This is a genomic window from Pseudomonas sp. SBB6 (genome assembly GCF_024213215.1).
GTDB lineage: Bacteria > Pseudomonadota > Gammaproteobacteria > Pseudomonadales > Pseudomonadaceae > Aquipseudomonas > Aquipseudomonas donghuensis.
Map to the genome: position 1 here is coordinate 1 of NZ_JANAVH010000016.1, position 57,347 is coordinate 57,347.

Annotated in this window: 52 protein-coding genes, 1 tRNA gene and 2 pseudogenes (1 of these 55 running past the window's edge); 42 read left to right on the plus strand and 13 right to left on the minus strand. The window is 62.3% G+C overall.

Features of this window, described 5'->3' with window-relative positions:
• Both NLX68_RS23740 and NLX68_RS23745 read left to right on the plus strand, forming a co-directional pair.
• Positions 1-246 (plus strand): hypothetical protein (locus tag NLX68_RS23740; RefSeq protein ID WP_254286156.1); only part of this gene is annotated, 246 nt, incomplete at its 5' end.
• A complete protein-coding gene (locus NLX68_RS23745; protein WP_254286076.1) occupies positions 243-1,283 on the plus strand; it encodes a fimbrial protein in 1,041 nt (346 codons plus the stop codon). The genes NLX68_RS23740 and NLX68_RS23745, both read left to right, overlap by 4 nt.
• Here NLX68_RS23745 and NLX68_RS23750 read toward each other — a convergent pair.
• Positions 1,267-1,449, minus strand: coding sequence for a hypothetical protein (locus tag NLX68_RS23750; protein WP_254286153.1), 183 nt, complete (start codon positions 1,447-1,449; stop codon positions 1,267-1,269). The two genes, NLX68_RS23745 and NLX68_RS23750, sit on opposite strands and share 17 nt — an antisense overlap.
• 90 nt (positions 1,450-1,539) lie before the next feature.
• Here NLX68_RS23750 and NLX68_RS23755 point away from each other — a divergent pair.
• The 4 genes and pseudogenes from NLX68_RS23755 to NLX68_RS23770 all read left to right on the plus strand — a co-directional run.
• Positions 1,540-1,794, plus strand: a pseudogene (locus NLX68_RS23755) (hypothetical protein); the annotation flags it as partial.
• 178 nt (positions 1,795-1,972) lie between these two features.
• Entirely contained in the window at positions 1,973-2,458 is a 486-nt protein-coding gene (locus tag NLX68_RS23760) for a cell division protein (RefSeq protein ID WP_254286078.1), read from the plus strand.
• Positions 2,451-3,893 carry a TIGR01777 family oxidoreductase gene (locus NLX68_RS23765; RefSeq protein WP_254286079.1) on the plus strand — a complete coding sequence of 481 codons (1,443 nt, stop codon included), beginning with the start codon at positions 2,451-2,453 and terminating at the stop codon, positions 3,891-3,893. The genes NLX68_RS23760 and NLX68_RS23765 overlap by 8 nt, the downstream gene beginning before the upstream one ends.
• A 9-nt stretch (positions 3,894-3,902) precedes the next feature.
• On the plus strand, positions 3,903-6,353 hold the full coding sequence (locus tag NLX68_RS23770; protein WP_254286080.1) for a PEP-utilizing enzyme: 2,451 nt from the start codon (positions 3,903-3,905) through the stop codon (positions 6,351-6,353).
• Between the two features lie 66 nt (positions 6,354-6,419).
• Here the strand turns inward: NLX68_RS23770 and NLX68_RS23775 are convergent.
• A pseudogene (locus NLX68_RS23775) lies at positions 6,420-6,665 on the minus strand (lysis protein); the annotation flags it as partial.
• A gap of 119 nt (positions 6,666-6,784) precedes the next feature.
• Positions 6,785-6,872: transfer RNA gene (locus tag NLX68_RS23780), tRNA-Ser, on the minus strand.
• 121 nt (positions 6,873-6,993) lie between these two features.
• Here NLX68_RS23780 and NLX68_RS23785 point away from each other — a divergent pair.
• The 8 genes from NLX68_RS23785 to NLX68_RS23820 all read left to right on the plus strand — a co-directional run bounded on the left by NLX68_RS23785 (position 6,994) and on the right by NLX68_RS23820 (position 12,809).
• Positions 6,994-7,665, plus strand: a complete 672-nt coding sequence (locus tag NLX68_RS23785; protein ID WP_036994557.1) for a Bax inhibitor-1/YccA family protein — start codon at positions 6,994-6,996, stop codon at positions 7,663-7,665.
• Positions 7,666-7,857: 192 nt separating this feature from the next.
• Positions 7,858-9,237, plus strand: a complete 1,380-nt coding sequence (locus tag NLX68_RS23790) for a nucleobase:cation symporter-2 family protein (RefSeq protein WP_254286081.1) — start codon at positions 7,858-7,860, stop codon at positions 9,235-9,237.
• A gap of 128 nt (positions 9,238-9,365) precedes the next feature.
• On the plus strand, positions 9,366-9,758 hold the full coding sequence (gene tusD / locus NLX68_RS23795; protein ID WP_254286082.1) for a sulfurtransferase complex subunit TusD: 393 nt from the start codon (positions 9,366-9,368) through the stop codon (positions 9,756-9,758).
• Position 9,759: 1 nt separating this feature from the next.
• The gene (tusC, locus tag NLX68_RS23800) at positions 9,760-10,119 is read left to right on the plus strand and encodes a sulfurtransferase complex subunit TusC (RefSeq protein ID WP_213601859.1); all 360 of its coding nucleotides are present in this window, start codon (positions 9,760-9,762) and stop codon (positions 10,117-10,119) included.
• Positions 10,119-10,418, plus strand: a complete 300-nt coding sequence (tusB, locus tag NLX68_RS23805) for a sulfurtransferase complex subunit TusB (protein ID WP_254286083.1) — start codon at positions 10,119-10,121, stop codon at positions 10,416-10,418. Before tusC ends, tusB begins: the two co-directional genes overlap by 1 nt.
• Positions 10,415-10,750 carry a TusE/DsrC/DsvC family sulfur relay protein gene (locus NLX68_RS23810; RefSeq protein ID WP_254286084.1) on the plus strand — a complete coding sequence of 112 codons (336 nt, stop codon included), beginning with the start codon at positions 10,415-10,417 and terminating at the stop codon, positions 10,748-10,750. The genes tusB and NLX68_RS23810 overlap by 4 nt, the downstream gene beginning before the upstream one ends.
• Positions 10,747-11,739: a glycosyl transferase family protein gene (locus NLX68_RS23815; protein WP_254286085.1), complete on the plus strand. Its 993-nt coding sequence runs from the start codon at positions 10,747-10,749 to the stop codon at positions 11,737-11,739. The genes NLX68_RS23810 and NLX68_RS23815 overlap by 4 nt, the downstream gene beginning before the upstream one ends.
• Before the next feature lie 101 nt (positions 11,740-11,840).
• Positions 11,841-12,809 (plus strand): glutathione S-transferase family protein, encoded by a 969-nt coding sequence (locus tag NLX68_RS23820; protein WP_254286086.1) that lies wholly within the window; start codon positions 11,841-11,843, stop codon positions 12,807-12,809.
• A gap of 60 nt (positions 12,810-12,869) precedes the next feature.
• Here NLX68_RS23820 and cysG read toward each other — a convergent pair whose 3' ends face one another.
• The 6 genes from cysG to ftsK all read right to left on the minus strand — a co-directional run bounded on the left by cysG (position 12,870) and on the right by ftsK (position 20,370).
• The gene (cysG, locus tag NLX68_RS23825) at positions 12,870-14,258 is read right to left on the minus strand and encodes a siroheme synthase CysG (protein ID WP_254286087.1); all 1,389 of its coding nucleotides are present in this window, start codon (positions 14,256-14,258) and stop codon (positions 12,870-12,872) included.
• Complete coding sequence (gene serS, locus NLX68_RS23830; RefSeq protein ID WP_254286088.1) at positions 14,259-15,539, minus strand: serine--tRNA ligase; 1,281 nt, start codon at positions 15,537-15,539, stop codon at positions 14,259-14,261.
• Between the two features lie 17 nt (positions 15,540-15,556).
• Complete coding sequence (gene crcB / locus NLX68_RS23835; RefSeq protein WP_254286089.1) at positions 15,557-15,931, minus strand: fluoride efflux transporter CrcB; 375 nt, start codon at positions 15,929-15,931, stop codon at positions 15,557-15,559.
• Positions 15,928-17,253: a replication-associated recombination protein A gene (locus NLX68_RS23840; RefSeq protein WP_254286090.1), complete on the minus strand. Its 1,326-nt coding sequence runs from the start codon at positions 17,251-17,253 to the stop codon at positions 15,928-15,930. Before NLX68_RS23840 ends, crcB begins: the two co-directional genes overlap by 4 nt.
• An 18-nt stretch (positions 17,254-17,271) precedes the next feature.
• Complete coding sequence (gene lolA / locus NLX68_RS23845; RefSeq protein ID WP_010226741.1) at positions 17,272-17,895, minus strand: outer membrane lipoprotein chaperone LolA; 624 nt, start codon at positions 17,893-17,895, stop codon at positions 17,272-17,274.
• A 63-nt stretch (positions 17,896-17,958) separates the two neighbouring features.
• Positions 17,959-20,370 carry a DNA translocase FtsK gene (ftsK, locus tag NLX68_RS23850; RefSeq protein ID WP_254286091.1) on the minus strand — a complete coding sequence of 804 codons (2,412 nt, stop codon included), beginning with the start codon at positions 20,368-20,370 and terminating at the stop codon, positions 17,959-17,961.
• A gap of 326 nt (positions 20,371-20,696) precedes the next feature.
• On the opposite strand from ftsK, the gene aat reads away from it, so the two are divergent.
• From aat to infA, 3 genes are all read left to right on the plus strand, one after another.
• Entirely contained in the window at positions 20,697-21,377 is a 681-nt protein-coding gene (aat, locus tag NLX68_RS23855) for a leucyl/phenylalanyl-tRNA--protein transferase (RefSeq protein ID WP_254286092.1), read from the plus strand.
• Positions 21,378-21,434: 57 nt separating this feature from the next.
• On the plus strand, positions 21,435-22,142 hold the full coding sequence (locus NLX68_RS23860) for an arginyltransferase (RefSeq protein ID WP_254286093.1): 708 nt from the start codon (positions 21,435-21,437) through the stop codon (positions 22,140-22,142).
• A 104-nt stretch (positions 22,143-22,246) separates the two neighbouring features.
• Complete coding sequence (infA, locus tag NLX68_RS23865; protein ID WP_002553999.1) at positions 22,247-22,465, plus strand: translation initiation factor IF-1; 219 nt, start codon at positions 22,247-22,249, stop codon at positions 22,463-22,465.
• A gap of 140 nt (positions 22,466-22,605) precedes the next feature.
• Here infA and clpA read toward each other — a convergent pair whose 3' ends face one another.
• Positions 22,606-24,876 carry an ATP-dependent Clp protease ATP-binding subunit ClpA gene (gene clpA / locus NLX68_RS23870; RefSeq protein ID WP_254286094.1) on the minus strand — a complete coding sequence of 757 codons (2,271 nt, stop codon included), beginning with the start codon at positions 24,874-24,876 and terminating at the stop codon, positions 22,606-22,608.
• Positions 24,877-24,906: 30 nt separating this feature from the next.
• Entirely contained in the window at positions 24,907-25,269 is a 363-nt protein-coding gene (gene clpS, locus NLX68_RS23875; protein ID WP_010226753.1) for an ATP-dependent Clp protease adapter ClpS, read from the minus strand.
• Positions 25,270-25,494: 225 nt separating this feature from the next.
• Between clpS and cspD the strand changes: the two genes are divergently transcribed.
• Positions 25,495-25,749: a cold shock domain-containing protein CspD gene (cspD, locus tag NLX68_RS23880; RefSeq protein WP_026001534.1), complete on the plus strand. Its 255-nt coding sequence runs from the start codon at positions 25,495-25,497 to the stop codon at positions 25,747-25,749.
• Between the two features lie 63 nt (positions 25,750-25,812).
• Here cspD and icd read toward each other — a convergent pair whose 3' ends face one another.
• A complete protein-coding gene (gene icd, locus NLX68_RS23885; RefSeq protein ID WP_254286095.1) occupies positions 25,813-27,069 on the minus strand; it encodes an NADP-dependent isocitrate dehydrogenase in 1,257 nt (418 codons plus the stop codon).
• Between the two features lie 414 nt (positions 27,070-27,483).
• Between icd and NLX68_RS23890 the strand changes: the two genes are divergently transcribed.
• The 24 genes from NLX68_RS23890 to NLX68_RS24005 all read left to right on the plus strand — a co-directional run bounded on the left by NLX68_RS23890 (position 27,484) and on the right by NLX68_RS24005 (position 56,488).
• On the plus strand, positions 27,484-29,709 hold the full coding sequence (locus NLX68_RS23890) for an NADP-dependent isocitrate dehydrogenase (protein WP_254286096.1): 2,226 nt from the start codon (positions 27,484-27,486) through the stop codon (positions 29,707-29,709).
• A gap of 148 nt (positions 29,710-29,857) precedes the next feature.
• Positions 29,858-30,298 (plus strand): NUDIX hydrolase, encoded by a 441-nt coding sequence (locus tag NLX68_RS23895; protein WP_254286097.1) that lies wholly within the window; start codon positions 29,858-29,860, stop codon positions 30,296-30,298.
• Positions 30,299-30,368: 70 nt separating this feature from the next.
• Positions 30,369-31,493 (plus strand): tRNA 2-thiouridine(34) synthase MnmA, encoded by a 1,125-nt coding sequence (gene mnmA / locus NLX68_RS23900; protein WP_010226758.1) that lies wholly within the window; start codon positions 30,369-30,371, stop codon positions 31,491-31,493.
• Entirely contained in the window at positions 31,490-32,110 is a 621-nt protein-coding gene (gene hflD / locus NLX68_RS23905; protein ID WP_130264077.1) for a high frequency lysogenization protein HflD, read from the plus strand. Before mnmA ends, hflD begins: the two co-directional genes overlap by 4 nt.
• Before the next feature lie 157 nt (positions 32,111-32,267).
• The gene (gene purB, locus NLX68_RS23910) at positions 32,268-33,638 is read left to right on the plus strand and encodes an adenylosuccinate lyase (protein WP_254286098.1); all 1,371 of its coding nucleotides are present in this window, start codon (positions 32,268-32,270) and stop codon (positions 33,636-33,638) included.
• An 82-nt stretch (positions 33,639-33,720) separates the two neighbouring features.
• Positions 33,721-34,887 carry a cupin domain-containing protein gene (locus tag NLX68_RS23915; RefSeq protein ID WP_254286099.1) on the plus strand — a complete coding sequence of 389 codons (1,167 nt, stop codon included), beginning with the start codon at positions 33,721-33,723 and terminating at the stop codon, positions 34,885-34,887.
• Positions 34,880-35,314, plus strand: a complete 435-nt coding sequence (locus tag NLX68_RS23920) for a GNAT family N-acetyltransferase (RefSeq protein WP_010226763.1) — start codon at positions 34,880-34,882, stop codon at positions 35,312-35,314. Before NLX68_RS23915 ends, NLX68_RS23920 begins: the two co-directional genes overlap by 8 nt.
• 190 nt (positions 35,315-35,504) lie before the next feature.
• A complete protein-coding gene (locus NLX68_RS23925; RefSeq protein ID WP_254286100.1) occupies positions 35,505-36,239 on the plus strand; it encodes a secretin N-terminal domain-containing protein in 735 nt (244 codons plus the stop codon).
• Positions 36,240-36,728: 489 nt separating this feature from the next.
• Positions 36,729-38,054, plus strand: coding sequence for an isocitrate lyase (gene aceA, locus NLX68_RS23930; RefSeq protein WP_038996041.1), 1,326 nt, complete (start codon positions 36,729-36,731; stop codon positions 38,052-38,054).
• Positions 38,055-38,239: 185 nt separating this feature from the next.
• The gene (locus tag NLX68_RS23935; RefSeq protein WP_254286101.1) at positions 38,240-38,902 is read left to right on the plus strand and encodes a lysoplasmalogenase; all 663 of its coding nucleotides are present in this window, start codon (positions 38,240-38,242) and stop codon (positions 38,900-38,902) included.
• A 358-nt stretch (positions 38,903-39,260) separates the two neighbouring features.
• Positions 39,261-39,674, plus strand: coding sequence for an NADH-quinone oxidoreductase subunit A (locus NLX68_RS23940; RefSeq protein WP_010220397.1), 414 nt, complete (start codon positions 39,261-39,263; stop codon positions 39,672-39,674).
• Between the two features lie 10 nt (positions 39,675-39,684).
• Positions 39,685-40,362, plus strand: coding sequence for an NADH-quinone oxidoreductase subunit B (locus NLX68_RS23945; protein ID WP_010220398.1), 678 nt, complete (start codon positions 39,685-39,687; stop codon positions 40,360-40,362).
• A 78-nt stretch (positions 40,363-40,440) separates the two neighbouring features.
• A complete protein-coding gene (gene nuoC, locus NLX68_RS23950; protein WP_010220400.1) occupies positions 40,441-42,222 on the plus strand; it encodes an NADH-quinone oxidoreductase subunit C/D in 1,782 nt (593 codons plus the stop codon).
• 2 nt (positions 42,223-42,224) lie between these two features.
• Positions 42,225-42,722 (plus strand): NADH-quinone oxidoreductase subunit NuoE, encoded by a 498-nt coding sequence (gene nuoE / locus NLX68_RS23955; protein WP_254286102.1) that lies wholly within the window; start codon positions 42,225-42,227, stop codon positions 42,720-42,722.
• Positions 42,719-44,092, plus strand: coding sequence for an NADH-quinone oxidoreductase subunit NuoF (gene nuoF / locus NLX68_RS23960; protein ID WP_254286103.1), 1,374 nt, complete (start codon positions 42,719-42,721; stop codon positions 44,090-44,092). Before nuoE ends, nuoF begins: the two co-directional genes overlap by 4 nt.
• Before the next feature lie 133 nt (positions 44,093-44,225).
• A complete protein-coding gene (nuoG, locus tag NLX68_RS23965; RefSeq protein ID WP_254286104.1) occupies positions 44,226-46,940 on the plus strand; it encodes an NADH-quinone oxidoreductase subunit NuoG in 2,715 nt (904 codons plus the stop codon).
• Positions 46,937-47,944, plus strand: coding sequence for an NADH-quinone oxidoreductase subunit NuoH (gene nuoH, locus NLX68_RS23970; RefSeq protein ID WP_036994526.1), 1,008 nt, complete (start codon positions 46,937-46,939; stop codon positions 47,942-47,944). Before nuoG ends, nuoH begins: the two co-directional genes overlap by 4 nt.
• An 11-nt stretch (positions 47,945-47,955) precedes the next feature.
• A complete protein-coding gene (gene nuoI / locus NLX68_RS23975; protein WP_009400993.1) occupies positions 47,956-48,504 on the plus strand; it encodes an NADH-quinone oxidoreductase subunit NuoI in 549 nt (182 codons plus the stop codon).
• Positions 48,505-48,513: 9 nt separating this feature from the next.
• Complete coding sequence (gene nuoJ / locus NLX68_RS23980; RefSeq protein WP_010220408.1) at positions 48,514-49,014, plus strand: NADH-quinone oxidoreductase subunit J; 501 nt, start codon at positions 48,514-48,516, stop codon at positions 49,012-49,014.
• 4 nt (positions 49,015-49,018) lie between these two features.
• On the plus strand, positions 49,019-49,327 hold the full coding sequence (gene nuoK / locus NLX68_RS23985) for an NADH-quinone oxidoreductase subunit NuoK (protein WP_010220409.1): 309 nt from the start codon (positions 49,019-49,021) through the stop codon (positions 49,325-49,327).
• Positions 49,324-51,177 carry an NADH-quinone oxidoreductase subunit L gene (nuoL, locus tag NLX68_RS23990; protein WP_254286105.1) on the plus strand — a complete coding sequence of 618 codons (1,854 nt, stop codon included), beginning with the start codon at positions 49,324-49,326 and terminating at the stop codon, positions 51,175-51,177. The genes nuoK and nuoL overlap by 4 nt, the downstream gene beginning before the upstream one ends.
• Positions 51,178-51,216: 39 nt before the next feature.
• Positions 51,217-52,749, plus strand: coding sequence for an NADH-quinone oxidoreductase subunit M (gene nuoM, locus NLX68_RS23995; protein ID WP_010220412.1), 1,533 nt, complete (start codon positions 51,217-51,219; stop codon positions 52,747-52,749).
• 7 nt (positions 52,750-52,756) lie between these two features.
• The gene (gene nuoN / locus NLX68_RS24000) at positions 52,757-54,226 is read left to right on the plus strand and encodes an NADH-quinone oxidoreductase subunit NuoN (RefSeq protein WP_254286106.1); all 1,470 of its coding nucleotides are present in this window, start codon (positions 52,757-52,759) and stop codon (positions 54,224-54,226) included.
• A 207-nt stretch (positions 54,227-54,433) separates the two neighbouring features.
• Entirely contained in the window at positions 54,434-56,488 is a 2,055-nt protein-coding gene (locus NLX68_RS24005) for a TonB-dependent receptor (protein ID WP_254286107.1), read from the plus strand.
• Here NLX68_RS24005 and NLX68_RS24010 read toward each other — a convergent pair.
• A protein-coding gene (locus NLX68_RS24010) for an AI-2E family transporter (RefSeq protein ID WP_254286108.1) crosses the window boundary here: on the minus strand, positions 56,485-57,347 show its 3' portion. Its footprint extends 202 nt past the window's final position; 863 of the gene's 1,065 nt are visible here — the last part of the coding sequence; its start codon lies off the right edge, out of view — the gene reads right to left on this strand; its stop codon occupies positions 56,485-56,487. The genes NLX68_RS24005 and NLX68_RS24010 overlap by 4 nt on opposite strands.

Below are 57,347 nucleotides of genomic sequence, written 5' to 3' on the forward strand. Positions count from 1 at the left end.
CAAGCAAGCAAGCAAGCAAGCAAGCAAGCAAGCAAGCAAGCAAGCAAGCAAGCAAGCAAGCAAGCAAGCAATTATAATCTAAAACCAAGTATTATCGCAAGTATTTTTACTGCACTTTCTGGATGCACTACAGCTACGCAGCATGATATAAAACAAACCCATTTTAACGAGCACTACCACAACAAATTAAAAGCCGAAAACCCTGATTATCACTGGGAATTTATTGAGAGGTCATACAACCAATGACGCTCAATAAGAATTTGAATTTACAAGAATCTCAAAACTCAAACCATGCCTTTAAAAGTGGGCATTTCGCCAGGCTACACCGCTTATTGCAAGCACTTATAATTCAAAGTGTTAGTTTTAATGCGATGGCGGCTTGCAGTTTTGTCACAGGGCACAGCGCAGCCACCCTAACGGTAAGCGTACCCTCAACGTTGCCTTTCCCGCGAGACACTCCAGACAACACTGTCCTTTATGAGTCAGCGCCTGTCACTGCTACAGGGCCGTCATTCACGTGCACTACGGACACAAAATGGGGTGTAAAAAACAAGCTAGGGACAGACGCCCCCACGAGCAAAACATTCCCTATCGGTGACACGGGTATCTCATGGCAATGGCTATATAATGACAATCCAGTAGCCGGCGATGGAGGAGCGTCAGTACTTAATGGCGGCCAAATTTATGGATTCGGCAATACGACACATGTGCTTCGCCTGCTGAAAACAGGAACAGTCAAAAGCAACACCAAGCTCCCTATTGGGGAGATCGGAAGTTTTAAAACAGGCACAATTTATCCAATCCACTTAAAGATTGACAAAGAACTGAAGTTCATAGCTCAATCCTGTGAAACTCCAGACGTTAAAGTCGAAATGGGGCAATACGATCTTGGCATTTTCTCCGAAATCGGTGATACCTCAAAAGCAACGTCCTTCAACATCCTGCTTAACAACTGTCCAAGCGGGATAAAAAAGGTCATGTACACTTTAGCTCCAAACCCAACCACTCCAGCCTGGAATGCTAGTCTAGGCATCATAGAACTCAATAAGAGCTCCACTGCAAAAGGTATTGCATTACAAATACTGGACAGCAATCAAACCCCTCTAGAACTTAACAAAGATCACGTATTCAGCGACTATACATCTACGGGGGGAAGTTTCCGGATACCACTGAGCGCACGATATTATCGAACACTTCCAGCGAGCACCGGAGGCAAGAATGATTTAGGGGTAAGCCCTGGAACGGCTAACAGCGAGGTGTCATTCGTTATGAGCTATCTATGATCCCTCGGTCACCAGACATGCAGGATGCTGCAGGACCTCCAAGCGATCGTAGCTGGTATTCGGTAACAGCCTGGTACAGCGACTCAGCCTCCAGCCCCAGGGGCTCGACTTCCTTTGCGGACTGACCGGCATCCTGAGCAGCGTGGAAACGTCGCTGCGCATCGATGGCCTATTGTATCAGCGGCTCGCCCGCCTCGATAACTCCCGCCAGGGTCTTCTTCACATTCTGCCGCTCCGGTCATTTGGTCAAAGCAGTATAGGCCAGCGGCGATTCGAGCTTCGCTACTCACCGCTCAGGGAGAGCGACAGGTCTGTAGAGATCCAGCGTTCGGAAAATGCAACTGAAGCAGACCGGTTAGGCATTTTGACTCCATTACTGGCCCATAATCTGGCCAACGGTGGGGACGACGCCCATGAAACATTTTCCCGGTTGCTACGAGACCCTGACAGTAACGAAGTTATAGCCGGCCTGTACGGCAAGGTCTCATATCAATGGCTGCTCATTGAGCTTGGCCCGATAGCGGCTTCATAGCAGACCACAATCGGCCAATTTCAGCCAAATGCTGACCGGCAGCTTTGGGTTGTGGATTCAACCGGTCGCTGCAGGATCAGCGATGGGCTGAACATCCTCGGTTGACCTGCAACCTCCGGTACACTGCTCACCGTCAAGGAAATCGACAGGACACGGAATGCCATCTTCACACTCTTCATCCCTAACCAGTCGGCGCCGCTTCTGGGTGCGCTGGCTCCAGGCTGCCGCCCTGGCGCATTTGCTGGTAGGCGTCGGGCTGACGTGGGCTGGCCACAGCCTGCTGCTGAACGACTATCAACTGAGTATCGAGCAGGCCTTCTGGGGCCAGGCTGCACCCGTACCCGCACGCAACCAACAGGTCTGGTGGCTGGCCCTGTTCGGCGCCACCCTGCAAAGCTACTCGCTGTACATGCTCGGCCTCATCCACCTGGGTGATCGCCTTCGCAGCCACCAGGCCTGGGCCTGGTTGATTGCCGGCATTGTGCTTTGGGCACCTCAGGATGCCCTAATTTCGCTGCAGGTGGGTATCTGGTCGCATCTGGTTGTCGACGGCGTGGCCCTCCTGATCCTGATTCCACCACTGCTCTGGCTGTATCGCCATGACCGCTCTGTTTCCACTGTAAAAGGACTTGAACGTGGCTGAACTGCCTACACTGCACTGGGCCATTATCTTGCTGCTGTTCCAAGGGGTTCTTGGGGCGCTCGACACTCTCTACCATCATGAACTGACCGTGGCCCTGCCCCAGCGCCATAGTGCACGTCTGGAGTTGGCGATCCACGCAGTACGCTCGTGCTTCTACGGGGTCCTGTTCCTGGGCATTGCGCACGTTGCCTTTCAGGGGGGATGGGCCATTGTCGTTGCGGTGCTGTTTACCCTGGAAATCGGCTTAACCTTATGGGATTTCGTGGTCGAGGACCGTAGCCGCAAGCTGCCGGCGATCGAGCGCATCATGCATACGGTACTGGCAATCAACGCCGGTGCCTTTTTCGCCCTGTATGGCATGCAGTTACTGGAGTGGTCGCACCTGCCCAGCGGCTTGGTGGCAATCGATCTCGGCTGGCAAGGCTGGGTACTGACGCTGTTTGCCGTTGGCGTCACGGCTTCGGGCATCCGCGATGGCCTGGCGGCGCTGCGCATGCAGCGCAAGGGTCTGCCGCCCAACCTCTTTGCAGGGGCAGCCTACAAGCAGGTGCTGGTCACCGGCGGCACCGGTTTCATTGGCGAAGCGCTGGTCAACCAACTGCTTGATGCCGGTCACACCGTCACCGTGCTGGCCCGAGATCCGCTGCGCGCAGCCTACCTGTTCGATGGCCGGGCCCGCTGCGTGCGCGAACTGGGCAAGCTCGGTCATGGCGAACGATTCGATGTAGTAATCAACCTGGCCGGCGCGCCGGTCGCCGGGCCGCGCTGGTCGCCGCGGCGCCAGGCCCAATTACTCGCCAGCCGGGTCGCCACCACCGAGGCGCTGCTGGGCTGGATGAGACATGCCACCCACAAACCGGCGCTATGGATCCAGGCCTCAGCCATCGGCTACTACGGCGTGCGCGATGGCAGCGAACAGCTGGACGAAAACGCCAGCAAGGGTGAAGGCTTCATGGCCAAGCTGTGCGCCCACTGGGAGGCCGCGGCCAGGCCCGCCACCGACCTGGGGGTACGCCAGGTTGTACTGCGCCTGGGTGTGGTGTTCGGCCCCGGTGGAGCACTACCTGCGCTGCTGATGCCGTTGCGCCTGGGCTTTGGCGGGCGCATGGGCGATGGTCGGCAGATCATGAGCTGGGTGCACCGCGACGATGTGCTGCAGGTGATGGCACGGGCCATGGACGACACCTCGATGAACGGTACATACAACCTGGTCGCCCCCGAGCCCGTCAGCCAAGCCGAGTTCGTCGCGGCCGCCGGTACGCTGCTCAAGCGTCCGGTATGGCTACATGTTCCGGCAGCGCCGGTACGCCTGATCGCCGGCGAGATGGCCGAGCTGTTCTTCGACGGCCAGCGCGTGCAGCCGACCCGGCTGCAACAAGCCGGCCACCGCTTCCAGTACCCAACCCTGGACAGCGCGCTGCGCGACCTGGCCTGAGGAGCATCAATGAACAAGCCCTTGATGTACCTGTTGGCTGGCAATGGCAGTGCCGCCGACTGGTGGGACGATGCGCTCGCGCATTTTCGCCATTACCGGGTACAGGCCCTGGAGCTGCCTGGTTTTGGTGATAACCCACAGCCGCCCTGCACTGACCTGTCAGGCTATGCTCAGGCACTGCTGGAGATGACCGAGCCTGGCCAGGAAATCATGGCCGTGGGGGTGAATGCGCTTATCGTGCTGCATGCTTTGCAGCGCCGCCCGGGACACTTTGCCCGCAGCGTGCTGCTGGCGCCGGTCGGGGCGTTTCTCTGGCAGCGTCGCCTGCCGGCACTCATGTCGCCCCTGCCGCTGCGCAAGACCATCCACTGGCTGCTCGGCCACAAGCCACAATGGTTCGCCCGCAAGTTTTCCCGACACCGCTGGAGCGCTGCGCAATACCGCCGTATGGGCGCCGGCTATGCCCGATGCAGGGCCTTCATGCCCTATTGGGACCAACTGCGCGCCGACACAGCCCTGACGCTGCTGGAGTGGATCACCGACCCCATCGAGCTGGTCTGGGGCGATCAGGACCAGATGCTCGGCATTGCCCAGGCAGCAGCCTGGTCGGCAATCCTGGCCCGCGCCGACCTGCGCATCAGCCTGCAAGCAGGCTGGGGGCACTATCCCTGGATCGACGCACCCAGCGCATTCGCGACCTGGCTGGAATCAGGGGCGCAAGGCTTCGTCGCCCACACCAAGGGCGGTCGCTTGCGCCTGGCCGAGCTTGCCGGGCAACCGGTACCCCAGGCGCTGACCATTGAGCATGAAAGCGACCCGCGCCTGGCGCAGTTGCTTGCCAGCACCCCGCACATGACTTGGGCCGTACGCTCCTCCAGCTATGGCGAAGACCAGGCCGATGCGGCCAATGCCGGCCTGAGCACCACGTACCTGCGGGTAACGGCTAGCGAGGTTGCGGCCCGGGTACAGCAGCTGCGCGCTGCGGGTGTCGAAGAGGTCGTGGTGCAGCGCTTCATTACTCCCAAGCTCTCGGGTATCGCTTTTGTTCGCCATCTTGCGGTGGAACTGGAGTGGGTCGAGGGGCATCTGGAATCGCTCGCCGATGGCCAGGCCACGCCAGAGCGGGCAACCCTTTCGCGCCTGGGTTCAGCGTGGGAAAGCGGGCAGTTTCGGAACCTGCACGGGCTCGACGCAACCGCGCTATGGGGTTTCCTGCAAGGGGTGCTCAAGGTGTTCCATTATGTGCCCGGCGATGTCGAATGGGCCTGGGACGGCCAACAGCTCTGGCTGCTGCAGTATCGACCGATCAGCGAGCATGGCTGGCGACGCCACCTGACCGCGGCGAACATTGCCGAGATCCTGCCGCCACAGCCCAGCTGCTTTGTCGAATATGCCCAGCGCCGCGCAGCCGCAAGTATCCCGGCGATCATGGCACGTTGGGACTGCCGCATTCTGGAAAACAACGAACCCTTTACCGCTGTATTCGCTGGCGCTTCCTACATCAACAACGACTTGTTCCTGGCCCGCCTTGCAGACTGGGGCGTATCGGCCGCAAGCTATGCAGGCGAAGTAGGCGGCGCCACCCCGGTTCTGCCTTGGCGACCGCTGCGGCTACTGCGCTCGCTGCCGCTGTTCTGGCGCATGCAGCGCATAGCCCGAGGGCACCTGCATACCCTGGAGTCGGGGCTGCGCCGCTTTGATGATGAACTGACGCAGCTCAAGGCCGACGGCGCCAATGGCCAGCAATTGGCAGATTGGTTCAGCCGCTTCTATCTCTTCGTCGTGCAGGGCAATCTGTGCATCGCCACCGCACTGGCCAGTAGTGGCGGCGCCCTGTTCGGGCGCCCGCCAACCGCCTATGACGACCTGGGTTTCAGCCCGCATCGCCTGCCTTGGGAAACCGACCCAGGCACCCCACGCCCCAGCCATGCCGAACTGCCCCTGCAACCGCTGCCGCTCTGGCCCAGGCCCATCGCGATGGCCCACCGCCTTGGCTTTCCGGGGCTACGGGGGTACTACCTGCAGGTGCGCGAATGGTACCGGGACAACCTGATGCGTATCTTCTTCCGGGTGCACCACGCGATGCCGAGAGCCGAGCGTGCACGCTGGTTCGCACCACACCCTGAAGTGCGCAACCGCGTGGGCAGCTTCTGGCAAGATGGCCGCGAAGGCCTTGAGCAGGCTGCCGGTTTCATGATCTATCCCGGCCACGTGCGGGGCATTCTCGGCCAGGATATCCTTTTTGAGGACAGCCTCGACCCGGGGCGGCATGCCCAATATCAGCAGGCTAGCGCGGTGATCGCACGAATGGGTGGGCGGTTGTCCCACGGCTCAACCCTGCTGCGCGAGTTGCGCAAACCATCGGCGGTGCTGCCGCGGGTAGATCATGGATGGCTGGGCCGCGAGGTGGTTTATCGCGACGGGGAGTTGCGATTGTCGCACCCTGATAGCCAGTCGTGATGCAGTTTAAGAATTGTGGACTCCCAGCCATTGAAAGCAGCCATCTGCGTTTGCTTGTTTTACAGCTCACTGCCCGATGTTTCGGGCGTGGGCCTGGCACGCCCGCAGGGCAATTAATCCTTGGTCACCGGCATCGGTGATGGCGACAATTCGTTGAGCATGCGCTGGGTCAAGTTCGCCTCGCGCGGCGCCATGAACCACGCCGCTGGCGCCGGTGGTGGCTGCCCCCCCACAGCCACTACCTTGGGCTGGGGCGGCGAGAAGGACTGACAGCCGGAGGTCAGAAGTAGCGAGGCGATCGCGCAGGAGCGCTGGCGATACCCACCAAGTAACCGAAGTATTGTCAGCGCTGACAAAATAAACCCTTCCCATGGGTGATTTTTCTATGCCTCAGAAACGCAAAAAGCCCTGACTAATCAGGGCTTTAAAAGTGGCGGAAGCGTAGAGATTCGAACTCTAGGATAGTTGCCCATCGACGGTTTTCAAGACCGTTGCCTTAAACCACTCGGCCACGCTTCCTTGTATTGCGGGCGCCATAATACCGAAATGAAACAAGCTGTCAAACTCTCTATGTGGCTGCTTTGCGCGGCTCTGTTATGATCTTTGCATCTGAACGTTTCAAACCCACAGGAGTGTCGCCATGCGCGAACAGGATTACGCCGTCAATCACGGCCAGCAGGTCGAGCAGCAGGAGGTCAGCCGCGTCCTGCGTAACACATACGGGTTGCTGGCTATCACCCTCGCCTTCAGTGGCATCATGGCCTACGTGGCCCAGCAGATGCGCGTTGGCTACCCGAACATTTTCGTGGTGCTGATCGGCTTCTATGGCCTGTTCTTCCTCACCAACAAGCTGCGTGATTCGGTCTGGGGCCTGGTCTCCACCTTCGCCCTCACCGGTTTCATGGGCTTTTTGCTCGGCCCTATCCTCAACCGTTACCTGGGCATGGCCGGTGGCGCCGAGGTGGTCAGCTCGGCGTTTGCCATGACGGCCCTGGTGTTCGGTGGCCTGTCGGCCTATGTGCTGATTACCCGCAAGGACATGAGCTTCCTCGGTGGTTTCATCACCGCCGGTTTCTTCGTGTTGATGGGTGCGGTGCTGGCCAGCCTGTTCTTCCAGATCAGCGGCCTGCAGTTGGCGATCAGCGCCGGCTTCGTGCTGTTCTCGTCGGTGTGCATCCTGTTCCAGACCAGCGCGATCATTCACGGTGGCGAACGTAACTACATCATGGCGACCATCAGCCTGTATGTGTCGATCTACAACCTGTTCGTCAGCCTGCTGCAGTTGTTCGGCCTGATGGGTCGGGATGACTGATTGATTGCTGGTGTGATGCGTTGAGAGAAAGCCCGCTTCGGCGGGCTTTTTTGTGGGCGGCAGTTGGCAAGGCGTTGCCTTGCATCGCTGGCAAGCCAGCTCCCACAGGACAGTGGCCACCCTGGTAGCACTACCGCAATCGGGTGCGGGCCCGTAGAATGCGCTCCTTTTTTCTTCCGGGGCAGCACTCCCATGAGTTCAATCGAGCAAGGACCTGGCACAGCCACACAGGCCAATGAACTGGTCCTCGGCCTTGAAGACCGGCCGCGGCCACTGATTGCGATGCTGGCGGCGCTGCAGCATCTGCTGGCGATCATTGTGCCGATCGTCACGCCTGGCCTGCTGATCTGCCAGGCGCTGGGGGTTTCGGCCCGCGATACCAACCTGATCGTGTCGATGTCGTTGGTGATCTCCGGGATCGCCACCTTCGTGCAATGCCGTCGCTTCGGGCCGTTTGGTGCTGGGCTTTTGATTGTCCAGGGCACCAGCTTCAACTTTGTCGGGCCGTTGATCGCCGGTGGCGCGCTGATGGTCAAGCAAGGCACGCCGGTTGAAGGGGTGATGGCGGCGATTTTTGGCGTGGTGATTGCCGGTTCGTTCGTGGAGATGGGCATTTCGCGCATCCTGCCGTTCGTCAAACGCCTGATCACCCCGCTGGTGACCGGTATCGTCGTGTTGATGATCGGCCTGACCCTGATCAAGGTCGGCCTGATCAGCATGGGCGGCGGCTTTGCGGCGATGAGCAACGGCACCTTCGCCAATGGCGAGAACCTGCTGTTGTCGGGCGTGGTGCTGGCGATCATCGTGATACTCAACCGTATTCCGGTGGTGTGGATGCGCAGCTGCGCCATTGTCATCGCCCTGGCAGTGGGTTACGCCCTGGCCGGTTACCTGGGCCGCCTGAACTTCACCGGTATGCACGAAGCGGTGCTGTTCCAGGTGCCGGTGCCGCTGCATTTCGGCCTGGGTTTCTCCTGGGCGCTGTTCATTCCGATGCTGGTGATCTACCTGGTGACCTCGCTGGAAGCCATTGGTGATGTGACCGCCACCAGCAAGGTCTCGCGCCAGCCGGTGGAAGGCCCGCTGTGGATGCAGCGGATCAAGGGCGGCGTACTGGTCAACGGCGCCAACTCGCTGCTGGCCGGGGTGTTCAATACCTTCCCGAGTTCGATCTTTGCCCAGAATAATGGCGTGATTCAGCTGACCGGTATTGCCAGCCGCCATATCGGTGTGTGGATTGCGGCAATGCTGGTGATCCTTGGCCTGTTCCCAAGCGTGGCCGGGGTGATCCAGGCGGTGCCGGAACCGGTGCTCGGTGGCGCGGCGATGGTGATGTTCGGCGCGGTGGCGGCTTCGGGGATCAATATCCTGGCCAGCATCAGCCTGGATCGTCGTGCGCTGCTGATCATTTCCGTGTCGCTGGCGCTGGGTCTGGGGGTGGCGCAGGTGCCGGAGTTCCTCGCACATATGCCGTCGGCGCTGCGCAATGTGCTGGAGTCGGGGGTGGCGACCGGGGGGATTTGTGCCCTGGTGCTGAACTGGTTCTTGCCGGAGCATAAAGACAAGGCTTGAGACAGTGTTGAAGCCATCGCTGGCAAGCCAGCTCCTACAGGGGGCGAGGTAAGCCCTGAAGAGCCCGCGGCATGTTGCTGCGGGCTTTTTGCTTTATCATTCCCGCAGATTTGCTGAAAGAGCCTTCCATGAAGTTCGCCATTGCGGTTTTTTCTCCGGCCCATGCGCCCTCCTCGCGCCGCGCCCTGCGTTTTGCCCAGGCGGCGCTCGCCGGCGGGCATGAGATTGTCCGGCTGTTTTTCTATCAGGACGGTGTGCACAGCGCCTCGGGCAATGTCGTGGCGCCCCAGGATGAACTGGACCTGCCCGCCGAGTGGCGCGCGTTTGTCAGCGCGCAGCAGCTCGATGCCGTGGTGTGCATCGCCGCCGCCCTGCGCCGCGGCGTACTAAATGCCGAGGAAGCCCAGCGCTATCAGCGCCCGGCAGTCAACCTGCCGGCGCCCTGGGAGCTGTCCGGGCTTGGCCAGTTGCATGAAGCGGCGCAAGGCGCCGATCGGCTGATGTGCTTTGGAGGCGATTGAAATGGCCAAGTCCTTGCTGATTATCAGCCGCCAGGCGCCATGGGCCGGACCATCCGCCCGCGAAGCGCTGGATATCGCCCTGGCCGGCGGTGCTTTCGATCTACCGCTGGGCATGCTGTTTCTCGATGACGGCGTGTTCCAGCTCGCTCCCGGCCAGCAACCGGCCCAGCTGCAGCAGAAGAACCTCGCGGCCAACCTGCAGGCATTGCCGATGTTCGGTGTCGAGGAACTGTTCGCCGCCAGCAGCAGCCTGCAGGAGCGTGGCCTTGCCGCCGACACCCTGAGCCTGCCGGTGCAGGTGCTGGATGACGCTGCGCTGGCGGCGTTGATCGACCGTTTCGACCAGGTGGTGACCCTCTGATGAGCACCTTGCACGTGATTTGCCACTCGCCGTTTGGCGACAACCGCCTGAGCAGTTGCCTGCGCCTGCTGGGCAGCGCCGATGGCCTGCTGCTGTGCGGCGATGCGGTGTATGCCCTGCAGCCGGGCAGCGAGCCGCTGCGTACGCTGCAGGCCAGCCAACTGGACGGACGCCTGTTCGCCCTGGACGAAGACCTGCAGGCCCGCGCCATTGCCATCAGCGACCTGGGCAAGGCCATCGACTACCCGGCCTTCGTCGCGTTGTCGCTGCACTATGACAAGGTCAACAGCTGGCTATGAGTACCCTGACTGTCGGCGAGCGCAACATCGCCCTGGATAAAGACGGCTACCTGGTCGAACTGAGCGACTGGTCCGAAGAAGTGGCCACCGCCCTCGCCGCCCATGAAGACCTGGAACTGACCGCGGAACACTGGGAAGTGCTGGCGCTGCTGCGTGACTTCTACCAAGAGTTCGAGCTGTCGCCGGCCACCCGTCCGCTGATCAAGTACACTGCGCTCAAGCTGGGCGCGGACAAAGGCAACAGCCTGCACCTGAACCGCCTGTTCAAGGGCACCCCAGCCAAACTCGCCGCGAAACTTGCGGGCCTGCCGAAGCCGACCAATTGCATATGACCGACCACAGCCCGCTGATCACCGAAACCCCGGCCGAACACCCGTTTGCCCAATTCGTGCGCATCCTTGGCAAGGGCAAGCGCGGCGCCCGTGGCCTGAGCCGCGAGGAAGCCCGTGAGGCCATGGGCATGCTGCTCGATGGCAAGGTCGAGGAAACCCAGCTCGGCGCCTTCCTGATGCTGCTGCGCCACAAGGAAGAGAGCCCCGACGAGCTGGCCGGCTTCACCGAGGCCCTGCGTCAGCGCCTGCAAACACCCGCCATCCCGGTCGACCTGGACTGGCCAAGCTACGCCGGCAAAAAGCGCCACCTGCCCTGGTACCTGCTGGCCGCCAAGTGCCTGGCGGCCAACGGCGTGCGCATCCTCCTGCACGGCGGCGGCGCCCACACGGCCGGGCGGCTGTACACCGAACAGGTGCTGGGGCTGCTGCAGATTCCGCTGTGCCGGGACTGGCATGCGGTGTCGGAGGCGCTCGACACCCACCAGCTGGCCTTTATCCCGCTGCAGGACTGGGCACCGCGCCTGCAACGGATGATCGACCTGCGCAACACCCTGGGCCTGCGCTCGCCGATCCATTCCCTGGCACGGGTGCTCAACCCGCTGAATGCCCGCTGCGGCCTGCAGAGCATCTTCCACCCTGGCTACCAGGCAGTGCACCGCGAAGCCAGCCGGCTGCTCGGCGATACGACGATCGTGGTCAAGGGCGATGGCGGCGAGATCGAGATCAACCCGGACACCAGCAGCCACCTGTATGGCACTGCCAATGGCCTCGACTGGGATGAAGAATGGCCGGCCCTGGCCGCCCAGCGTCACGTCAAACCGGCAAGCCTTGAGCCCGAGCAACTATTGGCCGTATGGCGCGGCGATGAACAGAACAGCTATGGCGAACTGGCCGTGGTGGCGACCATGGCCCTGGCCTTGCGCGGCCTCGGCCAAGGCCGTGAAGAAGCCTTCGCCCAGGCCCAGCGCTATTGGGACCAGCGCCACTGATCGAAGAAACCGATCAAACAGGCCCGGACTTTGCGCTATTCGTTCGAATCCAGCTCCGTACACTGGGTTCTATCTCAAAACGAGTCGCCTAGGAGCTCAGCATGGGCCTGTTGATTGAAGGACGCTGGCATGACCAGTGGTATGAGAGCAGCAAGGACGGCGCCTTTCAGCGCGAAAGCGCACAGCGGCGCAACGCCCTGCCCGCCGCGCAAGCCGGGCGCTACCACCTGTATGTATCGCTGGCCTGCCCCTGGGCCCATCGCACCCTGATTTTTCGCAATCTCAAGGGCCTTGAGAGCCTGATCGATGTGTCGGTGGTCAGTTGGCTGATGGGCGAGCATGGCTGGACCTTCGACCAGAGCAAGGGCTCGACCGGCGACAGGCTCGAGCACCTGGACTTGCTGCACCAGCGCTATACCCGCGACGACCCGCACTACAGCGGCCGGGTCACAGTGCCGGTGTTGTGGGACAAACAAGAGCAGCGCATCGTCAACAACGAGTCGGCCGAGATCATTCGCATCTTCAACTCGGCGTTCGACGAGCTGACCGGCAATCGCCTGGACCTGTACCCCGAAGCGCTGCGCGGGCAGATTGAGGCGCTTAACGAACGGATTTATCCCGCGGTGAACAACGGCGTGTACCGCGCAGGCTTTGCCACTTCGCAGGCGGCCTATGAGCAGGCCTTCGATGAAGTGTTTGCCGAACTGGATCATCTGGAGCGGTTGCTCGGCACCCAGCGCTACCTGGCCGGGGAATACCTGACCGAGGCCGACTGGCGGCTGTTTACCACGCTGATTCGCTTTGATGCGGTGTACCACGGGCACTTCAAGTGCAACCTGCGGCGCATTGCCGATTACCCGAACCTGTCGAACTGGCTACGGGAGCTGTATCAGTGGCCGGGGATCGCCGAGACGGTGAATTTCGAGCATATCCAGAAGCATTACTACATGAGCCACAAGACCATTAACCCGAACGGGATCGTGCCTAAGGGGCCGTTGCAGGATTTTGAGCGGGGGCATGACCGGGAGCGGTTGTTGGGGCGGGGGATTTGGCGCAAGGCTGGGGAATAGGGGTGGATTCATCGCGGGTCAAGCCCGCTCCCACAGGAGCGGGCTTGACCCGCGATGCTGTTACGGCTGGGCGCCTTCGAACCAGGCCAGCTTCTCGCGAAGCTGCACCACCTCACCGACGATCACCAGGGTCGGCGCATGCACTTCATGCTCGGCCACAAGCTTGGGCAAGTCGGCCAAGGTGCCGGTGAACACCCGCTGGTTTGGCGTGGTGCCCTGCTGAACCAGTGCCGCCGGGGTGTCGGCTGCACGGCCGTGACGAATCAACTCGGCACAGATGGTCGGCAAGCCAACCAGGCCCATGTAGAACACCAGGGTCTGTGCCGGCGCCACCAGGTCATGCCAGGGCAGGTCACTGGTACCGTCCTTGAGGTGACCGGTGACAAAACGCACCGACTGGGCATAGTCGCGGTGGGTCAGCGGGATGCCGGCATAGGCCGAGCAACCACTGGCCGCGGTAATCCCCGGCACCACCTGGAACGGAATACCCTGGGCCGCCAGCTCTTCGATCTCTTCGCCGCCACGGCCAAAGATGAACGGATCGCCACCTTTGAGCCGCAACACACGCTTGCCTTGGCGCGCCAGGTCGACCAATTGCTGGTTGATCTGCGCTTGCGGCACGGCGTGGTCGGCGCGGCGCTTGCCGACGTAGATACGCTCGGCGTCACGGCGGCACAGTTCGATGATCGCCGGGGCAACCAGGCGGTCATAGAGCACCACATCGGCCTGCTGCATCAGGCGCAAGGCGCGGAAGGTCAGCAGGTCCGGGTCACCGGGGCCGGCGCCGACCAGATACACCTCGCCTGGCGCCTGGTAGGTGGCACCGTCGATCTTGGCTTGCAGCAGACGCTCGGCTTCAGCGCCCTGCCCGGCCAGTTGCCGCTCGGCGATCGGGCCCTGGAAGACATCTTCCCAGAAGCCGCGACGCTGATTGACGTCCGGGTACAGCGCCTTGACCTTGTGCCGAAAGCGCGCGCCAAGGCCGGCCAGTTCGCCATAGGCGGCGGGAATCCAGGTTTCCAGCTTGGCCCGGATCAGCCGCGCCAGCACCGGCGCATCGCCGCCGCTGGACACCGCAACCACCAGTGGCGAGCGGTCGACGATGGCCGGGAAGATCACCGAACACAACGCCGGCGCGTCGACCACATTGACCGGTACGCAGCGCTGCTGGGCATCCGCCGAGACCTGGGCGTTGAGCGCCTGGTCGTCGGTGGCGGCAATGATCAGCTGGCAGCCGTCGAGGTCGCCCGGCTGGTAACCACGGCTAAGGATTTCACCACCGCTGTGCCGGGCAAGCTCGGCCAGTTGCGCTTCGATCTCGGGCGCCACTACCCGCAGCACAGCCCCGGCATCAGCCAGCAGACGCGATTTGCGCAGGGCAATTTCGCCTCCGCCGACGATCAGCACACGGCTGCCGCGCAGTTTGTGGAACAGCGGCAGGAATTCCATTTAACCGATGACCTCCAGGCCACCCATGTACGGCTTGAGCACTTCCGGCACGCGGATCGAACCGTCGGCCTGCTGGTAGTTCTCCAGCACCGCCACCAGGGTACGACCGACTGCCAGGCCCGAACCGTTGAGGGTGTGCACCAGCTCCGGCTTGCCGGTTTCCGGGTTGCGCCAGCGCGCCTGCATACGGCGGGCCTGGAAGTCGCCACAGTTGGAGCACGAGGAGATTTCGCGGTACTTGTCCTGGCTCGGCACCCAGACTTCCAGGTCGTAGGTTTTTACCGCGCTGAAGCCCATGTCGCCGGTGCACAGCGCCAGCACCCGGTACGGCAGCTCCAGGGCTTGCAGCACGCGCTCGGCGTTGGCGGTCAGGCCCTCCAGGGCTTGCATGGATTTGTCCGGCTCGACGATCTGCACCATCTCGACCTTGTCGAACTGGTGCTGGCGGATCATGCCGCGGGTGTCGCGGCCCGACGCACCGGCTTCGCTACGGAAGCACGGAGTATGAGCGACAAACTTGATCGGCAGCTGCTTGGCGTCGAGGATCTCGCCGGCAACGATGTTGGTCAGCGACACTTCGGCGGTCGGGATCAGGTAGAAGTCGGCTTCGCCGTCGCGGCTGATCTTGAACAGGTCTTCCTCGAACTTGGGCAGCTGGCCGGTGCCTTGCAGCGCCGGGGCCTGGACCAGGTACGGAGTGTAGGCTTCTTCGTAGCCGTGCTCGCTGGTGTGCAGGTTGATCATGAACTGCGCCAGGGCGCGGTGCAGACGCGCGATCGGCCCGCGCAGCAGGGCGAAACGGGCGCCGGACAGCTTGGCGGCGGTTTCAAAATCCAGGCCGCCGCTCAACTCACCGAGGGCCACGTGGTCCTTGATCTCGAAGTCGAAGGCGCGCGGGGTGCCCCAACGACGGACTTCGACGTTGTGCTCTTCATCGGCGCCGACCGGCACGCTTTCGTCCGGCAGGTTGGGAATGCCCAGGAGGATGCCATCCAGTTCGGCCTGGATGCCGTCCAGCTCGACCTTGCCGCTGGCAAGCTCGCCCGCCATGCGCTCGACGTCAGCCATCAGCGGGGCGATGTCTTCGCCCTTGGCCTTGGCCTGGCCGATGGATTTGGAACGGGCGTTACGCTCGGCCTGCAGTTGTTCGGTACGGGTCTGCACCACCTTGCGGCGTTCTTCCAGTGCCTCGATGCGCGCGACATCCAGGCTGAAGCCACGGGAGGCCAGGCGGTCCGCCACTTCCTGAAGTTGGCCGCGTAACAGTTTGGAATCGAGCATATCGTTCTCTCGTTGGTTCAGAATTTGGTCAAAGACAGGCCGGCCCAGGTTGCGAGCAGCCCGCCAAATACGCTGACCCCGGCATAACCGAAGGCCAGCGGCGCCTGCCCGCTTTCAAGCAGGCGCACGGTATCCAGTGAAAAGGATGAAAAAGTCGTAAGACCGCCGAGAAACCCGACGATCAGGCCCGCGCGCAGCTCGACCGGCACCAGCGGGCGATGCAGAAACAACCCGTAGAGCAAGCCGATCAGCAGGCAGCCAATCAGATTGACCGCCAGCGTACCGAGATAGAAGTGGCGTGGCCAGTGCGCGTTGACCCAATTGGCAGTGGCAAAGCGCATCAAGGTGCCAACGATGCCCCCGGCGCTGACTGCGGCGATCACGGCAATCATGGCTTTCTCCGCTGCCGCGGGCTGTTGCGGTCGAGTTCGGCCAGGTGCTTGAGCTTCTCGCCGATCTTCAGCTCCAGGCCGCGCGGCACCGGTTGGTAGTAGTGGCGCGGCGCAAGGTTGTCGGGGAAGTAGTCTTCGCCGGCGGCGTAGGCATCCGGCTCGTCGTGGGCGTAGCGGTATTCGTCGCCATAGCCCAGCTGCTTCATCAGCTTGGTCGGGGCGTTGCGCAGGTGCAGCGGCACTTCCAGCGAACCGTGCTCGCCAGCTTCGCGCAGGGCGGTCTTGAAGCCCATGTACACCGCGTTGCTCTTCGGTGCACAGGCCAGGTAAGTAATGGCCTGGGCCACCGCCAGCTCGCCTTCGGGGCTGCCCAGGCGCTCCTGCACATCCCAGGCCGCCAGGCACAGGCTGAGGGCGCGGGGGTCGGCGTTGCCGATGTCTTCGCTGGCCATGCGCACCACGCGCCGGGCGATGTACAACGGATCGCAACCGCCATCGAGCATGCGTGCAAACCAGTACAAGGCGCCATCGGGGTTGGAGCCGCGCACCGATTTGTGCAGCGCCGATATCTGGTCGTAGAAAGCTTCGCCGCCCTTGTCGAACCGCCGGCGGCTGTCGCCGAGCAGGCTCTGCAGCAGCTCGACACCGATTTCGCCGCCGTCTTCGGCCAGGTCCGAGGCGTTCTCAAGAAAGTTGAGCATGCGCCGGCCATCGCCATCGGCGGCGGCCATGAGCATCTGGAAGGCTTCGTCGCCGACACGCAACTGGCGCTTGCCCAGGCCGCGCTCTTCGCTCAGGGCGCGATTGACCAGCTTGCGCAGCGCGGCTTCGTCGAGGCTTTTCAGCACATAGACCCGCGCCCGCGACAGCAGCGCGTTATTGAGCTCGAACGAAGGGTTCTCGGTGGTGGCGCCGATGAAGATCAGCGTGCCGTCTTCCACATACGGCAAAAAGGCGTCCTGCTGGGACTTGTTGAAGCGGTGCACCTCGTCGACGAACAGAATCGTCCGCCGCCCGTACTGCCCGGCCTGCTGCTTGGCAATGTCCACCGCGTGGCGAATCTCCTTGACCCCGGCCAACACCGCCGAGACGGTCTCGAAGTGGGCATCGCAGAACTGCGCCAGCAGCCGCGCCAGGGTGGTCTTGCCGACCCCGGGCGGGCCCCAGAAGATCATCGAGTGCAGCGCGCCCGCTTCCAGTGCCTCGCGCAGCGGCTTGCCGCGGGCCAGCAGGTGCTCCTGGCCGACGTACTCGTCCAGGTTGGCCGGGCGCAGGCGCGCGGCCAGAGGCTGGGCTACGGGGTCGCTACGAAACAGGTCCATGGACGGCGCTACTACCTCTTACTCGGAGATGACATCCGCACCTTTGGGGATGTCGAACTTGAACTTGCTCGCCGGGATCGCCTCGTTGGCCTTGACCGCGGTGAACAGGATGTTGGTGCGCTGGCCGACGCTGTCGATCAGTTGCATGTCATTGACCAGGCCGCGACGGAACGACAGGCGCAGGGAGTCGAACAGGGTGTCCTTGGTTTTCGGCTTGAGCACGAAATCCATGACTTCGCCCTGCTCTTTAGAGGTGATGTCGAAGCTCTGGCTGATCTTCGATACATCACCCGACAGCAGCAGTGCCGGGGTTTCGGTCAGGCGCTGGTCGAGTTTCTTGATGGTAGCCTGTTCCAGGTCCGGGTCCCACAGGGTGACGTTCTTGCCGTCCGACACCACCACTTGCTCGGCTGGTGCGTCGGTGTGCCAGTAGAACAGGCCCGGACGCTGCACGGCCATCTGCCCGGTGGTTTCCTGCAACTGGGTGCCGGTGCCATCGAGGGTCAGTTGAGAGAAATTGGCGCTGATGGTCCTGGATTTGTCCAGCAACTGGGTCAGGCGCGCCGCATCGGCCTCGGCGGCAATTGCCGAAGCGCTGGACAGGGCCATAGCGGAAACCAACAGCATGCGAATCAGGCGCATGGAAATCCTCGTTGCAGTATGAAGGGGCCGGCGGCCGTCACTGGCCGCCAGCAGGTTGGATCATCAGTCGCGGGACGGCCCGGGGGCAATCACTTCGCGCGAACCGTTGGTGTTCATGGCGGTGACCACACCGGCCATTTCCATCGCCTCGATCATCCGCGCGGCGCGGTTGTAGCCGATCTTCAGCTTGCGTTGTACGGCGGAGATGGACGCACGGCGGCTTTCCAGCACGAACTGCACGGCTTCATCGTAGAGCGCATCGGTCTCGGCGTCATCGCCGTCACCGCCACCACCGCCGCCGTCAAAGCCGCTGCCGGCCTCTTCGACGCCGCTGAGGATGTCGTCGTTGTAGTCCGGGGCGCCACGCAGCTTCCAGGCCTCGACCACGCGATGGACCTCGTCATCGGAAACGAAGGCGCCGTGCACACGGATCGGCAGGCTGGTGCCTGGTGGCATGTAGAGCATGTCACCGTGGCCGAGCAGCTGTTCGGCGCCGCCCTGGTCGATGATGGTGCGCGAGTCGATCTTGCTCGAGACCTGGAAGGCCATCCGCGTCGGGATGTTGGCCTTGATCAGGCCGGTAATCACATCCACCGACGGCCGCTGGGTGGCGAGAATCAGGTGAATACCGGCAGCACGGGCCTTCTGGGCGATACGGGCGATCAGCTCTTCGACCTTCTTGCCGACGATCATCATCATGTCGGCGAACTCGTCGACCACCACGACAATGGTCGGCAGGGTTTTCAGCAGCGGCGGCACGTCGTCCATGCTTTCGCGCTTGAACATCGGGTCGTAGATCGGCTCGCCGGCCTCTTCGGCGTCCTTGACCTTGCGGTTGAAGCCGGCCAGGTTACGCACGCCCATGGCCGCCATCAGCTTGTAGCGCCGCTCCATCTCGGCCACGCTCCAGCGCAGGGCATTGGCGGCGTCCTTCATGTCGGTGACCACCGGGCAGAGCAGGTGCGGAATGCCTTCGTAGATCGACAGCTCGAGCATTTTCGGGTCGATCATGATCAGCTTGGCGTCTTCCGGGCCCGACTTGAACAGGATCGACAGGATCATGGCGTTGACGCCCACCGACTTACCGGAACCGGTGGTACCGGCCACCAGCAGGTGCGGCATCTTTGCAAGGTCGGTGATCACCGGCTTGCCGCCGATGTCGTGGCCCAGGGCCATGGTCACCGGCGATTTGGCTTCGTCGTATTGCGGCGACGACAGCACCTCGGAGAAGCGCACGATCTGCCGGTCTTCGTTGGGGATCTCGATACCGACGGTGGTCTTGCCGGGGATCACTTCAACCACACGCACGCTGGTCACGGCCAGGGAGCGGGCCAGGTCCTTGGCCAGGTTGGAGATGCGGCTGACCTTGACGCCAGCGGCCGGCTGGATTTCGTAACGGGTAATTACCGGGCCCGGGTGGATCGAGTCTACCGAGACTTCTACGCCGAATTCCTTGAGCTTGATTTCCAGCAGATGGCCAACGCCAGCCAGGGACTCTGGCGAGTAGTTGACCTGCTTCTTCTCGGCAGGATCGAGGATCGAGATCGGCGGCAAGGTGCCTTCGATGGCGCTGTCGACGAACAGCGGCGCCTGTTTTTCCTTCTGCACGCGCTTGCTCGGCTCCGGCGCCTTGGCCGGGGCCGGCATGATCACCGGCGCCGGCTGCTGCACGCGCTCAGCGACGTGTTTGCTCAAGGCCTGGTCGCGCTCGATGATGCGCTCCTTGGCCTTGGCCTGCTCGCGGCGATCTGGCGCTACCGGGGCGACTACCTCGTGGACCTGGTCATCGACCTCACGCAGCTGCGCCACCAGGCGCTTGCGCTCGTTGCGCGCCTCCCACCAGCGGTTGGCGGCGCCCTGGAACAACTCGAACAGGTCGAGGGTGATCTTGCCGGTGACGTCCATGACCTTGAACCACGACAGGTCGGTGAACACCGTCAGGCCGAACAGGAACAGGGCGATGAACATCAGGGTGCTGCCCTGCACGTTCAGGGCGTTCTTGGCCAGGTCGCCGAGGCTTTCGCCCAGGGCGCCACCGGCCGATGCCGGCAAGCTGGCGGCGGAATGGAAATGAATATGCGCCAGCGCCGCGCCCGAAAGCACCAGGAACACCAGGCCGATCAGGCGCCAGGAAAACAGCCAGCCGCTCCACTGCCAGGGTTGGTGGCGTTCGCGGAAGATCTGCCAGGTCTTGATCGCCAGCAGCAACGGGAAGATGTAGGCGAAATAGCCCAGGACCATGAACAGGATGTCGGCGAAATAGGCACCGGCACGACCGGCGGCATTCTGCACCTGCTCGACGTTGCTGGTGTGGCTGAAGCCCGGGTCGGCCTGGTCGTAGGTCAGCAAGGCCATCCACAGGTACAGGCACAGCGCGCCCACGGCGATCAGCGCACCTTCCTTGAGCCGATAGTGCAGCTGCTGGCGCCAGAGCGGCACGGGCAAGGGACTGGGTGTTGCGGTGGATTTCTTCAAAACGCGTCTATTCCTGCGCTCATTGCGCGTCCAACAGTGATTGACCCAACTGAACAGTCAACAAACCACTACTTTTAACATTACTGCCCGCCTACCGCCATGGCGGCACGCCAGAATGAAGCGTAAACGGGGGCCAATTTCCTATACAGCAATTTGAGCACGCATTTTCTTTTGTGACAAAGGCTTATGCGGTGTTTTTGTGCAAGTGTGACAACAAAGGGTCATGCAAGTTGCCTGCAGGCACCACGCCTGTAGGAGCGGGCTTGTCCCGCGAGGCTTTTTCAGGCCATGCTGGGTGCCCTCCCCTCTTCCATCACTGGACCACGATGCTGACCTGGTTGAGCCGCGACACCCTGACCTTTCCGCCGCTGGACAAAGCCCTGCGCGACCCCAACGGCCTGCTCGCCGCCGGCGGCGACCTGAGTGCCGAACGCCTGGTGCAGGCCTATCGCCACGGCTGCTTCCCCTGGTACCAGGACGGCCAACCGATCCTCTGGTGGTCGCCTGACCCGCGCACCGTGCTGTTCCCCGACGAACTGCACGTGTCGCGCTCGCTGCGCAAGTTCATCCGCCAGGGCCATTACCAGGTCAGCTTCGACCAGGACTTTACCGCCGTCATCAACGCCTGCGCCGCGCCCCGCGACTATGCCGACGGCACCTGGATCACCGACAGCATGCAGGCGGCCTACCTGAAGCTGCACCAGCAGGGCTTTGCCCATTCGGTCGAGGTTCGCCGCGACGGTGAGCTGGTGGGCGGCCTGTACGGCCTGGCCATGGGCCGGCTGTTTTTCGGCGAATCGATGTTCAGTCGCGCCGACAACGCCTCCAAAGTCGGTTTTGTCGCCCTGGTCGAGCACCTGCAACAGGCAGGATTCGCCCTGATTGACTGTCAGATGCCTACCGACCACCTGCACAGCCTCGGCGCCCGCGCCATCGCCCGGGCCACCTTTGCCGACTACCTGCAGCATTATCTCGACCAGCCAAACCGCGCCAGCTGGGTTTGCTAGGCGAGTTTTTCCAGCTGGCTTACACTTAAAACAAAAGCATCTCCCGAGGGGTTGATCATGACAGAGCTGGCGCGGTTGAAGTTTTATGCCACTCAACCCCATTCCTGCAGCTACCTGCCAGACGAACAAGCCACCACGCTGTTTCTCGACCCGAGCCAGCCGATGGACGTCAACGTTTACGCAGACCTGTCGGAAATGGGCTTCCGGCGCAGCGGCGATCACCTGTATCGCCCGCATTGCCAGAACTGTAACGCCTGCGTGCCGGCGCGGATCCCGGCTGCACGCTTTCTGCCCAACCGCCAGCAAAAACGCATCCTCAAGCGCAATGCCGACCTGACCGTCACTGCCGCCCGCCCGGCCTTCAAGGAGGAGTATTTCGAGTTGTACCGGCGCTATATCGAGCAGCGCCACGCCGATGGCGATATGTATCCACCAAGCCGCGACCAGTTTTCCACCTTCCTGGTCCGCGACCTGCCGTTTTCGCGTTTTTACGAGTTCCGCCTGGACGACCGCCTGCTCGCGGTGGCGGTCACCGACCTGCTGCCCAACGGCCTGTCAGCGGTGTACACCTTCTACGAGCCGGACGAAGAACGGCGCAGCCTGGGCCGTTTCGCGATCCTCTGGCAGATCACCGAAGCCCTGCGCCTGGGCCTGGGCGCGGTCTACCTCGGCTACTGGATCAAGAACTGCAAAAAGATGAACTACAAGACCCAGTACCGCCCCATCGAGCTGTTAATCAATCAACGCTGGGTGACGTTGAACTGAAATCATTGGCTTGAAGTCCATTTTTCGGGCACAATGCACGCCACTTTTTTTGCCTGGCGCAGCTGTGCACCGGGCCATTAACTGGACACCGAGGGCTTTACTGCATGTCGAAAGAAGACAGCTTCGAAATGGAAGGCACTGTCGTCGACACCCTGCCCAACACCATGTTCCGTGTGGAGTTGGAAAATGGGCACGTCGTTACCGCGCACATCTCCGGAAAGATGCGCAAGAACTACATTCGTATTCTGACCGGTGACAAGGTCCGCGTCGAACTGACGCCCTACGACCTGAGCAAGGGGCGCATCACCTACCGCGCCCGCTAAGCGACACCAACGAAAACGCCCGGCTAAATGCCGGGCGTTTTTGTTGGCCCTGGAAAAGCATCGCTGGCAAGCCAGCTCCCACAGGGATTGTGTGGGAGCTGGCTTGCCAGCGATGGGCTGCATAGCAGCCCCAGCCTGCCTTATGCCATCTCAGCCGTGGTCTCGAAGTCGAACACCAGTTCGCCATCGCGGATGTCGATGTGCACCACACCGCCATGCTCGGCCAGCTCGCCGAACAGGATCTCTTCGGCCAACGGCCGCTTGATCTTGTCCTGGATCAGCCGCGCCATTGGTCGCGCGCCCATCTGCGCATCGTAGCCACCGGCCGCCAGCCAGCTGCGCGCCGCATCGCTCACCTCCAGCAGCACGCGTTTGTCTTCCAGTTGCGCCTGCAGCTCGATGAGGAACTTGTCCACCACGCTCTTGATCGTCTCGTGGCTGAGGCGGCCAAACTGGATGATGGTGTCCAGACGGTTGCGGAACTCCGGCGTGAAGCTCTTCTTGATCACTTCCATGGCGTCGGAGGAGTGATCCTGCTGAGTGAAGCCGATGGAGGCTCGCGCAGCGGTTTCAGCACCGGCGTTGGTGGTCATGATGACGATGACGTTACGGAAATCCGCCTTGCGCCCGTTGTTGTCGGTCAGGGTACCGTGGTCCATCACCTGCAGCAGCAGGTTGAAGACTTCCGGGTGGGCCTTCTCGATTTCATCGAGCAGCAACACGCAGTGCGGCTGCTTGGTGATGGCTTCGGTGAGCAGGCCGCCCTGGTCGAAACCGACGTAGCCCGGAGGCGCACCGATCAGACGCGAAACAGTGTGCCGCTCCATGTACTCGGACATGTCGAAACGCACCAGCTCAACCCCCAGGGCCTTGGCCAGCTGCCGCGCCGCCTCGGTTTTACCGACACCGGTAGGGCCGGCAAACAGGAACGAACCGACCGGCTTGTCCGGCGCCTTGAGGCCGGCACGGGACAGCTTGATGGCGGTGGCCAGCGAGTCGATCGCCGCATCCTGGCCGAACACCGTGAGCTTGAGGTCGCGCTCCAGGTTACGCAGCAGCTCCTTGTCGGAACTGGTCACGTGTTTTGGCGGAATCCGCGCGATTTTGGCGACGATGTCTTCGACCTGCGGCACGTCGATGCGCTTGACGCGCATCTCGACCGGCTGCAGGCGCTGGTAGGCACCGGCTTCGTCGATCACATCGATGGCCTTGTCGGGCATGTGCCGGTCGTTGATGTAGCGCGCTGCAAGCTCGGCAGCGGCGCGCAGGGCCTCATCGCTGTACTCGATGTTGTGATGGCTCTCGAAGCGCCCCTTGAGCCCACGCAGGATGCCCACGGTGTCCTCCACCGATGGCTCGCTGACATCGACCTTCTGGAAGCGCCGCGCCAGGGCCCGGTCTTTCTCGAAGATGCCGCGAAATTCCTGGAAGGTGGTCGAGCCGATGCAACGGATATCACCCGAAGACAGCAGCGGCTTGAGCAGGTTGGAGGCATCCATTACCCCGCCGGAGGCCGCACCGGCACCGATGATGGTGTGGATCTCGTCGATGAACAGGATCGCCTGCGGACGCTTGCGCAGTTCGTTGAGCAGCGCCTTGAAGCGCTTCTCGAAGTCGCCGCGGTACTTGGTGCCTGCCAACAGCGCACCCAGGTCCAGGGAATAGACCACGCTGTGGGCCAGCAGGTCCGGCACCTGGCCGTCGACGATGCGCTTGGCCAGGCCTTCGGCGATGGCGGTTTTACCGACACCGGCCTCACCGACCAGCAGCGGGTTGTTCTTGCGCCGACGGGCAAGGATCTGCGCCACGCGCTCGACTTCGAGCTCGCGACCGACCAGCGGGTCGATGCGCCCCTGACGGGCCTGTTCGTTGAGGTTGCTGGCATAGGCATCCAGCGGATTGCCCGACGATGACGTTTCGCCACCGTCCTCGTCCTGCATGTCCTGTTCGCCCTCGGAGTGCTCACCATGGCCCGGCACCTTGGAGATGCCGTGGGCGATGTAATTGACCACGTCGATACGCGCCACGCTCTGCTGTTTAAGCAGGAACACAGCCTGGCTTTCCTGTTCGCTGAAAATCGCAACCAGCACGTTGGCACCGGTGACTTCACGCTTGCCCGAGCTCTGGACATGGAAGACTGCGCGCTGCAGTACACGCTGGAAGCCCAGGGTTGGCTGGGTCTCGCGGTCCTCGTCGTGCACGGGGATCAACGGCGTGGTGGAGTCGATGAACTCCTGCAGGTCGTGTTTGAGTTTGTCGAGGTTTGCGCCGCAGGCGCGCAGAACGGTCGCGGCGGCCTCATTATCCAATAGTGCCAGCAGCAGGTGCTCGACGGTCATGAACTCATGACGCTTCGAGCGTGCCTCCTTGAAGGCCAGATTGAGGGTGACTTCGAGCTCGCGGTTTAACATAGCTTCACCTCATACCCAAGTGGCCGGCGATTAACCGTCCTTCTCGATTTCACAGAGTAGCGGATGCTGGCTTTCCCTTGCGTATTGGTTGACCTGCATGGCCTTGGTCTCGGCGATGTCCCGGGTAAACAATCCGCACACTGCCCGTCCTTCTGTATGGACGGCCAGCATGACCTTGGTCGCCAGCTCGCGATTCAGGTTAAAAAACACCTCGAGCACTTCGACGACGAAATCCATCGGTGTGTAGTCATCGTTAAACAAAACCACCTTGTACATGGGTGGCGCCTGCAGGGCCGGCTTGGCCTCCTGTATCGCCAGGCCAGAACCATCGTCCTCATGCGATTGCGGGCGATCCTGATTGAATGTTAGTCGAATCTGGCTATGTGCATGCATGGAAAGAAATTCATCATTTCGACAGGTTGGTTTATGGGTTGACCGCACAGGCGACGCGGGACAGCCGTCGCCTCACCTTGACTATCGGCAAAACGGTGTTACAACCAATAAGAACCCACCGTGGTCGATAAAGATCCGCGCAGTCAACCAGAATTTTCGCAGGTTCATATGCGGATGGAGTGGATGATACTCCAGTGATGGAGTCCTTTGCAGAGGGATATGAGGATGGCAAGCGGTAAAGTCAAGTGGTTCAACAACGCCAAGGGCTATGGCTTCATCAATGAAGACGGGAAAACAGAGGATCTGTTCGCACACTATTCGGCTATCCAGATGGACGGTTATAAAACCCTGAAAGCCGGACAACCCGTCAGTTTCGAGATCATCCAGGGCCCCAAGGGCTTGCACGCGGTGAACATATCGAACCTCGCCGCACAAACCACCGCCTCCCCCACCCCCAACCCGCAAACGACTGAAGCCTGAGCCGGCGATCAGACATAAAAAAACCGGCCAGCCCGCAAGGACTGGCCGGTTTTCTTGTGCCGCTTACATGTGCTTGATCAAGGCCTCACCGAAACCGGAGCTGCTGACCAGGGTCGCGCCTTCCATCAGGCGTTCGAAGTCGTAGGTCACGGTCTTGGCGGCGATGGCGCCGTTGGTGCCCTTGATGATCAGGTCGGCCGCCTCGGTCCAGCCCAGGTGGCGCAGCATCATCTCGGCGGAGAGAATCACCGAACCCGGGTTGACCTGGTCCTTGCCGGCGTACTTCGGCGCGGTGCCGTGGGTGGCTTCGAACATCGCCACGGTGTCGGACAGGTTGGCGCCCGGGGCAATACCGATGCCGCCGACTTCCGCCGCCAGGGCGTCGGACAGGTAGTCACCGTTGAGGTTGAGGGTGGCAATCACGTCGTATTCGGCCGGGCGCAGCAGGATCTGCTGGAGCATGGCGTCGGCAATGGCGTCCTTGACGATGACTTCACGGCCGGTTTTCGGGTTCTTGAACTTCATCCACGGGCCGCCATCGAGCAGCTCGGCGCCGAATTCGTTCTTGGCCACTTCGTAGCCCCAATCCTTGAAGGCACCTTCGGTGAACTTCATGATGTTGCCCTTGTGCACGATGGTCAGCGACTTGCGGTCGTTGTCCACCACATACTGCAGGGCCTTGCGCACCAGGCGCTGGGTGCCTTCCTTGGAGACCGGCTTGATGCCGATGCCGCAGTCCTGGTCGAAACGGATCTTGGTGACGCCCATTTCTTCTTTCAGGAACTTGATGACCTTGTTCGCTTCCGGCGAACCGGCCTTCCACTCGATGCCGGCATAGATGTCTTCGGAGTTTTCGCGGAAGATCACCATGTCGACGTCACCCGGCTTTTTCACCGGGCTCGGCACGCCCTGGAACCACACCACCGGGCGCAGGCAGACGTACAGGTCCAGCTGCTGGCGCAGGGCAACGTTGAGGGAACGGATACCGCCACCGACCGGGGTGGTCAGCGGGCCCTTGATGGACACCACGTAATCCTTGACCGCGTCCAGGGTTTCCTGGGGCAGCCAGGTGTCCTGGTCGTATACCTGGGTGGCTTTTTCACCGGCGTAGACTTCCATCCAGGAAATCTTGCGCTTGCCCCCATAGGCTTTCTCTACAGCAGCATCAACCACTTTGATCATGACGGGGCTTACATCTACGCCAATGCCGTCGCCTTCGATGAACGGGATGATCGGATTATCAGGAACATTGAGAGAATGGTCCGCATTGACGGTGATTTTGTCGCCGACTGCCGGAACCTTGATTTTCTGGTATCCCATGCTGCACTCCGTTTTTTTTGGTGTGGTTCGTCATCTGGATCCTCTGAGCGTACCCCAGTTGAACGGCAACGGGAACCACGTGCGCAAATGCCCTGCAATGGGGCAGCAACACCTACATCTTTGGTCTAAAAAAGCCCCTGCGACCGGTTGATCTTGATCAATACGACCAAGGCTTTGGTATACTCGCCCGGTGACCAAAGGGTCACTGGGGGCGAACCGTCTGAAACGAGACCTGCGGCCCCGACAAGACTGGGCTGTTACCGCAGTTCAGCCGTTTGACACTCGACTGATGCAATCCACCATCACCGCCCAGAATCTTCGACCTTCTGCTCATGGATGTGTCTGAGCGAAGCGCCTACCCTGCGCACCTCGAGATTCTGCGCACGCTCAGCAAAACAGAGAGTTAACCCGAATATGCCCACCCGATCCAAGATCATCTACACCTTCACCGACGAAGCCCCCGCCCTCGCCACCTATTCATTGCTCCCCGTCATCGAAGCCTTCACCGCTTGCGCCGACATCGCCGTAGAAACCCGGGACATCTCTCTGGCCGGCCGTATCCTTTCTGCCTTCCCTGAACAGCTCGGCGCCGACAAGCAAGTGGCCGACCACCTGGCAGAACTGGGCCAACTGGCAACCACGCCAGAAGCCAACATCATCAAGCTGCCGAACATCAGCGCCTCGGTGCCGCAACTGAAGGCCGCGATCAAGGAACTGCAAGCCAAGGGCTTCAACATTCCTGACTACCCTGAAGCCGCCGCCACCGACGCCGAGAAAGAAGCCAAGGCTCGCTACGACCGCATCAAGGGCAGCGCCGTGAACCCGGTCCTGCGTGAAGGCAACTCCGACCGCCGCGCCCCGCTGTCGGTCAAGAACTACGCACGCAAGCACCCGCACAAGATGGGCGCCTGGGCTGCCGACTCCAAGTCCCACGTGGCCCACATGAGCCAGGGCGACTTCTACGGCAGCGAGAAAGCCGCGCTGATCGACGCCGATGACAGCCTGCGCATCGAACTGCTGGACAAGAACGGCAACACCACCGTCCTGAAAGAAAAAACCGCGGTCAAGGCCGGCGAAATCGTCGACTGCGCGGTCATGAGCACCAAGGCGCTGCGTAAATTCATCGCCGCCGAAATCGCAGACGCCAAAGCCAAGGGCGTGCTGCTGTCGGTGCACCTGAAAGCCACCATGATGAAGGTCTCCGACCCGATCATGTTCGGCCAGATCGTTGCTGAGTACTACCAGGACGCGCTGAACAAGCACGCCGCGGTACTGGAGCAGATCGGTTTCAACCTGAACAACGGTATCGGCGACCTGTACGCCCGTATCAAGACCCTGCCAGCCGAGCAGCAGGCGCAGATCGAAGCCGACGTCAAAGCCGTCTACGATGTCCGCCCGGCCCTGGCCATGGTCAACTCCGACAAGGGCATCACCAACCTGCACGTGCCGAGCGACGTCATCGTCGACGCCTCGATGCCGGCGATGATCCGTGACTCGGGCAAGATGTGGAACACCGAAGGCCAGCTGCAAGACACCAAGGCGGTGATCCCGGATCGTTGCTACGCCACCATCTACCAGGCCGTTATCGACGACTGCAAGCAACACGGCGCCTTCGATCCGACCACCATGGGCAGCGTGCCGAACGTTGGCCTGATGGCGCAGAAAGCCGAAGAGTACGGCTCCCACGACAAGACCTTCCAGGCCAAGGCCGACGGCGTGATCCGCGTGGTTGACGGCAAGGGCAACCTGCTGCTGTCCCAGGACGTCGAAGCCGGCGACATCTTCCGTATGTGCCAGGTCAAAGACGCGCCGATCCAGGACTGGGTCAAGCTGGCCGTCAACCGTGCCCGCGCCAGCAACACCCCGGCGCTGTTCTGGCTCGACCCGCATCGCGCCCACGACGGCGTGCTGATCGAGAAGGTCCAGAAGTACCTGAAAGACCACGACACCACCGGCCTGGACATCCGCGTCCTGTCGCCTGTCGAGGCCATGAAGGTTTCCCTGCAGCGCATCCGCGCGGGCCAGGACACCATCTCGGTCACCGGCAACGTGCTGCGCGACTACCTGACCGACCTGTTCCCGATCATGGAACTGGGCACCAGCGCCAAGATGCTGTCGATCGTGCCGCTGATGAACAACGGCGGCCTGTTCGAAACCGGCGCCGGCGGTTCGGCACCCAAGCACGTCCAGCAACTGGTTGAAGAGAACTTCCTGCGCTGGGATTCCCTGGGCGAGTTCCTGGCCCTGGCGGCTTCCCTGGAGCACCTGAGCACCGCCTACACCAACCCGAAAGCCAAGGTACTGGCGGCGACCCTGGACCAGGCCACCGGCCAGTTCCTGGACACCAACAAGTCCCCTGCGCGCAAGGTCGGCGGTATCGACAACCGTGGCAGCCACTTCTACCTGACCCTGTACTGGGCCCAGGCCCTGGCCGCCCAGAGCGACGACGCCGCCCTGCAAGCGCGCTTCGCCCCACTGGCAAAAGCCCTGGCCGAGCACGAAGCGACCATCGTCGCCGAGCTCAACGCCGTGCAGGGCAAGCCGATTGACATCGGTGGTTACTACTACCCGGATGCCGAGCTGACCAGCAAGGTGATGCGCCCGAGCCAGACCTTCAACAGCGCGATTGCCGCACTGTAAGGTTCGCTTGACGTAACATCGAAAGCCCCGGCCACGCACCGGGGCTTTCGCTTTTTCAGCGGCCTCGTCGCGGGGCAAGCCCGCTCCCACCCTGTAGGAGCGGGCTTGCCCCGCGATGAGGCCCGGTAAATCAGCACAGGACCACTCAATGACCTGGCAACCCCACATCACCGTCGCCACTATCATCGAAGACCAGGGCCGCTTCCTCATGGTCGAGGAATTCAAGGCCGGCAAGCACGTATTCAACCAGCCCGCCGGCCACCTTGAGGCCAACGAAAGCCTGCTCGACGCCGCCCGGCGCGAAACCCTCGAAGAAACCGCCTGGGAGGTCGAGCTGACCGGCATCGTCGGCATTTACCTGTATACCGCCCCCAGCAACGGCGTGACCTACCAGCGCATCTGCTTCGCCGCCAGGCCGCTCAAGCACCACCCCGAGCGCGCCCTGGACAGCGACATCGTCCGCGCCGTGTGGCTGAGCCGCGAGGAGCTGCTGGCCGACCCCGAGCGCTGGCGCAGCGAGCTGGTACCGCGCTGCATCGACGACTACCTGGCCGGCCCGCTGCACAGCCTGGCGTTGATTCGCGACTGACAGCGACGATGCCTTGAAGGCCGCAGCCTGATAGAATCGTTGTCTTTTTCCAGATACACAGCCGGTACCTATGACCAGTCCAGCACTTTACGAACCCGAAAAGACACGCGTTATCGTCGGCATGTCCGGCGGCGTGGACTCTTCCGTCTCCGCCCTCCTGCTGATGGAGCAGGGCTACCAGGTGGAAGGCCTGTTCATGAAGAACTGGGAAGAGGACGACGGCACCGAATACTGCACCGCCCGCGAAGACCTGGCCGACGCCCAGGCCGTGTGCGACCGTATTGGCATCAAGCTGCACACCGCCAACTTCGCCGCCGAATACTGGGACAACGTCTTCGAGCATTTCCTGGCTGAATACAAGGCCGGGCGCACGCCGAACCCGGACATCCTCTGCAACCGCGAAATCAAGTTCAAGGCCTTTCTCGACTACGCACTGATGCTCGGCGCCGACCTGATCGCCACCGGCCACTACGTGCGCCGCCGCGACACTGACGGGCGCACCGAATTGCTCAAGGGCCTGGACCCGAACAAGGACCAGAGCTACTTCCTGCACGCCGTTGGCGGCAAGGAAATCGCCCGCACGCTGTTCCCGGTCGGCGAACTGGAAAAACCCGAAGTGCGCGCCATCGCCGAGAAACACGGCCTGGCCACGGCGAAGAAGAAAGACTCCACCGGTATCTGCTTTATCGGCGAGCGCCGCTTCAGCGACTTCCTCAAGCAGTACCTGCCGGCACAACCGGGCGAGATCCAGACCACCGACGGCGAAGTCATCGGCCGTCACCACGGCCTGATGTACCACACCATTGGCCAGCGCCAGGGCCTGGGCATCGGCGGCCTGAAAGACGCCGGTGACGAGCCGTGGTACGTGCTGGAGAAAGACCTCACCCGCAACGTGCTGGTGGTCGGCCAGGGTAACGAACACCCATGGCTGTTCTCGCGCGCCCTGCTGGCGTCGGAGATCTTCTGGGTCAACCCTATCGACCTGTCCAGCCCACGACGCCTGACGGCCAAGGTGCGCTACCGCCAAAGCGATCAGGGCTGCACCCTGGAACAGACCGCAAGCGGCTACCGCGCGGTGTTCGACGAGCCACAGCGGGCGGTGACGCCAGGCCAGTCGGTGGTGTTCTATGACGGCGAAATCTGCCTCGGCGGCGGCGTGATCGAAACCGCCGAGCCGTGGAGCGCGCGCGCATGAATGCCATGCAAGAGCAGTTGATTGCCCTGGGCGGGGTGTTTCAAGCAGCGGTGCTGGTTGACCGCATCGCCCGCACCGGCCAGGCCAGCGAGGCGAACCTGGGCTGCATGCTCGGCAGCCTGCTGGTGCGCGACCCCAAGGACACCCTGGAGGTGTTCGGCGGCGACGACCTGAACCTGCGTGACGGCTACCGCGCCCTAGCCAGCGCCCTGGAGCGCGACCCGGGCAGCCTGCAGCGCGAGCCACTGCGCTATGCCCTGTCGATGCTGGGCCTGGAGCGCCAGCTGGCCAAGCGCGGCGACATGCTCGATGTGATCGGCAACCGCCTGCCGCAAATCCAGTCCCAGGCCGAGCATTTCGGCCTGGTGCATGAAAACGTCATTGCTTCCAGCGGCGCCCTGTACCAGGACACCCTGAGCACCCTGCGCCAACGCATCCAGGTGCATGGCGACATGCGCCACCTGCAGCAGCCAAGCAATGCCTCGAAGATTCGCGCCCTGCTGCTCGCCGGCATCCGCGCCGCGCGCCTGTGGCGACAGCTGGGCGGCCATCGCTGGCAGTTGGTGGTCAGCCGGCGCAAACTGCTCAAAGAGCTGTATCCGATGTTGCGTGGCTGACCAAGCTATCGCGGCTGTAGGAGCGGGCTTGCCCCGCGATGAGGCCAGCAAATATCACCAGATTTACCGGCAGACCATTTGTCAGCCACCCGACCCGGGCGCGTTTTTCATGTATGATATGCGCCCTTTTCAAAGCCTGACTGTCCGAGAACACCCCATGCAGCTTTCCTCGCTCACTGCGGTTTCCCCTGTTGACGGCCGCTACGCCGGCAAAACCCAGGCCCTGCGCCCTATTTTCAGCGAATACGGCCTGATCCGTTTCCGCGCCCTGGTCGAGGTTCGCTGGCTCCAGCGCCTGGCCGCCCACCCGCAGATCGCCGAGGTTCCGGCCTTTTCCGCCGAAGCCAACGCCCTGCTCAACGGCCTGGCCGATGAGTTCGCCCTCGAGCACGCCGAGCGCGTCAAAGAGATCGAGCGCACCACCAACCACGACGTCAAGGCCATCGAGTACCTGCTCAAGGAGCAGGCCGCCAAGCTGCCGGAGCTGGCCAAGGTCAGTGAATTCATCCACTTTGCCTGCACCAGCGAGGACATCAACAACCTGTCCCACGCCCTGATGCTGCGCGAAGGCCGCGACAGCGTGCTGCTGCCGTTGATGCGCCAGATCGCCCAGGCTATCCGTGAGCTGGCCCACCGCTTCGCCGACGTGCCGATGCTGTCGCGCACCCACGGCCAACCGGCGTCGCCAACCACCCTGGGCAAAGAACTGGCCAACGTCGTCTACCGCCTGGAGCGCCAGATCGCCCAGGTTGCCGCCGTACCGCTGCTGGGCAAGATCAACGGCGCCGTGGGCAACTACAACGCCCACCTGTCGGCCTACCCGCAGATCGACTGGGAAGCCAACGCCCGCGCCTTCATCGAAGACGAGCTGGGCCTGGTGTTCAACCCGTACACCACCCAGATCGAGCCGCACGACTACATCGCCGAGCTGTTCGACGCGATCGCCCGCTTCAACACCATCCTGATCGACTTCGACCGCGATGTCTGGGGCTACATCTCCCTGGGCTACTTCAAGCAGCGCACCATCGCTGGCGAAATCGGCTCCTCGACCATGCCGCACAAGGTCAACCCGATCGACTTCGAAAACTCCGAAGGCAACCTGGGTATCGCCAACGCCCTGTTCCAGCACCTGGCCAGCAAACTGCCGGTTTCGCGCTGGCAGCGTGACCTGACGGACTCCACCGTCCTGCGCAACCTCGGCGTCGGTTTCGCCCACAGCGTGATCGCCTACGAGGCCAGCCTCAAGGGCATCAGCAAGCTGGAAATCAACCAAGCGCGTATCGCCGAAGACCTGGACGCCTGCTGGGAAGTCCTCGCCGAGCCGATCCAGACCGTCATGCGCCGCTACAACATCGAGAACCCCTACGAGAAGCTCAAGGAGCTGACCCGTGGCAAAGGCATCAGCCCTGAAGCGCTGCTGACCTTCATCGACGGCCTGGACATGCCCGCAGACGCGCGCACCGAGCTGAAGCAGCTGACTCCGGCCTCCTACATCGGTAATGCTGCGGCCCAAGCCAAACGCATCTGATCTGCGCCCTGCGCGTAAACGCCCGGCTCAGCCGGGCGTTTTTATTACCGAAAGAAAATTACTTTTTTTCAATAGGTTACACATGAATCCTGATACTCCTCTGCAGCTTCTGGGCGGCCTCACTGCCCGCGAATTCATGCGCGACTACTGGCAGAAGAAACCCCTGCTGGTACGCCAGGCCTTCCCCGACTTCGAAAGCCCGATCGATGCCGACGAACTGGCAGGCCTGGCCCTGGAAGAAGAAGTCGAATCGCGCCTGGTCATCGAGCACGGCGAGCGCCCATGGGAACTGCGCCGCGGCCCGTTCGAAGAAGATGCCTTCAGCACCCTGCCCGAGCGCGACTGGACCCTGCTGGTGCAGGCGGTCGATCAGTTCGTGCCGGAAGTCGGCGAGATGCTGGAGCACTTTCGCTTCCTGCCAAGCTGGCGCATCGACGATGTGATGATCAGCTTCGCAGCGCCCGGCGGCAGCGTCGGCCCGCACTTCGACAACTACGATGTGTTCCTGCTGCAAGGCCAGGGCAAGCGCAACTGGAAGATCGGCCAGATGTGCGACAGCGACAGCCCGCTGCTGGAGCACGCCGACCTGCGCATCCTCGCCGAATTCGAGCAGAGCGACGAGTGGACCCTGGAGCCCGGCGACATGCTCTACCTGCCGCCACGCCTGGCCCACTACGGCATTGCCGAAGATGACTGCCTGACCTATTCGGTGGGCTTCCGCGCGCCGGGCGCCGCTGAAGTGCTGACCCATTTCACCGACTTCCTCAGCCAGTTCCTGCCTGACGAAGAGCGTTACACCGACGCCGACGCCGAGCCGGTCAGCGACCCGCACCAGATCCAGCACGACGCCCTCGACCGCCTGAAAAAGCTGCTCACCGAGCACATGGGCGACGAGCGCCTGCTGCTGACCTGGTTCGGCCAGTTCATGACCGAACCACGCTATCCGGAGCTGGTCAGCGGCGAGCCGCTGGACGAAGTCGAGCTGATCGAGAGCCTGGCCCAGGGCGCGATCCTGATCCGCAACCCGAGCGCGCGCCTGGCCTGGTCGGAAGTCGACGACAACCTGCTGCTGTTCGCCAGCGGCCAGAGCCGCCTGCTGCCGGGCGACCTGCGCGAGCTGCTGAAACTGATCTGCGCCGCCGACGCGTTGCACATTGAAAACCTTGAGCAGTGGCTTGAAAACGATCAAGGCATTACCTTGATCTGCGAACTGGTCAAACAAGGAAGCCTGGGGTTTGCCAATGAATAAGATTCGCGTCCGTCTCGCCGACTGGCAGAAAGACAACGCTGATATCCGCCGCATTCGTGAAGCTGTGTTCATCGCCGAACAGAACGTGCCGCCGGAGCTGGAGTGGGATGCCGACGACAACACTGCCGTGCATTTTCTGGCCATGGAGGGTGACTACGCCATCGGCACCGCCCGCCTGCTGCCCGACGGCCAGATCGGCCGGGTCTCGGTGCTCAAGGACTGGCGCGGGCTGAAGGTCGGTGACGCGCTGATGCAGGCGGTGATCGTCGAAGCGCAGAACCGTGACCTCAAGCAGCAGATGCTCAGCGCCCAGGTACACGCCACGCCGTTCTATGAGCGCCTTGGCTTCAAGGTGGTCAGCGAAGAGTTCCTCGAGGCGGGTATTCCGCACGTGGACATGGTTCGCGAATCGCGCGAACTGGTCTGATTGCGATTAGGGCTGCCTTGCAGCCCATCGCCGGCAAAGCCGGCTCCCACAGGTTCGATGCCAACCTGATCCTTGTGGGAGCTGGCCTTGCCGGCGATGGGCTGCGAAGCAGTCCTCAGCCTGACAACCTCGCTCCCATAACTGCTACAAATTTGCCATCATGTCCACTCCACCCGCGGAGATCATGGACATGCCGCTACGCCCCCTTCTCGCCTCCCTGCTTCTGTCGTTCAGCCTGAGTACGCTGGCCGCCACTGAAGTCCTGCCGCTGAACCATCGCACCAGCGCTGAAATCCTCCCCACCGCGCAAGCCTTCATCGGCAAGGACGGCAGCGTCAGCGCCTTCGAGAACAAACTGATCGTCAACGCCGAACCCGAGCGCATCGACGACCTGCGCTCCCTGCTGCAACAGCTGGATACCGCGCCGCGTCGACTGCTGATCAGCGTCGACAACAACGACAGCAATTTCCAGGACAACCGCGGCAATGCCCGGGTCATTCGCTACGGCACCAGCAACCGCGAAGGCGGCCTGCAGCAAGTCCAGGCCAGCGAGGGCAGCCCGGCGCTGATCCAGGTCGGCCAGAGCATCCCGGTCACCAGTACCAGCACCGACAGCGATGGTCGGGTGCAGAGCGACACTGAGTACCGCAACGTCACCCAGGGCTTTTACGTCACTGCCAGCGTCACTGGCGACACCGTGCACCTGAACATCAGTACCAACAATGACCGGATGAGCCAGGAACGTCCCGATGTAGTGAAGGTGCAAAGTACCGACACAAAAGTCACCGGCAAGCTCGGGGAGTGGATCACCTTGGCAGGGGTCAACCAGCAGAGTCAGTCCGAACGCAGTGCTTCGGCCCTCAGTTACAGCACCCAGCGCGGTGAAAACATGACATTGCGGGTAAAAGTCGACGCTTTGGACTGAACCCAGACAAATCAAGGCCTCGACCAAAGGCCTCGAAACTGACTGATGAGTCGTATTAGACCAAAGATGTAGTGGTGATAAAAAACCACTACAAAACATTTGACGACCCCGAAACGTCGAGGCATGATGGCCCCGCTCCCGCTGATCAGAGGCCCTGGCAAGGGCCTTCGAGCCGCGCTCTAACCCACCCACCTGAGCCGGCTCGTGTCTGTACCGCCCACAAGGCAGTTTGACGAGATTGCGACTGGAACGAAGTTGTCCCGAGGGACGGAAGCGCATCAAAAGGTACCCGGCAGCACTGTTCATTGCAGTTCGGCAACCACGAGCCACCCTGCAACGAAAACCTCGCCCACCTGCTCACTTCCCCCTTCGAGCCCCCATCGTTCGACCGTCGCATATTTCGCCCATACTGACCTTTGCCAGGCTTCTGATCTGCGCAGTAGAGAGCGAGAATTTTTACCCAAGACCGATGCGACGAGGTTTATTTCCATGGCACTGACACGCGAACAGCAAATTGCAGCCCTCGAAAAAGACTGGGCCGAGAACCCGCGCTGGAAAGGCGTGACCCGTACCTACACCGCCGCTGATGTCGTTCGTCTGCGTGGCTCGATCCAGCCTGAGCACACCCTGGCCCGCCTGGGTGCCGAGAAGCTGTGGAAGCTGGTCACCCAGGGCGCACACCCGTCCTTCCGTCCAGAGAAAGATTTCGTCAACTGCATGGGCGCCCTGACCGGCGGCCAGGCCGTGCAACAGGTCAAAGCCGGTATCCAGGCGATCTACCTGTCCGGCTGGCAAGTGGCTGCCGACAACAACTCGGCCGAGTCCATGTACCCAGACCAGTCGCTGTACCCGGTGGATTCGGTTCCTACCGTGGTCAAGCGCATCAACAACTCGTTCCGTCGCGCCGACCAGATCCAGTGGAAAGCCGGCAAGAACCCGGGCGACGAAGGCTACATCGACTACTTCGCGCCGATCGTGGCTGACGCCGAAGCCGGTTTCGGCGGCGTCCTGAACGCCTACGAGCTGATGAAGAACATGATCGAAGCAGGCGCCGCCGGCGTTCACTTCGAAGACCAGCTGGCCTCGGTGAAAAAATGCGGCCACATGGGCGGCAAGGTACTGGTTCCAACCCAGGAAGCCGTACAGAAGCTGAGCGCTGCCCGTCTGGCGGCTGACGTTGCCGGTGTACCGACCATCATCCTGGCCCGTACCGACGCCAACGCCGCTGACCTTTTGACCAGCGACTGCGACCCGTACGACCAGCCATTCGTGGTTGGCGAGCGCACCCAGGAAGGCTTCTACAAGGTTCGCGCCGGCCTCGATCAAGCCATCGCCCGCGGCCTGGCTTACGCGCCATACGCCGACCTGATCTGGTGTGAAACCGCCAAGCCGGACCTGGACGAAGCTCGCCGCTTTGCCGAAGCGATCAAGAAGGAATACCCGGACCAGATCCTGTCGTACAACTGCTCGCCTTCCTTCAACTGGAAGAAGAACCTGGACGACGCAACCATCGCCAAGTTCCAGCGCGAACTGTCGGCCATGGGCTACAAGCACCAGTTCATCACCCTGGCCGGTATCCACAACATGTGGCACGGCATGTTCAACCTGGCGCACGACTACGCCCGCAACGACATGACCGCCTACGTGAAGCTGCAAGAGCAAGAGTTCGCTGACGCCTCGAAAGGCTACACCTTCGTGGCCCACCAGCAGGAAGTCGGCACCGGCTACTTCGACGACATGACCACCGTTATCCAGGGTGGCAAGTCTTCGGTTACCGCGCTGACCGGTTCGACTGAAGAAGAACAGTTCCACTGATCACTGATCGGTTGCTGACATTCGGGTAACACGCAAAACCCGGGGCCTGTGATGGGGCTCCGGGTTTTGTTTTTTCGTGGGAGCGGGCTTGCCCCGCGATAGCGGTCAATCAGCCACATCGCCATCGCGGGTCAAGCCCGCTCCTACAGGCTATGCTAGGTGCACAACAACACCAAGGATCGGCCATGCCCCGCCCTGTCACCCTGCTCTGCCTGGCCCTGCTGGGTGCAGCCTTCTATCTATATGCACTGGCCAGCGGCAATGCGTTGCTGGGGCTGGCGGTCAAGCCGATCCCAGTGCTGGTGCTGATCTACTGGCTCAGCACCGCAGAACCTGCCCCCTACCGACGCTGGATCATCATCGGCCTGGGTTTCTCACTGCTTGGCGACATTCTGCTGGCTGTGCCTGGCAACCTGTTCGTGTTTGGCCTGGCGGCGTTTCTCTGCGCACACCTGGCCTACCTGCGCGGCTACCTGGGCGAGAACCGCCAACTGGCGCCCGCCGCCCTGCTGGGTTCGGCGATTGTCGGTGCGGCGCTGCTGGGGCTGCTGATCAGTTCCGGCCTGGGTGAATTGCTGATTCCGGTCACCGTCTATGCCCTGGCCATCAGCGCCATGCTCTGGCGCGCCCTGGCCTGTGGCGGCCTGGCGGCGCTGGGCGCGTTGGCGTTTGTGTTTTCCGACAGCCTGATCGGCATCGACCGCTTCGTCAGCCCGTTCGCCGCCGCCCAGTACCTGATTATCCTCGCCTACTGGCTAGGCCAGTGGGCCATCGCCGCCTCGGCCTACACCAGGCAATCGGCAAAAGCCTTGATCCAGAGCGCGGCAGGGCAAGAAAAAACAGGTTAAAACACAAGGTGTGGAAACTTGCAGGTGACGCCTATGTTGCACAACTTTGTAGTTGACTCGAACAGTAGGGCTAATCGCGCACCCTCAAATGATATTAATTATCATTACGAAGTTTCAGGTTCATTACGCGTTGCAAGAAACATAATTAACAGAACCCGGGGCAATGCCCGTTCCACGTGGCCTGCAGCCTGTTACGAAAGATTTTTGTTCTTAATCTTACGAATAAATTTGCTGCAGAAATTTTACTTGCACCGGGTTTACCCATAAAATCAGCGCGATAGATTCCGCTGCGACATATCGTCACTGCTCTACTTCTTTTCAAGCCGCAGAGACTGGTCTCTGTATAAGGATTTTCAGCATGCCCGATTCGACAGGACTCATCGCCCACAACTGGGGCTTTGCCATTTTCCTTTTGGGTGTCGTAGGCCTGTGCGCCTTCATGCTCGGTCTTTCCGCCCTGCTCGGCAGCAAGGCCTGGGGCCGCAGCAAGAACGAACCCTTCGAGTCCGGCATGCTGCCCACTGGCGGCGCCCGCTTGCGCCTGTCAGCCAAATTCTATCTGGTCGCGATGCTGTTCGTGATCTTCGATATCGAAGCCCTCTTTCTCTTTGCATGGTCTGTGTCCGTCCGCGAAAGCGGCTGGACCGGATTCGTCGAAGCACTCGTTTTCATAGCAATTCTGTTGGCAGGTCTTGTCTACCTATGGCGCGTCGGGGCACTTGATTGGGCTCCCGAAGGTCGTCGCAAGCGGCAAGCGAAGCTGAAACAATGAGGCTTTGGCAATGCAATACAATCTCACCAGAATCGACCCGGACGCTCCCAACGAGCAATATCCAATCGGAGAGCGGGAAACCGTCTCCGATTCGCTGCTAGAGGACCAGGTCCACAAGAACATCTTCATGGGCAAACTTGAAGATGTGCTCAGTGGCGCGGTCAACTGGGGGCGTAAGAACTCCCTGTGGCCGTATAACTTCGGCCTCTCCTGCTGCTACGTGGAAATGACCACGGCCTTCACGGCGCCCCACGACATCGCCCGCTTCGGCGCCGAAGTCATCCGGGCCTCGCCGCGCCAGGCCGACTTCATGGTCATCGCCGGCACCTGCTTCATCAAGATGGCGCCGATCATCCAGCGCCTGTACGAGCAGATGCTCGAGCCCAAGTGGGTCATCTCCATGGGTTCGTGCGCCAACTCCGGCGGCATGTACGACATTTACTCGGTCGTTCAGGGGGTCGACAAGTTCCTCCCCGTGGATGTCTACGTGCCAGGCTGCCCGCCTCGCCCTGAAGCCTTCCTGCAAGGCCTGATGCTGTTGCAGGAGTCGATTGGCCAGGAGCGTCGCCCTCTTTCCTGGGTTGTCGGTGATCAAGGCATTTACCGTGCCGAGATGCCGTCGCAGAAAGAGCAACGCCGTGAACAGCGCATCCAGGTCACCAACCTGCGCAGCCCCGACGAAGTCTGATCCAGCGACCTGTTGCCTGCGCATGCGCGACAGGCAGCCTGGCTTCATTCTCTACGTTGACCGAAAGCGACCGAGACCATGACAGCGGACACCGCTATTTATATCCCGCCTTACAAGGCTGACGACCAGGATGTGGTCGTCGAACTGAACAACAAATTCGGCCCCGAAGCGTTCGTCGCCCAGGAAACCCGCACCGGCATGCCGGTGCTTTGGGTTACCCGCGAAAAACTCAAGGACGTGCTGGGTTTCCTGCGCAATGTCGCCAAGCCGTACAGCATGCTCTACGACCTGCACGGCGTCGACGAGCGCCTGCGCACCCAGCGCCGCGGCCTGCCGGGCGCCGACTTCAGCGTGTTCTACCACCTGCTGTCGGTGGAGCGGAACAGCGACGTGATGATCAAGGTGGCCTTGAGCGAAGGCGACCTGAACCTGCCGACCGTTACCGGCATCTGGCCCAACGCCAACTGGTACGAGCGTGAAGTCTGGGACATGTTCGGCATCGACTTTGCCGGCCACCCGCACCTGACCCGGATCATGATGCCGCCGACCTGGGAAGGTCACCCGCTGCGCAAGGACTACCCTGCCCGCGCCACCGAGTTCGATCCGTACAGCCTGACCCTGGCCAAGCAGCAACTCGAGGAAGAAGCCGCGCGCTTCAACCCTGAGGCCTGGGGCATGAAGCGCCAGGGCACCAACGAGGACTACATGTTCCTCAACCTGGGCCCGAACCACCCTTCGGCCCACGGTGCCTTCCGTATCGTCCTGCAGCTGGACGGCGAAGAGATCGTCGACTGCGTCCCGGACATCGGCTACCACCACCGTGGCGCCGAGAAGATGGCCGAGCGTCAGTCCTGGCACAGCTTCATCCCCTACACCGACCGTATCGACTACCTCGGCGGGGTGATGAACAACCTGCCGTACGTACTGGCGGTGGAGAAGCTGGCCGGCATCCAGGTGCCGCAGAAGGTCGACGTGATCCGCATCATGCTCGCCGAGTTCTTCCGCATCACCAGCCACCTGCTGTTCCTGGGTACCTACATCCAGGACGTCGGCGCCATGACCCCGGTGTTCTTCACCTTCACCGACCGTCAGCGCGCCTACACCGTGATCGAAGCCATCACCGGCTTCCGTCTGCACCCGGCCTGGTACCGCATCGGTGGTGTTGCCCACGACCTGCCGCGCGGCTGGGAAAAACTGGTGAAGGACTTCGTCGACTGGCTGCCAAAGCGCCTCGACGAGTACACCAAGGCCGCCCTGCAGAACAGCATCCTCAAGGGCCGGACCATCGGCGTTGCCCAGTACAACACCAAAGAGGCCCTGGAATGGGGCGTCACCGGTGCTGGCCTGCGTTCCACCGGTCTTGACTTCGACCTGCGCAAAGCCCGCCCTTACTCCGGCTACGAGAACTTCGAGTTCGAAGTGCCGCTGGCCCACAACGGCGATGCCTACGATCGCTGCATGGTCCGTGTCGAGGAGATGCGCCAGAGTATCCGCATCATCGACCAGTGCCTGCGCAACATGCCGGAAGGCCCGTACAAGGCGGATCACCCGCTGACCACGCCGCCGCCGAAAGAGCGCACCCTGCAGCACATCGAAACCCTGATCACTCACTTCCTGCAGGTTTCGTGGGGCCCGGTCATGCCGGCCAACGAATCCTTCCAGATGATCGAGGCGACCAAGGGCATCAACAGTTACTACCTGACGAGCGACGGCGGCACCATGAGCTACCGCACCCGGATCCGTACCCCGAGCTACCCGCACCTGCAGCAGATCCCTTCGGTGATCCGCGGCAGCATGGTCGCGGACCTCATTGCGTACCTGGGCAGTATCGACTTCGTTATGGCTGACGTGGACCGCTAAGCATGAACAGCACGCTTATCCAAACCGACCGTTTCGCCCTGAGCGAAACCGAGCGCTCGGCCATCGAGCACGAGATGCATCACTACGAGGACCCGCGCGCGGCGTCCATCGAAGCCCTGAAGATCGTCCAGAAGGAACGCGGCTGGGTGCCGGACGGCGCCATCTACGCCATCGGCGAAGTGCTCGGCATTCCTGCCAGCGACGTCGAAGGCGTGGCCACCTTCTATAGTCAGATCTTCCGTCAGCCGGTTGGCCGGCACATCATCCGCGTCTGCGACAGCATGGTCTGCTACATCGGCGGCCACGAGTCGGTGGTCAGCCAGATCCAGAGCGAGCTGGGCATCGGCCTTGGCCAGACCACCGCGGACGGGCGTTTCACCCTGCTGCCGGTGTGCTGCCTGGGTAACTGCGACAAGGCCCCGGCGCTGATGATCGACGACGACACTTTTGGCGACGTGCAGCCTGCTGGCGTCACCAAACTGCTGGAGGGTTACGCATGACCATCACTTCCTTCGGCCCGGCCAACCGCATTGCGCGCTCGGCTGAAACCCATCCGCTGACCTGGCGCCTGCGTGACGACGGCGAGCCGGTCTGGCTCGACGAGTACCAGGCCAAGGACGGCTACGCCGCCGCCCGCAAGGCCCTGGCGCAAATGTCCCAGGACGATATCGTCCAGACCGTGAAAGATTCCGGCCTCAAGGGCCGTGGCGGTGCGGGTTTCCCGACTGGCGTCAAATGGGGCCTGATGCCCAAAGACGAATCCATGAACATCCGCTACCTGCTGTGCAACGCGGACGAAATGGAACCCAACACCTGGAAAGACCGCATGCTGATGGAGCAACAGCCCCATCTGCTGATCGAAGGCATGCTGATCAGCGCCCGTGCGCTGAAGGCCTACCGCGGCTATATCTTCCTGCGTGGCGAGTACACCACCGCAGCACGCAACCTCAACCGCGCGGTCGAGGAAGCCAAGGCTGCAGGCCTGCTGGGCAAGAACATCCTCGGCAGCGGCTTTGACTTCGAGCTGTTCGTCCACACCGGTGCCGGGCGCTACATCTGCGGTGAAGAAACCGCGCTGATCAACTCCCTCGAAGGCCGCCGCGCCAACCCGCGCTCCAAGCCGCCCTTCCCTGCCGCCGTTGGCGTGTGGGGCAAGCCGACCTGCGTGAACAACGTCGAGACCCTGTGCAACGTGCCGGCCATCGTCGGCAACGGCATCGACTGGTACAAGTCGCTGGCCCGCGAAGGCAGTGAAGACCACGGCACCAAGCTGATGGGCTTCTCCGGCAAGGTCAAGAACCCTGGCCTGTGGGAGCTGCCGTTCGGCGTCACTGCCCGCGAGCTGTTCGAAGACTACGCCGGCGGCATGCGCGATGGCTTCAAGCTCAAGTGCTGGCAGCCAGGCGGCGCCGGTACCGGTTTCCTGCTGCCCGAGCACCTGGATGCACAAATGTACGCCGGTGGCATCGCCAAGGTCGGCACCCGCATGGGTACCGGCCTGGCCATGGCCGTGGACGACAGCATCAACATGGTCTCGCTGCTGCGCAACATGGAAGAGTTCTTTGCCCGTGAATCCTGTGGCTTCTGCACCCCGTGCCGCGACGGCCTGCCGTGGAGCGTCAAGCTCCTGCGCGCCCTCGAAAAAGGCCAGGGCCAGCAGGGCGACATCGAGACCCTGCTGGGTCTGGTCGGTTTCCTCGGCCCAGGCAAGACCTTCTGTGCACACGCACCGGGCGCCGTTGAGCCGCTGGGTAGCGCGATCAAGTACTTCCGCCCTGAGTTCGAGGCTGGCATTGCCGCCCAGGCACCGGCTGCTGCCGCTGCCGGCCTGCGCCCGGACCTGGCGAAGCCGATCGTCGTCGGCGCATAACGAATAACAACGCGGGCGGTCCGTGCCGCCCGCTGCCTGCTCAGCTCGCCCGGGGACACCTGTAGCGGGCTGCAGGCACACAGATTTCCATTAGCCACGCCCGCAGACGCGGGCCAACGAAGAACTTTGAACCATGGCCACTATCCACGTAGACGGCAAAGAGCTCGAAGTCAACGGCGCAGACAACCTGTTACAGGCGTGTCTGTCGCTCGGCCTCGACATCCCCTATTTCTGCTGGCACCCGGCGCTCGGTAGCGTCGGCGCCTGCCGCCAGTGCGCGGTCAAGCAGTACACCGACGAGAACGACACCCGTGGTCGTATCGTCATGTCCTGCATGACCCCTGCCACCGATGGCAGCTGGATCTCCATCGAAGACGAAGAAGCCAAGGTATTCCGTGCCAGCGTCGTCGAATGGCTGATGACCAACCACCCGCACGACTGCCCGGTGTGCGAGGAAGGCGGTCACTGCCACCTGCAAGACATGACGGTAATGACCGGCCACAACGAGCGCCGCTACCGTTTCACCAAGCGTACCCACCAGAACCAGGAGCTCGGCCCGTTCATCTCCCACGAGATGAACCGCTGCATCGCCTGCTACCGTTGCGTGCGTTACTACAAGGACTACGCCGGCGGTACCGACCTGGGCGTGTTCGGTGCCCACGACAACGTCTACTTCGGTCGCGTTGAAGACGGCACCCTCGAGAGCGAGTTCTCCGGCAACCTCACCGAGGTCTGCCCGACCGGTGTGTTCACCGACAAGACCCACTCCGAGCGCTACAACCGCAAATGGGACATGCAGTTTGCCCCGAGCATCTGCCATGGCTGCTCCAGCGGTTGCAACATCAGCCCGGGTGAGCGTTACGGCGAACTGCGTCGGATCGAAAACCGCTTCAACGGTTCGGTCAACCAGTACTTCCTCTGCGACCGTGGCCGCTTCGGCTATGGCTACGTCAACCGCACCGACCGTCCACGTCAGCCGCTGCTGGCCGACGGCACCAAGCTGAGCCTGGATGCCGCCCTGGACAAGGCCGCGGACATGCTGCGCGGGCGCAACATCGTCGGTATCGGCTCGCCGCGTGCCAGCCTCGAAAGCAACTATGGCCTGCGCGAGCTGGTCGGCACCGAGCATTTCTACTCGGGTATGGAAGCCGGTGAGCTGGCCCGCGTACGCCTGGCCCTGCAAGTACTCAACGACAGCCCGCTGCCAGTCCCGACCCTGCGCGACATGGAAGACCATGACGCGGTGTTCGTCCTCGGCGAAGACCTGACCCAGACCGCCGCCCGTGTCGCCCTGGCCCTGCGCCAGTCGGTCAAGGGCAAGGCCGAAGCCATGGCCGATGCCATGCGTGTTCAGCCTTGGCTCGACGCCGCGGTGAAGAACATCGGCCAGCACGCCATGTACCCGCTGTTTATCGCAAGCCTGGCCGAAACCAAGCTCGATGACGTGGCCGAAGAGTGCGTGCACGCAGCGCCGGACGACCTCGCCCGCATCGGTTTCGCCGTGGCTCACGCCATCGACCCGAGCGCGCCGGCCGTCGAAGGCCTGGACCCCGAAGCCCTGGCCCTGGCCAAGCGCATCGCCGACGCCCTGGTTACCGCCAACCGTCCGCTGGTGGTTGCCGGTACCTCGCTGGGCTCCAACGCCCTGATCGAAGCCGCGGCCAACATCGCCAAGGCCCTGAAGCTGCGCGAGAAGAACGGCTCGCTGAGCCTGGTGGTCCCTGAGGCCAACAGCCTCGGCCTGGCCATGCTCGGCGGCGAGTCGATCGATGCCGCCCTGGATGCGGTGATCGAAGGCAAGGCCGACGCCATCGTCGTGATGGAAAACGATCTGTACAGCCGCGTCTCCGCTGCCAAGGTCGACGCTGCCCTGGCCGCTGCCAAAGTAGTCATCGTTGCCGATCACCAGAAGACCGCCACTACCGATCGCGCCCACCTGGTGCTGCCGGCTGCATCGTTTGCCGAAGGCGACGGTACCCTGGTCAGCCAGGAAGGCCGTGCCCAGCGCTTCTTCCAGGTGTTCGACCCTACCTACCTGGACAGCAGCATCCTGGTTCACGAAGGCTGGCGCTGGATGCACGCCCTGCGTGCCACCCTGCTCAACAAACCGGTCGACTGGACCCAGCTGGACCACGTCACCAGCGCCTGCGCCGCTGCCGCGCCGCAACTGACCGGCATCGTCAACGCCGCACCGTCCGCTTCGTTCCGCATCAAGGGCATGAAGCTTGCGCGTGAGCCGCTGCGCTACTCCGGCCGGACTGCCATGCGCGCCGACATCAGCGTGCACGAGCCACGTACCTCGCAAGACAAGGACACCGCGTTCGCCTTCTCCATGGAAGGTTACTCGGGCTCGGCCGAACCGCGCTCGCAAGTGCCGTTCGCCTGGTCGCCGGGCTGGAACTCGCCGCAAGCCTGGAACAAGTTCCAGGACGAGGTCGGTGGTCACCTGCGCGCAGGCGACCCGGGCACCCGCCTGATCGAAACCCAGGGCGACAAGCTGAACTGGTTCGCCAGCGTACCGGCGGCCTTCGCCCCGGCCCGTGGCACCTGGCAAGCAGTGCCGTTCTACCACCTGTTCGGCAGCGAAGAGAACTCCTCGCGCGCCGCCCCGGTGCAAGAGCGCATCCCAGAGGCCTACGTGGCCCTGGCCAAGTCCGAAGCCGACCGCCTGGGTGTCAACGACGGCGCCATGCTCAGCCTGAACGTGGCAGGCCAGACCCTGCGTCTGCCGCTGCGCATCAATGAAGAACTGGGCGCAGGCCTGGTTGCCCTGCCGAAAGGCCTGGCCGGCATTCCGCCAGCCATCTTCGGTGCATCCGTCGAAGGCCTGCAGGAGGCAGCACAATGACCTGGTTCACCCCTGAAGTGATCGATGTGATCATCACCGTCATCAAGGCCGTCGTGGTCTTGCTGGCCGTGGTGGTCTGCGGTGCGCTGCTCAGCTTCGTCGAGCGGCGCCTGCTGGGCTGGTGGCAGGACCGTTACGGTCCGAACCGCGTCGGCCCGTTCGGCATGTTCCAGATCGCTGCCGACATGCTGAAGATGTTCTTCAAGGAAGACTGGAACCCGCCCTTCGTCGACAAGGTGATCTTCACCCTGGCGCCAGTGGTGGCCATGAGCGCCTTGCTGATCGCCTTCGCGATCATCCCGATCACCCCGACCTGGGGTGTCGCGGACCTGAACATTGGCGTGCTGTTCTTCTTCGCCATGGCCGGTCTGTCGGTGTACGCCGTGCTGTTCGCCGGCTGGTCGTCGAACAACAAGTACGCCCTGCTCGGCAGCCTGCGGGCCTCGGCCCAGACCGTGTCGTACGAAGTGTTCATGGGCCTGGCGCTGATGGGCATCGTTGCCCAGGCTGGCTCGTTCAACATGCGCGATATCGTCGACTACCAGGCGCAGAACCTGTGGTTCATCATTCCGCAGTTCTTCGGTTTCTGCACCTTCTTCATCGCAGGCGTCGCCGTGACTCACCGTCACCCCTTCGACCAGCCGGAAGCGGAACAGGAACTGGCCGACGGTTACCACATTGAATATGCCGGCATGAAGTGGGGCATGTTCTTCGTCGGTGAATACATCGGCATCATCCTGGTCTCGGCGCTGTTGGTGACCCTGTTCTTCGGTGGCTGGCACGGTCCGTTCGGCATCCTGCCGCAGATCCCGTTCATTTGGTTCGCCCTGAAGACCGCGTTCTTCATCATGCTGTTCATCCTGCTGCGCGCCTCGATCCCGCGCCCGCGCTATGACCAGGTGATGGACTTCGGCTGGAAGTTCTGCCTGCCGCTGACCCTGATCAATTTGCTGGTGACCGCTGCGCTCGTGTTGCTCAACACGCCAGCTGTTGCGGCCCAGTGAGGATTTGACCCATGTTCAAGTATATTGGCGACATCGTTAAGGGCACAGGCACCCAGCTGCGCAGCCTGGTGATGGTGTTCTCTCACGGTTTTCGCAAACGTGACACCCTGCAATACCCCGAAGAGCCGGTCTACCTGCCGCCACGCTACCGTGGCCGCATCGTCCTGACCCGCGACCCGGATGGCGAAGAGCGCTGTGTAGCGTGCAACCTGTGTGCCGTGGCTTGCCCGGTCGGTTGCATCTCGCTGCAGAAAGCCGAAACAGAAGACGGTCGTTGGTACCCGGAGTTCTTCCGCATCAACTTCTCCCGTTGCATTTTCTGCGGCCTCTGCGAGGAAGCCTGCCCGACCACCGCGATCCAGCTCACGCCGGATTTCGAGATGGCCGAGTTCAAACGTCAGGACCTGGTGTACGAGAAAGAAGATCTGCTGATCTCCGGCCCCGGCAAGAACCCTGACTACAACTTCTACCGTGTTGCAGGTATGGCTGTTGCCGGCAAGCCGAAAGGCGCCGCGCAGAACGAGGCCGAGCCGATCAACGTGAAGAGCTTGCTCCCTTAAGGAAGAAAGATGGAATTCGCTTTCTATTTCGCATCCGGTGTCGCTGTGGTGTCCACCCTTCGGGTGATCACCAACACCAACCCCGTGCACGCCCTGCTCTACCTGATCATTTCACTGATCTCCGTGGCGATGACCTTCTTCGCCCTCGGCGCTCCGTTCGCCGGTGTTCTGGAAGTGATCGCCTACGCTGGCGCCATCATGGTGCTGTTCGTCTTCGTGGTGATGATGCTCAACCTCGGGCCGGCTTCGGTCGCCCAGGAACGTGGCTGGCTCAAGCCGGGCATCTGGCTCGGCCCGGTAGTGCTTGGCGCACTGCTGCTGGTCGAGCTGCTGTACGTGCTGTTCGCCAGCGAAAGCGGCGGCGGCATCGGCCACACTACCGTTGACGCCAAGGCCGTCGGCATCAGCCTGTATGGTCCTTACCTGCTGGTGGTGGAACTGGCCTCGATGCTGCTGCTTGCCGCAGCGGTGACGGCTTTCCACCTCGGCCGCAACGAGGCGAAGGAGTAATCACATGTCTGCAATTCCTCTCGAGCATGGCCTGGCAGTCGCCGGCATCCTGTTCTGCCTCGGCCTTGTCGGCCTGATGGTGCGCCGCAACATTCTTTTCGTGTTGATGAGCCTGGAAATCATGATGAACGCCTCGGCACTGGCGTTCATTGTCGCCGGTAGCCGTTGGGCGCAGCCGGATGGACAGATCATGTTCATCCTGGTGATCAGCCTGGCAGCCGCCGAGGCCAGTATCGGCCTGGCGATCCTGCTGCAGCTGTATCGCCGCTTCCACACTCTCGACATCGATGCAGCCAGTGAGATGCGCGGATGAACCTTATCTTCCTGACGTTCGTATTCCCCCTGATCGGCTTCCTGCTGCTGTCGTTCTCGCGCGGTCGCTGGTCCGAGAACCTGTCGGCGCTGGTCGGCGTCGGTTCGGTGGGCCTCTCGGCCGCCGTGGCCGCCTACGTGATCTGGCAGTTCAACGTCGCCCCGCCGGAAGGCGGCGCGTACAGCCAACTGCTGTGGCAGTGGATGTCGGTGGACGGCTTTACGCCGAACTTCACCCTGTACGTGGATGGTCTGTCGATCACCATGCTCGGTGTGGTCACCGGTGTCGGCTTCCTGATCCACCTGTTTGCCTCCTGGTACATGCGTGGTGAAGCCGGCTACTCGCGCTTCTTCGCCTACACCAACCTGTTCATTGCCAGCATGTTGTTCCTGGTGCTGGGCGACAACCTGCTGTTCATCTACTTCGGTTGGGAAGGCGTGGGCCTGTGCTCGTACCTGTTGATCGGTTTCTACTACAGCAACCGCAACAACGGTAACGCCGCACTCAAAGCCTTCATCGTCACCCGTATCGGCGACGTGTTCATGGCCATCGGCCTGTTCATCCTGTTCGCCCAGCTCGGCACCCTGAACGTGCAGGAGCTGCTGGTACTGGCACCGCAGAAGTTCCAGGCGGGTGATTTCTGGATGGTCCTGGCGACCCTGATGCTGCTCGGTGGTGCGGTCGGTAAATCCGCCCAGCTGCCGCTGCAGACCTGGCTTGCCGACGCGATGGCCGGCCCTACTCCGGTTTCGGCACTGATCCACGCGGCAACCATGGTGACCGCTGGCGTCTACCTGATTGCCCGTACCCACGGCCTGTTCGCCCTGGCTCCCGACATCCTGCACCTGGTCGGTGTGGTTGGCGGTGTGACCCTGGTGCTGGCCGGTTTCGCCGCCCTGGTACAGACCGACATCAAGCGTATCCTCGCCTACTCGACCATGAGCCAGATCGGCTACATGTTCCTGGCCCTGGGCGTTGGTGCCTGGGAAGGCGCGATCTTCCACCTGATGACCCACGCCTTCTTCAAGGCCCTGCTGTTCCTTGCTTCCGGTGCGGTGATCGTTGCCTGCCACCACGAGCAGAACATCTTCAAGATGGGCGGCCTGTGGAAGAAACTGCCATTGGCGTATGCCAGCTTCATCGTCGGTGGTGCCGCCCTGGCAGCCCTGCCGCTGCTGACCGCAGGTTTCTACTCCAAGGACGAGATCCTCTGGGAAGCCTTCGCCAGCGGCAACAACGGTCTGCTGTACGCCGGCCTGGTCGGTGCGTTCATGACCTCGCTGTACACCTTCCGCCTGATCTTCATCGCCTTCCACGGCGAAGCCAAGACCGAAGCCCACGCCGGCCACGGGATTTCCCACTGGCTGCCGCTGGGCGTGCTGATCGTGCTGTCGACCTTCGTCGGTGCCTGGATTCATCCACCACTGGCGGGCGTGCTGCCGCAGAGCGTCGGCCATGCCGGCGGCGAAGCCAAGCACAGCCTGGAAATCGCCTCGGGCGCCATCGCCATTGCCGGTATCCTGCTGGCCGCGGTGCTGTTCCTGGGCAAGCGTCGCCTGGTCACCGCGATTGCCGGCAGCGGCATCGGCCGCGTGCTGTCGGCCTGGTGGTTCGCCGCCTGGGGCTTCGACTGGATCTACGACAAGCTGTTCGTCAAACCTTACCTGCTGATCGCCCACATCCTGCGCAAGGATCCGGTTGACCGCAGTATTGGCCTGATTCCGCGTATGGCCAAGGGCGGTCATGCCGCCATGAGCAAAACCGAAACCGGTCAGCTGCGCTGGTACACCGCTTCGATCGCCGTAGGTGCCGTGCTTGTGCTCGGTGCCGTTGTAATGGCTGCGGTCTGATATGAACCTTGCGACTTTGCGAAAGGAATTGAGCCCGTCATGATTTTGCCTTGGCTGATCCTGATCCCCTTCATCGGCGGCCTGCTGTGCTGGCTGGGTGAGCGCTTCGGCGCCACCCTGCCACGCTGGATTGCGCTGCTGACCATGTCCCTGCTGCTTGGTATCGGCCTCTGGCTGTGGGCCAACGGGGACTACACCCTGGCCCCTGCACCGGGCGCCGCGCCTGAGTGGGCGGTCGAATTCAAAGTGCTGTGGATCGAGCGCTTCGGCATCAGCCTGCACCTGGCCCTCGACGGCCTGTCGCTGCTGATGATCCTGCTCACCGGCTTGCTGGGTGTGCTTTCGGTACTGTGCTCCTGGAAAGAGATCCAGCGTCACGTCGGCTTCTTCCACCTCAACCTGATGTGGATCCTCGGCGGCGTGGTCGGTGTGTTCCTGGCCCTGGACCTGTTCCTGTTCTTCTTCTTCTGGGAAATGATGCTGGTGCCGATGTATTTCCTCATCGCGCTCTGGGGTCACAGCTCCTCGGACGGCAAGAAGACCCGGATCTACGCCGCGACCAAGTTCTTCATCTTCACCCAGGCCAGCGGCCTGATCATGCTGGTGGCGATCCTTGGCCTGGTCCTGGTCAACTACAGCAACACCGGTGTGATCACCTTCGACTACACCCAGTTGCTCAAGGCCGAACTGCCGGCTGGCACCGAATACCTGCTGATGCTCGGCTTCTTCATCGCCTTCGCGGTCAAGCTGCCGGTGGTACCGTTCCACTCCTGGCTGCCTGACGCTCACGCCCAGGCACCGACCGCAGGTTCCGTCGACCTTGCCGGTATCTTGCTGAAGACCGCGGCCTACGGCCTGCTGCGTTTCGCCCTGCCGCTGTTCCCGAATGCCTCGGCCGAGTTTGCGCCGATCGCCATGACCCTCGGTCTGATCGGGATTTTCTACGGTGCCTTCCTGGCGTTCGCCCAGACCGACATCAAGCGTCTGGTCGCCTTCTCCAGCGTTTCGCACATGGGCTTCGTGCTGATCGGTATCTACTCCGGCAGCCAGCAAGCGCTGCAAGGTGCGGTGATCCAGATGCTGGCTCACGGCCTGTCGGCTGCGGCACTCTTTATCCTCGCCGGCCAGCTGTACGAGCGCCTGCACACCCGTGACATGCGTCAGATGGGTGGCCTGTGGCACCGCATCGCCTACCTGCCGGCCATCAGCCTGTTCTTCGCCGCCGCGTCCCTGGGCCTGCCAGGTACCGGTAACTTCGTTGGCGAATTCCTGATCCTGATCGGTAGCTTTGTCGCTTCGCCATGGGTCACTGTCCTCGCCACTTGCGGCCTGGTGTTCGGTTCGGTGTACTCGCTGATCATGATTCACCGCGCCTACTTCGGCCCGGCCAAATCCGATGAAGTCCTGGCTGGCATGGACACCCGCGAAATGATCATGGTGCTGGGCCTGGCTGGCCTGCTGATCCTGCTGGGCATCTACCCGCAGCCGTTCCTGGACACTTCTGCCGCCACCATGAGCGGTGTGCAGCAGTGGTTCGGTACCGCTTTCACTCAACTCGCTTCGGCCCGGTAAGAGCGCTATGGACCTGACGATTCAACACTTTATCGCGCTTGCGCCGCTGCTGATCACCACCATCACCACTGTCGTGGTGATGCTGGCGATCGCCTGGCGCCGCAACCACTCGCAAACCTTCCTGCTGTCTATCGTGGGCCTGAACCTGGCCCTGCTGTCGATCATCCCGGCCCTGAAGGTCGCGCCGCTGGCAGTCACCCCACTGCTGACCATCGACAACTTCGCCTGCCTGTACATGGCGCTGATCCTGGTCGCCACCCTGGCTTGCGTCACCCTCGCCCATGCGTATCTGGGTGATGGCGGCAAGGGCTACCCAGGCAACCGCGAAGAGCTGTACCTGCTGATCCTCATGTCGGCCCTGGGCGGCCTGGTACTGGTCAGCGCGCAGCACCTGGCAGGCCTGTTCATTGGCCTGGAGCTGCTGTCGGTACCGGTCTATGGCCTGGTGGCCTATGCCTTCTTCAACAAGCGCTCGCTGGAAGCCGGCATCAAATACATGGTGCTCTCGGCCGCCGGTTCCGCCTTCCTGCTGTTCGGCATGGCGCTGCTGTATGCCGACGCCGGCAGCCTGAGCTTCGACGGCATCGGCAAGGCCCTGGCAACCACCAGCATGCCGAGCATGATCGCCCAACTGGGCCTGGGCATGATGCTGGTCGGCCTGGCCTTCAAACTGTCGCTGGTACCGTTCCACCTGTGGACCCCGGACGTCTACGAAGGTGCTCCGGCACCGGTCGCCGCCTTCCTGGCCACCGCCAGCAAGGTTGCCGTGTTCGCCGTCGTGGTGCGCCTGTTCATGCTCTCCCCTGCTGCCAGCAGCGGCGTGCTGACCACCGTGCTGTCGATAATCGCTGTCGCCTCGATCCTGATCGGCAACCTGCTGGCGCTGACCCAGAGCAACCTCAAGCGTCTGCTCGGTTACTCCTCGATTGCCCACTTCGGTTACCTGCTGATCGCCCTGGTGGCAAGCAAGGGCCTGGCGGTTGAAGCCATCGGCGTGTACCTGGTCACCTACGTGATCACCAGCCTCGGTGCCTTCGGTGTGATCACCCTGATGTCGTCGCCATACAACGGCCGCGACGCTGACGCCCTGTACGAGTACCGCGGCCTGTTCTGGCGCCGTCCGTACCTGACTGCGGTGCTGACCGTGATGATGCTGTCGCTGGCCGGTATTCCGCTGACCGCAGGCTTCATCGGCAAGTTCTACATCATCGCTACCGGCGTCGAGTCGCAGCTGTGGTGGCTGGTCGGTGCCCTGGTGATCGGTAGTGCCATTGGCGTGTTCTACTACCTGCGCGTGATGGTCACCCTGTTCCTGATCGAGCCAAACCTGCGTCGCCACGACGCCCCGCTGAACTGGGAACAGCGCACCGGCGGCGTCATGCTGCTGGCCATCGCCATCCTCGCCTTCGTGCTGGGTGTGTACCCGCAACCACTGCTGGACATGGTTCAGCATGCCGGGCTGCAACTGATCGGTTGATCGATCTGGCTATGACAAACACCCCGCTTCGGCGGGGTGTTTTGTTTTCAGGCCGAAATCCTCATCGCGGGGCAAGCCCGCTCCCACTGGATGGGCTGCCCTGTAGGAGCGGGCTTGCCCCGCGATGATGCCACTGCATATCGATGACTGTGCTTCGTCTGATAGTTGCGACGTCAGATACCCGCTCACAGTCCCGGAACCCCCTCGATGCACCCCACCCTACCCCGCTCCGCCCTCGCCCTGCTAATCTCCTATGCCGCGTCGGCCCAGGCCAGCGATGGCATCGAACTCGGCCAGGTGCTGATCCAGGAACAGGAACACAGCGCGCTGCAAGACGCTCGCGATCGCCTGCAGCAGGTGCCCGGCGCCAGCAACCTGATCGACATGCAGCGAGTGGAGCAAGGCCGGGTCGCCAGCAACCAGGATGTGCTCGCCTACCAACCCGGGGTGTTCGCCCAGTCGGCCGGCAACGACGGTATCAAACTGTCGATCCGCGGTTCGGGTATCAACCGCGCACCCGGCGCCCATGGCTCTGGCGTGTACACGATGTTCGACGGTTTGCCGCTGACCGGCCCCGGCGGCACCCCCTATGAGCTGTTCGAGCCGCTGTGGCTGAGCCGCGCCGAGGTGCTGCGCGGAGCCAACGGTTTCGACAAGGGCTCCCTGGCCCTGGGTGGCGCCATCGATTACATCACCCACACCGGCCGCGACGCCGCACCGCTGCAACTGCGCTACGAGGTCGGCAGCCGCGGCTACGCCAAGCGCCAGATCAGTTCCGGCCAGGTACTGGGTGACCTGGACTACTACGTGGCGCTGACCGATTCGGAATACGACGGTTACCAGGACCACAGCAGTGGCAGCAGCAAGGGCATCGCCGCCAACGTCGGCTACCGTTTCAACCCGAACCTGGAAACCCGCTTTTACCTGCGCTACCGCGAAACCGAGAACGATCTGGCCGGACGCTTGACCCAGGAGCAGATCAAGCACGACCCGCGTGCGGCCAACCCGGCCTACCTGACACGTGATGACAGCCGTCCGCAGCCGGGCAGTACCTGGCTGGGAAACAAGACCACCTTTTATCTCGATGACGATTCGCAACTGGAAGCAGGCCTTGTCTATCACGACTATCCGATGGATCTGCGTGAAGGCCCAATGCGCCTGAAGGTCGCCTACACCGACGTCAGCGGCACCCTGAATTATCAGCGCCGCCATACCCTGTTCGGCCACGCGAGCAAAACCACCATCGGCTGGCGTACCACCAAGCACCTGCCCAACAGCGGTGCTTCGCAATACTCGCGGGTCAATGGGGTATTCGGTGCGAAAACGCGAGATTTCACCTACCAGGGTTCGGACAGCGTCCTGCAGGTTGGCAACGAACTGAAACTGATCCCGGACCTGTGGCTGACCAGCGGCCTGGCAGCGATCTACACTCGTCGCGAAAGCGCGGTGACCTATCCGGACAACGGCGGCAAGGTCAGCCAGAGTGACTGGGACTACGCACCGCGCCTGGGTCTGCGCTATGACATCAGCCCGCAGTTGCAGGTCTATGGCAACCTCAGCCGCTCGGTGGAGCCGCCGCACCCGTGGTCGCTGATCTGGAGCTCGACCAGCGCCACGCAACCTATCGAAATGCACAACCAGACCGCCACCACCCTGGAACTGGGTGCCCGCGGCGAGTCGTCCATCGGTCGCTGGGACCTGGCCTGGTACTACTCGAACGTACGCCATGAGCTGCTGGCCGTGGAGATCGTGCAAGGTCAGCCCGCCAAGGAGTTCAACGCCAGCCCAACCGTGCACCAGGGCATCGAGGCCGGGCTCGACAGCCTGCTCTGGGAACGCGACGGCGTCGGCAAGCTGTCCCTGCGCCAGGCCTACACCTTCAGCGACTTCCACTACCGCGACGACGATACGTTTGGCGACAACCGTCTGCCGGGCATCCCCATGCACTACTACCAGGCCGAGCTGCGCTTCGACCTGCCAAGCGGCCTGTATGCAGGGATCAACACGCAGATGGCGTCCAAGGTCCAGGTCGACTACGCCAATAGCTACCCCACCGACGCCTATGCCATTCTCGGCGCCACCCTGGGCTACAACTCGCCGAAACAGGACTGGCAAACCTGGCTCGACCTGCGCAACCTGACCAACAAGCGCTACGCCGCCACCGTTACCCCGGGCTACGACGACAAGGGGGCGGACGTCGCCCGCTCGACCCCGGGCGAAGGCTTCGGCGTCTACGCCGGGGTGTCGTACAGCTTCCGCTAACTGGGCAATTGCACCTGCGGTTTGGTCGAGACGAAGATCGCCCAGCTGGAGATGAACAGCGCGGCGATCAGCGGGCCGATGACAAAGCCGTTGAGGCCGAATACCGCCAACCCGCCAAGGGTGGACACCAGGATCAGGAAATCGGGCATCTTGGTGTCCTTACCCACCAGGATCGGGCGCAGCACGTTGTCCACCAGACCGATCACGAACACACCGTAGGCCGCCAGCACCGCGCCTTGCCAGAACGCACCGGTGGCGACGAAATACACCGCCACCGGCGCCCAGACGATCCCCGCGCCCACCGCTGGCAGCAGCGACAGGAAGGCCATCAGTACCCCCCAGACCAGGGCACTGGGGATGTCGAGAATCCAGAAGATGATGCCGCCCAGGGCGCCCTGGGTCACCGCCACCAACAGGTTGCCTTTGACCGTGGCGCGCACCACGCGGTTGAACTTCAGTTGCAGGCGACGCTTCTGCTGCTCGGCCAGCGGCACCGCCGTGCGGACCTTGCGCACCAGCTCGGCGCCGTCACGCAAGAAGAAATACAGCAGGTAGAGCATGACGCCGAAGCTGACCAGAAAATCGAAGGTGCCCTGGCCAAAACTGAAGGCCTGGGTGGCGAAGAACTGGCTGCCCTGCATCGCGCCCTTGGCAATCTTGTCGCGCAGGCCGGCCAGGTCGCCCATGCCCATGCGCTCAAGGAAGTTCTGCGCGAAGGCCGGGAGGATGTTCTTGAAACGTTCGATGTAACCGGCCAGGTCCAGCTCGCCGCTCTCGATGTTCTTGTACAGCGCAGCGCCTTCCTGCACCAGCAGGGTACTGATGATGATCACCGGCAAGATCGCGATCACCAGGCAGA

Excerpts from the sequence above, each read along its gene's own strand:
- NLX68_RS23745 (WP_254286076.1), top strand. The coding sequence starts at position 243 with ATGACGCTCAATAAGAATTTGAATTTACAAGAATCTCAAAACTCAAAC.
- NLX68_RS23760 (WP_254286078.1), top strand. The coding sequence starts at position 1,973 with ATGCCATCTTCACACTCTTCATCCCTAACCAGTCGGCGCCGCTTCTGG.
- NLX68_RS23770 (WP_254286080.1), top strand. The coding sequence starts at position 3,903 with ATGAACAAGCCCTTGATGTACCTGTTGGCTGGCAATGGCAGTGCCGCC.
- NLX68_RS23785 (WP_036994557.1), top strand. The coding sequence starts at position 6,994 with ATGCGCGAACAGGATTACGCCGTCAATCACGGCCAGCAGGTCGAGCAG.
- NLX68_RS23790 (WP_254286081.1), top strand. The coding sequence starts at position 7,858 with ATGAGTTCAATCGAGCAAGGACCTGGCACAGCCACACAGGCCAATGAA.
- tusD (WP_254286082.1), top strand. The coding sequence starts at position 9,366 with ATGAAGTTCGCCATTGCGGTTTTTTCTCCGGCCCATGCGCCCTCCTCG.
- tusC (WP_213601859.1), top strand. The coding sequence starts at position 9,760 with ATGGCCAAGTCCTTGCTGATTATCAGCCGCCAGGCGCCATGGGCCGGA.
- tusB (WP_254286083.1), top strand. The coding sequence starts at position 10,119 with ATGAGCACCTTGCACGTGATTTGCCACTCGCCGTTTGGCGACAACCGC.
- NLX68_RS23810 (WP_254286084.1), top strand. The coding sequence starts at position 10,415 with ATGAGTACCCTGACTGTCGGCGAGCGCAACATCGCCCTGGATAAAGAC.
- NLX68_RS23815 (WP_254286085.1), top strand. The coding sequence starts at position 10,747 with ATGACCGACCACAGCCCGCTGATCACCGAAACCCCGGCCGAACACCCG.
- NLX68_RS23820 (WP_254286086.1), top strand. The coding sequence starts at position 11,841 with ATGGGCCTGTTGATTGAAGGACGCTGGCATGACCAGTGGTATGAGAGC.
- cysG (WP_254286087.1), bottom strand. The coding sequence starts at position 14,258 with ATGGAATTCCTGCCGCTGTTCCACAAACTGCGCGGCAGCCGTGTGCTG.
- serS (WP_254286088.1), bottom strand. The coding sequence starts at position 15,539 with ATGCTCGATTCCAAACTGTTACGCGGCCAACTTCAGGAAGTGGCGGAC.
- crcB (WP_254286089.1), bottom strand. The coding sequence starts at position 15,931 with ATGATTGCCGTGATCGCCGCAGTCAGCGCCGGGGGCATCGTTGGCACC.
- NLX68_RS23840 (WP_254286090.1), bottom strand. The coding sequence starts at position 17,253 with ATGGACCTGTTTCGTAGCGACCCCGTAGCCCAGCCTCTGGCCGCGCGC.
- lolA (WP_010226741.1), bottom strand. The coding sequence starts at position 17,895 with ATGCGCCTGATTCGCATGCTGTTGGTTTCCGCTATGGCCCTGTCCAGC.
- aat (WP_254286092.1), top strand. The coding sequence starts at position 20,697 with ATGCTGACCTGGTTGAGCCGCGACACCCTGACCTTTCCGCCGCTGGAC.
- NLX68_RS23860 (WP_254286093.1), top strand. The coding sequence starts at position 21,435 with ATGACAGAGCTGGCGCGGTTGAAGTTTTATGCCACTCAACCCCATTCC.
- infA (WP_002553999.1), top strand. The coding sequence starts at position 22,247 with ATGTCGAAAGAAGACAGCTTCGAAATGGAAGGCACTGTCGTCGACACC.
- clpA (WP_254286094.1), bottom strand. The coding sequence starts at position 24,876 with ATGTTAAACCGCGAGCTCGAAGTCACCCTCAATCTGGCCTTCAAGGAG.
- clpS (WP_010226753.1), bottom strand. The coding sequence starts at position 25,269 with ATGCATGCACATAGCCAGATTCGACTAACATTCAATCAGGATCGCCCG.
- cspD (WP_026001534.1), top strand. The coding sequence starts at position 25,495 with ATGGCAAGCGGTAAAGTCAAGTGGTTCAACAACGCCAAGGGCTATGGC.
- icd (WP_254286095.1), bottom strand. The coding sequence starts at position 27,069 with ATGGGATACCAGAAAATCAAGGTTCCGGCAGTCGGCGACAAAATCACC.
- NLX68_RS23890 (WP_254286096.1), top strand. The coding sequence starts at position 27,484 with ATGCCCACCCGATCCAAGATCATCTACACCTTCACCGACGAAGCCCCC.
- NLX68_RS23895 (WP_254286097.1), top strand. The coding sequence starts at position 29,858 with ATGACCTGGCAACCCCACATCACCGTCGCCACTATCATCGAAGACCAG.
- mnmA (WP_010226758.1), top strand. The coding sequence starts at position 30,369 with ATGACCAGTCCAGCACTTTACGAACCCGAAAAGACACGCGTTATCGTC.
- hflD (WP_130264077.1), top strand. The coding sequence starts at position 31,490 with ATGAATGCCATGCAAGAGCAGTTGATTGCCCTGGGCGGGGTGTTTCAA.
- purB (WP_254286098.1), top strand. The coding sequence starts at position 32,268 with ATGCAGCTTTCCTCGCTCACTGCGGTTTCCCCTGTTGACGGCCGCTAC.
- NLX68_RS23915 (WP_254286099.1), top strand. The coding sequence starts at position 33,721 with ATGAATCCTGATACTCCTCTGCAGCTTCTGGGCGGCCTCACTGCCCGC.
- NLX68_RS23920 (WP_010226763.1), top strand. The coding sequence starts at position 34,880 with ATGAATAAGATTCGCGTCCGTCTCGCCGACTGGCAGAAAGACAACGCT.
- NLX68_RS23925 (WP_254286100.1), top strand. The coding sequence starts at position 35,505 with ATGCCGCTACGCCCCCTTCTCGCCTCCCTGCTTCTGTCGTTCAGCCTG.
- aceA (WP_038996041.1), top strand. The coding sequence starts at position 36,729 with ATGGCACTGACACGCGAACAGCAAATTGCAGCCCTCGAAAAAGACTGG.
- NLX68_RS23935 (WP_254286101.1), top strand. The coding sequence starts at position 38,240 with ATGCCCCGCCCTGTCACCCTGCTCTGCCTGGCCCTGCTGGGTGCAGCC.
- NLX68_RS23940 (WP_010220397.1), top strand. The coding sequence starts at position 39,261 with ATGCCCGATTCGACAGGACTCATCGCCCACAACTGGGGCTTTGCCATT.
- NLX68_RS23945 (WP_010220398.1), top strand. The coding sequence starts at position 39,685 with ATGCAATACAATCTCACCAGAATCGACCCGGACGCTCCCAACGAGCAA.
- nuoC (WP_010220400.1), top strand. The coding sequence starts at position 40,441 with ATGACAGCGGACACCGCTATTTATATCCCGCCTTACAAGGCTGACGAC.
- nuoE (WP_254286102.1), top strand. The coding sequence starts at position 42,225 with ATGAACAGCACGCTTATCCAAACCGACCGTTTCGCCCTGAGCGAAACC.
- nuoF (WP_254286103.1), top strand. The coding sequence starts at position 42,719 with ATGACCATCACTTCCTTCGGCCCGGCCAACCGCATTGCGCGCTCGGCT.
- nuoG (WP_254286104.1), top strand. The coding sequence starts at position 44,226 with ATGGCCACTATCCACGTAGACGGCAAAGAGCTCGAAGTCAACGGCGCA.
- nuoH (WP_036994526.1), top strand. The coding sequence starts at position 46,937 with ATGACCTGGTTCACCCCTGAAGTGATCGATGTGATCATCACCGTCATC.
- nuoI (WP_009400993.1), top strand. The coding sequence starts at position 47,956 with ATGTTCAAGTATATTGGCGACATCGTTAAGGGCACAGGCACCCAGCTG.
- nuoJ (WP_010220408.1), top strand. The coding sequence starts at position 48,514 with ATGGAATTCGCTTTCTATTTCGCATCCGGTGTCGCTGTGGTGTCCACC.
- nuoK (WP_010220409.1), top strand. The coding sequence starts at position 49,019 with ATGTCTGCAATTCCTCTCGAGCATGGCCTGGCAGTCGCCGGCATCCTG.
- nuoL (WP_254286105.1), top strand. The coding sequence starts at position 49,324 with ATGAACCTTATCTTCCTGACGTTCGTATTCCCCCTGATCGGCTTCCTG.
- nuoM (WP_010220412.1), top strand. The coding sequence starts at position 51,217 with ATGATTTTGCCTTGGCTGATCCTGATCCCCTTCATCGGCGGCCTGCTG.
- nuoN (WP_254286106.1), top strand. The coding sequence starts at position 52,757 with ATGGACCTGACGATTCAACACTTTATCGCGCTTGCGCCGCTGCTGATC.
- NLX68_RS24005 (WP_254286107.1), top strand. The coding sequence starts at position 54,434 with ATGCACCCCACCCTACCCCGCTCCGCCCTCGCCCTGCTAATCTCCTAT.